The sequence below is a fragment of the Paraburkholderia panacisoli genome (assembly GCF_008369935.1).
Lineage (GTDB): Bacteria > Pseudomonadota > Gammaproteobacteria > Burkholderiales > Burkholderiaceae > Paraburkholderia > Paraburkholderia panacisoli.
The window spans coordinates 1-57,671 of record NZ_VTUZ01000046.1 but is presented as its reverse complement, the minus strand read 5'-3'; the positions used below and the strand labels follow the sequence as shown (position 1 = coordinate 57,671).

Genomic DNA, 57,671 nt, shown 5'->3' with positions numbered 1-57,671 from the left:
ATGCGCGCTCGACTTCATCGAACACACCAAGCAGTCGGGTTACGCGCCTGTTTGCATCGGGTGGCAGACCCTGCTGCGTCAATAGCGACGAAATGCGACGCCGCCAATACGATAGCGCGAGCGGATTTCCCCGCACAAGTAACGGAATGATCTGTTCGAGGTGCCTCAGGTCTATTTCGAATTGGTAGCGCGACATCAGGATCCTTGCAGAAGTGATTCGGTGTTCGTACCGGCCGGGCTGGTATGTCTGCACCCTGCTGTACAGGGGCTCGGACGGGCCGAACTTGTCACACGAGCCGTGGATGGCTTCACGCGTGCGGCTTCACGTCGAAATCCATGCTGGCTCGCGTTGATCGCGATATGGCACCGTAGCCGGTCTTCTCAAACCTGCGCCAGCAGATCTGGCGTCAGGGCCTGGTTAGGGCTTTTGTACCGGGACGATGCCGCACCACTGCAAAAGAACTGACGCTTCGACGGTTCTTCTGCCGCCGCCGTCTCAGGGCGGAACAACTTTTTCCTTGTGGGTCACCGACGTTCAGGGTCGCATGAAGCCGCTTCCAGCACCTAACCATTTTCTTGCGTGCCTGATCCATTGCTTCTGCGCTCTGTATTGAGTCCCATCGACGACCCGTTTTTCATTTTCCGGGACCGCCGGCATGCCATCATCCGTTGCATTCGCCGCAGCCTCTCTCTGTCTCCTGCTTTCTGCCAGTTCTTCGGCATTTACTTGATCGTCAATCATGACGCACTCCTACTATGGAACAAACTGGTTCGCCAACAGGCGGTTGGCGTCGCCCTCGATAGCCGGGACGACGCGACACATCGTAAGTTCTGGCTTTGAATACTGGCGCGGTCGCGGCGTGCGATGCCACCAGTCCAGGAACACCCACCGGAAAGCCGGCTTCTAGGACAATTGCCCTTCGTCCCGGTTTCCAAGTTCGTGTACGGCAGCCAGCGTAAAGAACGTAGAGCGCGTCGAGTGACGCTCCTTTGCTGCAGCATCGACTCTCTGCAGCAGACTCTCGGGCAGACTGAATTGAACGCTCACGGCTTTCGAGGTAACCCGCGTCAGATTGATCTCGATGAACATCCAGATCCCTTGCCCATCGTCCATGTCGAGCGATTGCAATTCCGAAGTGCTGCAGGTCGGAGCGGGTATGAGTTGCTCGCTGCGGTCATACATCAGTTCGACAACCTCCTGCGCGTTGCGTTTCAGTTCATCGAACGAATGGCCGCGCGCAACTGCTCGAGGAAGATCGGGAAAACAGGCACGAAAGCCGGCAGCTCCATCACGGTGCACATAAAGCGGATATTGCATGACCTGCTCCACTCAGCTGCGGGCTGACTCGCATCCGGTATGTCCTCATAGTTCGGTTGCCTCAACCTTGCCATCGACGATGTCTTTGCCGTATTGCATCGCGAGTTCGATGGCGTCGCCCGCGGTGGTGGGACTTCCCGCGCCGAACAACGTTGCATAGCGCCGGGCCTTGACCTCGCGGGACGGAATGGTGTCGATCCGTACGAACGATGAGAACTGCCGCCGACCTTTGGCATACGGATCACGATGCAGCGGGAATACCTGGTGAGAGTACGCACGTAGCTCGTACCCTCTGTATTCGATGGTGGGGATGGTCATGATGGCGCTCCATAAGCGATACTGACCGTCATGAACCAATGCCTGTCCGGATGCGAAAAGAGCGGTCAGGTACATCGGGATCTTTTCACCATGCGCTCAATGCCGTCGAAAAGCAAACTAAATCTCGATGTGGCGAAAGGGAAAGCTTGCGTCGTACCGGCATCGCAAAGACGACCTGCTCATATACATCGTTTTCGTGCTTGCACGCGAGCCGCGCGTCGTTATCGCCTACGCAATGTCGGGTACTGCGGTATCCGGCGTCGGAGTGCTGGCGCGAGCTTGACGGTTTCCTGCTTCATGCCCTGAGCCGGCATCACCCAGCCGATTGTAGAGCGCATCGCGTTAAAGGTAGCATCAGCGCGAAAAGGGGACGGTCCAAGGTTGGCCGTAGTCTGCGTCCGGTTGGGGCGATATTGGTTATCCAGTTCTTCGCCTGTATCGGCCACAGCTGCGTTACTGCGCGGCTCAAACGCCACGTCGCCGGATTTCGGAAGGGCCGTTAAGCGAGGTCCAGCGCCCGTTCGCGAAAGCCAGCCGAAGGTTTCAAAATGGCCGAGATGGAATAGACACCGCCCTGAGATTTATGGTGCGCCTGTAGATCAGCGCTTTGGGTTGCGAAACCCGCGCAAGCGCCGCTCACGTTCGTGCGTAGGTTGATGGCTATTTTCGGCCCGATTGTGCACGCGGGCTGCAGCCTTGACGAACACGTGTTTGAGGTTTGCCAGCTCGGGGATCCTGGACTTTGCGGCCGGATAACTGCGCGACTGGTCGGTGACGATCTTGCGGCATCGGGCACGATCGAAGCACGCGCTTGAAGAATCGTTCGACCGTGGACGTGTCGCGCCGCTTCTGCCGCAGGATATCCAGTTCGGCACCGTGCTCGTCGACGGCTCGCCACAGCACATGAGGTTCACCGCGCAACATCACGAACAACTCATCGAGATGCCAGGCACTACCCGGTTTGCGCCGGGCAGCATTGACGCGAGCGATGCGCGAACCCTGTGCCAAATTTATCGCACCAGAGGCGCACGGTTTCGTAACTCACTACGATGCCACGGTCGAACAACAACTCTTCAATGTCGCGCAAGCTCAGCTGAAAGCGAAAGTACCAGCGAACGGCAAAACTGATCACCACCGGCGGAAAGCGATGACCCTGATAGAGCGATCTGGATTTAATCGTTTCCCGATTCTACGCGACCACCTTGGCAACGTGACAAAGCCCCGGCGCTTATTCCATATTCATCGATGCGCCGGCGAATCCAGACGAGCAGGCGATCGCGGGCTTCCCATCAAAATGGCGATACGGTATGCGTGGAGCAGGTGGCGGGCTCACCATATGGCCTTGGTTGCGTAAAGGCATGATTATCTCAAACGTAACGTTGCGGGCAGGCCTGCAAGGCAGCAGTTCAGTGTTGGCTGGGCGGGGGGGCGGAAATATTATGGAATGCAGAAAATCGTGGAATCAAGCTGCGTCCATCGTGAACTAGAGCCGTCACGACGGCAGTATACGCTATGTTCGTCGCCGTTGAGTTGGCCGGCCTTGTCCGGAACACACGTACACGGCGCTCAAAAAAATATAAATCGCGACAGAGTCACCAGATGCGCTCACACTTGCCGACATGGCTGTCGCTTTCGCGACGGGCAAATCTGGAGAAACATATTGGCGAAGAGCACGATGCGCGGTAATCGCGAGGTTAAAAAGCCCAAACAACCCAAAAAGTTGATATCTCCTGCGGTAGGCGTGTCCCCAGCGCTTGCGCCGAAGACCGCCGCAGGCAGCGCACCGGCCAAGAAGAAATAGCAGGCGCCTGGGGCACGGATCCGTGTCCTTTCTGCTCCACGCTTTCCGTGTGTTCAGCCGGAAACTGCGTCGACAGGGCTGCGCAAGTGCTCCTGCCGCTCATTGATTGCCGCACCGGTCTGATCGAAGCTCATCCGACGCTTTAGTGCGCCGCTAAACCGTAACTACCGGTTTGCGCGTGGGCGCGTCATCACCGACCCATGCCCGCAGAAGCTGTATACCTGCTTTGTCGTCCTGATGGTTCCTCGCGCGTCCCCCCGCACCCGTGAATCAAACCACATCCCGGAGGCGTGCATGCATGCGACACGTGTGGTGCGGCCTCCCCGAAGGAAGATCCGATCATGTCCCAACTCTATGAACCGTCCGGCGCTATTACGATGGCAAACGATGTGCGCGCCGCTAACATGACACGCCACCGCGACCAGTCCACCCGACCGAACTCGCCGACATCGCGAGAAGTGCTCCTGTGAAAACGCTCCTTCGATATGTCGCGAGACATCGCTCACCGTCGCCGCCGTGGACTGACATCGCGCCGGTGCGCGAGGAGCTGTTCGGCGTCGAACGGCTCGAGCAACACGCGGAGAGCCTCGCTGCCGCGCAACCGGTCACGAAGACACCGCCTGCCGTTTTATCGCTGCACACGAGACTGAACGATAACGCTGCAGTTCTGCTCGCGGCCTACCGTGCGAGCGCCGAAGAACTGGAGAGCGGCCGGGGTGTGGTGCCCGCCGCGGAATGGCTGCTCGACAACTATCACCTCGTCGAGGAGCAGATTCGCGAGATTCGCGACGACTTGCCGTCCGGCTACTACCGTCAGTTGCCCAAGCTTGCCGCAGGCCCGTTCGCTGGGTATCCGCGCGTATTCGGTCTCGCGTGGGCATTCGTTGCGCATACCGACAGTCACTTCGACCCGCAGATCCTGCGGCGTTTCATCAACGCGTATCAACGGGTTCAGCCGCTGACAATCGGCGAATTGTGGGCCGTGGCGATCACGTTGCGCATCGTACTGATCGAGAACCTGCGACGCCTGACTGACCAGATTACCGCTGGCCGCAGCGCACGCGCTGACGCCGATGCACTCACCGACCGTCTGCTCGAATCGGGCAGTGCCCGTTCGGCGCTCGAAGCGGACATTTCCACGCGCTCCTCAGGCCTGTTGTCGGAACTGTTCGCCGCACAGCTCGTAAAGCGGCTGCGTGACCAGGATCCGCGAACCACGCCGGCACTTGGCTGGCTGGAAGAGCGGCTCAAGCTTCAGGGTGCTTCCGTCGATGAAGTCGTGCAACACGCGCAGCAGCGACAGGGCGCGTCGAACGTCACCGTGCGAAATGTGATCACCAGCATGCGGTTGATTTCCGACATCGACTGGACAGAACTGTTCGAGAGCGTGAGCCTTGTCGACGCCCGGTTGCGCGCGGACAGCAGCTTTGCCACGATGGATTTTCCGACGCGCAATCTGTATCGCAGCGCGATCGAGCAACTGGCGCGCGGCTCGTCCTTCACCGAACTCGAAGTCGCCGGGCTAGCGCTGGAATCGGCGCAGGCGGCGCTGCTGGAAGCCGGCGATGGCGTACATTCGGAACGCGCCGGCGATCCCGGCTATCACCTGATTGCCGAGGGCCGGCGAGCACTGGAGCAGGCGATCGAATTCCGTCCGCCGCCGCGTCTGCGGGTCACGCGGTTCAACGTCCGCCTCGGCATTGGCGGCTACGTCGGCACGATTCTGACGGTCGCCGCGACGTTACTGTCGCTCGTGTCGTGGGCAATGTGGACACTCGCACCGCGAGGTCTCGAACCAGGGGTACTCGCGCTGTTTGCCGTATGCGGATTTCTGCCCGTCACCGAGATCGCAACCGCACTCGTCAATCGTGCTGTGACATGGAGTTTCGGCGCGATCACGTTGCCGGGTCTCGAACTGACTGGCGGTGTGCCGTCGTCGTTGCGCACACTCGTTGCCGTGCCGACGCTCCTGACGAGCGAAGCCGATCTGCGCGAGCAGGTCGAACGTCTTGAGGTGCATCACCTCGCGGGAGCCGGTGGCGACCTGTCCTTCGCGTTGCTGGCGGACGGGCTCGATGCGGGTCAGGAAGTGCTGCCCGACGATGCGCATCTGCTTGCCGTGGCCGCCGACGCCATAGAAGCGCTGAACCGCCGTTACGAGCCCGGCCCGAGCGGCAGCCGCTTCCTGCTGCTACACCGCCGCCGCGTGTTCAACGCGAGCGAAAACAAATGGATGGGCTGGGAACGCAAGCGCGGCAAGCTGCACGAACTCAACCGCCTGCTACGCGGTGCGACGGATACGACCTTCATGCCGATCGCAGGCCGCGCGCCGCAGGTGCCGTCCGACGTGCGCTACGTCATCACACTCGATGCCGATACGCGTCTGCCACGAGACGCCGCACTGCGGCTGATCGGCAAGATGGCGCATCCGTTGAACCGACCCACGTTCAGCGAAGCCGATCAACGCGTCGTCAACGGATACGCGATTCTGCAGCCGCGTGTCACGCCGTCGCTGCCCGTCGGTCAGGAAGGGTCGCTGCATCAACGCGTCTTTTCCGGCCCAGGCGGGATGGACCCGTACGCGGCGGCTGTGTCCGATGTCTATCAGGACCTGTTCGGCGAAGGGTCGTATACCGGCAAGGGAATCTATGACGTCGATGCGTTTGAAGCGGCTCTGCATGGACGGGTGCCGGAAAACGCGCTGCTCAGTCACGATCTGTTCGAAGGGATTTTTGCGCGCGCCGGACTGGCGTCGGATGTCGAGGTGGTCGAGGAAGTGCCGTCTCGTTACGACGTGATCGGCAAGCGGCAGCATCGCTGGACGCGTGGCGACTGGCAATTGCTGCCGTGGATCGTCGGCCATCGTGGCCGGGGCCGACACGCGCTGCCGTCGATCGGTCGCTTCAAGATGCTCGACAATTTGCGCCGTTCGCTGCTCGCCCCCTTCCTGGTCGCCGCGCTCGGCCTGTGCTGGCTGATGCCGATCCGTACTGGGATTGCAGGCGCGCTGCTGGTGCTAGGCGCGCTCGCGATTCCCGCTTTCCTGCCAACGCTGTTTGCGATCCTGCCGCGCCGTAGCGGCATCCATCTGCGCAATCATCTGGACGTGCTGGCCGCCGACGTGCTGCTCGCCACCTTGCAAACATTTCTGTCCGCCGCGTTCCTCGCTGATCAGGCGTGGCGCATGGGCGATGCAATCGTCCGGACGCTGATGCGGCTGTTCGTGACGCATCGCCGGCTGCTCGAATGGACGACCGCTGCGCAGTCGAAGGGCAGCCCTCGTCTCGATCTGCTCGGTTTTTATCGGCAGATGACTGGCGGTGTCGTGCTCGGCCTCTTACTGCCGGCTGGTGTGATCGCGTTTATACCGTCACACTGGCCGCTCGTGCTGCCGTTTGCGCTGTTATGGCTCGCCGCGCCCGCGCTCGCGCTGTGGTCGAGCCGTTCACCGACCATCGCACGGCGTTTCGCGATGGCGGACCAGGACGCGCGCAGCCTTCGCCTCATCGCGCGACGCACCTGGCGTTTCTTCGAGACCTTCGTTACACCGGCAGAAAACATGCTGCCGCCCGACAACTTTCAGGAAGATCCAAGGCCGGTCGTCGCGCACCGCACCTCGCCGACCAACCTTGGGCTCTATCTGCTGTCGGCGATTGCTGCGCGCGATTTCGGCTGGGCGGGGACGACGGAAACGGTCGAACGACTTGAAGCAGCGTTCTCCTCGATGCACAGGCTCACGCGTTTCAAGGGGCATTTTTATAACTGGTACGGGACGCTCGATCTCCAGGTACTAGCGCCCGCGTATGTTTCGTCGGTCGATAGCGGCAATCTGGCCGGTCATCTGATCGTCGTCGCCAACGCGTGCGAAGAGTGGCCACATGGCTTGCTCGCACCGGCTGCGCGGCCCGGAATGGTAGACAACCTGCAACTCGCGCGTGAAGCCATCGACGCGCTGCCCGCCGCAGGTGGTGAACGTGGCAGGCAACTGCTTGCGATCCTCGAAGAGATCAGTTCGCAGTTGCACGGCCCGCAGACGCTCGAAGCGCTGTCGCCGTCGCTCATGCGGCTGACGGAAAAGGCTGCGAAGGCCACGCGGGAAATCGTGCCCGCCGGCGGCGACGACAGTTCTGCCGACCTGATGTTCTGGATCGACGCGTTGAGCAAAAGCGTGGTCGAACATGCCCGCGACCGGCAACAACACGCCGAGGCACCGGATCTTCTGCAAGCACGCTTGAAGTCGCTCGCCGATACGTCGCGAGCGATGGCGCTCGACATGGACTTCGCGTTCCTGCTCGATCCGGAACGCAAGCTGCTATCGATCGGCTATTCGCAATCCGACAACAATCTCGACCCGAACTGCTACGACCTGCTGGCCTCCGAAGCGCGCCTCGCGAGCCTGTTTGCCATCGCGAAAGGCGACGTGACGACGCGCCACTGGTTCCGTCTCGGTCGCGCCGCGACGCCGGTTGGCAACGGCTCGGCGCTGATCTCGTGGTCGGGGTCGATGTTCGAATACCTGATGCCGTCGCTGGTGATGCGTGCGCCGGTCGGCAGCCTGCTCGAACAGACGAGCCGTCTGGTGGTGGAACGGCAAGCCTCGTATGGGCGTTCGCTGGGCATTCCGTGGGGCATTTCGGAATCGGCGTACAACGCGCGCGACATCGAATTTACCTACCAGTATTCAAATTTCGGCGTGCCCGGTCTTGGCCTCAAGCGAGGGCTTTCAGAGAACCGCGTGATCGCACCGTATGCGACAGGGCTAGCCGCGATGGTCGACCCACAAGCCGCGCGAGAGAACTACGCACAACTCGCCGCGCTGGGCGCGCTGGGTCGTTATGGTTTCTATGAGGCACTCGATTTCACCCGTTCGCGGCTACCGGACAACGAGGATGTTGCGATCGTGCGCAATTTCATGGCGCATCACCAGGGCATGACGATCGTGTCGATCGCGAATACATTACTCGACGCGCGGATGCGTGCGCGGTTCCATCGCGAACCCATGATCCAGGCGAGCGAACTGTTGTTGCAGGAGCGTATGCCGCGCAATGTCGCCGTTGGGCATCCCCGTGCTGAGGAAGTGAACACGTCGGCAGCCGCCGCAGGCGTTGCCCCGTCGACCGTGCGGCGCCTCGCCGCGTCGGCTGTTGCTGGCGCAGCACCAGTGACACACCTGCTATCGAATGGACGCTACGCGGTCATGCTGACGGCGACCGGCGCCGGTTACAGCCATTGGCGCGATCTGGCCGTGACGCGTTGGCGCGAAGACACGACTCGCGACGACTGGGGATCTTTCATCTTCCTGCGCGATACGCAGAGCGGCCACGTGTGGTCGGCGGGTGCACAGCCGGCGGGCAGCGAAGCCGAGTACGAAGAGGTTGTGTTCGGCGAGGACCATGCGGAATTCATCCACCGCGACGGCTCGTTGACCACGACGATGGACGTGCTGGTTTCCGGCGAGGCGGACGGTGAAGTACGCCGCGTGTCGGTGGCGAATAGCGGCCGCCGCGCGCGCGAGATCGAGCTGACGTCCTACGCCGAGATCGTGCTCGCGACGCCTGCGTCCGACAACGCCCACCCGGCCTTCTCGCGGATGTTTGTCCAGACCGAGCACCTCGCGGAATTCGGCGCGCTGGTGGCCACGCGCCGTCCGCATTCGCACGACGAAAAACAGGTGTGGGCTGCGCATTTCGCGGTTGTCGATGGCGAGATCGTCGCCGATCCGCAATACGAATCGGATCGCGCGCGCTTTCTGGGGCGAGGGCGCAACGCCGGCACGGCGGCAGCGATCTTCGACGATCAGCCGCTGACCAACACCGTGGGGACCGTGCTCGATCCGGTCTTTGCGCTCAGGTATCGCGTGCTGGTGCCGCCGGGCAAGGTCGCACGCGTGGCGTTCTGGACAGTGGTGGCCGAATCGCGAGCGCTGTTGCTGGATCTGATCGACAAACACCATGACCGCAACGCGTTCGATCGCGCCAAAACGCTAGCCTGGACGCAGGCTCAGGTGCAGTTTCGCCATCTCGATGTCGAAGCCGAAGAAGCGGCGGATTTTCAGCGCCTCGCTGCGCCTGTCATTTACGCTGACGCGCGTTTCAGAGCGCCGTCGGACACGATCATTCGCGGGGCCGGCGCGCAGTCCGGACTGTGGCCGCACGCGATTTCCGGCGACCTGCCGATCGTACTGCTGCGTATCGACGACGTCGAAGACATCGCGCAAGTCCGGCAGCTATTGAGGGCACATGAGTACTGGCGGATGAAGCGCCTGGGTGTCGATCTCGTCATCATCAACGAACGGGCTTCGTCGTATATCCAGGAACTGCAGGGCGCGATCGAAACGGCCGTGCGCAGCAGCCAGGCGCGGCCGCGTTTCGGCGAAGAACTCGCGCAAGGGACGGTCTTTACGCTGCGCGCCGATTTGATGAGCGTGGAGGCGCGTGCGCTGCTGCAATCGGTTGCGCGCGTCGCGTTGATCGCGCGTCGCGGTTCAATCGCCGACCAGCTTGCGCGCTTACCGCAGTCGCAAGGTCAGGCGTCGGCGCTGCGCCGGCAGAAGCCGCCGATGTCGTCGCCATGGCCCGCGCCGTCTGCGCCGCCTCATCTGCCTCGCACGCTTTCTTCGGTTCCGTCGAGGCTTGAGTTTTTCAACGGTCTGGGCGGCTTCGATAAAGACGGACGGGAATACGCGACCGTTCTCGCGGCGGGTGCGACGACGCCCGCGCCGTGGATCAACGTAATCGCGAATTCCGGCTTCGGCTTTCAGGTCGCTGCCGAAGGCAGCGGCTACACGTGGGCCGAAAACAGCCGTGAGAATCAACTCACGCCGTGGTCGAACGATCCGGTCGAAGACCCGGCCGGCGAAGCCATCTATGTGCGCGACGAAGTCACTGGCGAGGTGTGGGGCGCCACCGCGCTGCCAATCCGCGACGGCGGCACGTATGTTGCGCGTCACGGGCATGGCTACAGCCGCTTCGAACACGAGGCGAATGGCGTCGCACTCGACTTGCTGCAATACGTGCCGCTCGCGGACCCGCTGAAGATCTCCCGGCTGACGTTGCGTAATCTGTCCGGTATGCCGCGCCGTCTGTCCGTGACGACGTGGATGGAATGGGTGCTTGGCACCTCACGCGGCGCATCGGGACCCTTCATCGTGACGGAAATCGACTCCGCTACCGGCGCGATGCTGGCGCGCAATCCGTGGAGCATGGGGTTCGCGGGGCGCGTCGCGTTCGCCGACCTGAGCGGCCAGCAGACCGCGTGGACGGCGGATCGCACAGAATTCCTCGGCCGCAACGGCCGGACTGAGGCACCCGCTGCGCTGACCGGCAACGCGCCGCTGTCTGGCGCAACCGGGGCGGGCCTCGATCCATGCGCGGCGTTGCAGCGCGTGATCGAGCTGGGCGTGGACGAGATCGTCGAAGTGGTGTCGTTCGTCGGGCAATGCGTTGGCGTCGAAGAGGCGAGGGCGTTGATCGAGCGCTATCGCAAGGCCGATCTCGACGCCGTCCTCGCTGAAGTGACGAACCAGTGGCAGAACGTGCTCGGTACCATCCAGGTGAAGACCCCCGAGCGCGCGATGGACCTGATGCTAAACGGCTGGCTGCTGTATCAGACGCTCGCGTGCCGTATCTGGGCGCGCTCGGCGTTCTATCAGGCGAGTGGCGCGTATGGGTTCCGTGACCAGTTGCAGGACGGCATGGCGTTGACCCATGTGCAGCCGGAGGAGACACGTCGGCATCTGCTGCGTGCCGCGGCGCGGCAGTTTGTCGAAGGCGATTTCCAGCACTGGTGGTTGCCCCAGTCGGGGCAAGGCGTGCGCACGCGGATTTCCGATGACCGCGTGTGGCTCGCGTTCGCGACGGCGACGTACATCGGCTGCGCGGGCGACGTCGCGATTCTCGACGAGATCGTGCCGTTCCTCGATGGACCGCCGCTGCGACCCGGCGAGCACGATGCGTTCTTCCAGCCGATGGTCGCAGACGAATCAGCGTCGCTGTTCGAGCATTGCGCGCGCGGCCTGGATCAATGTTTTGAACTGACGGGCGAGCATGGCTTGCCTCTGATCGGCGCGGGTGACTGGAACGACGGCATGAACCGCGTCGGCGCGCAAGGCAAGGGAGAAAGCGTTTGGCTTGGCTGGCTGCTATTGCGGACGATCGAATTGTTCGCCACCCTGGCTGAATCGCGCGATGCGGCTTCTGTTGCGCGCGCTGCGCGCTGGCGTGCTCATGCGGCCTCGATGCGCGAGGCGCTGGAGCGTGAGGCATGGGACGGCGAATGGTATCGCCGCGCGACGTTTGACGACGGCACGTGGCTTGGCTCGAAAGATAGTGACGAGTGTCAGATCGATTCGATCGCACAGTCGTGGGCGGTCTTGTCAGGTGTGGCAGAGCCGGCGCGTGCGGCGCTGGCGATGACGTCGCTGGAAAAGCACCTTATCCGTCGCGACGACGGGCTGGCTTTGCTGTTCACGCCGCCGTTCGATAAAACGTGGCACGATCCAGGCTATATCAAGGGCTATCCGCCGGGGCTGCGTGAAAACGGCGGCCAGTATAGTCACGCAGCGATGTGGGCGATCCTCGCGTTCACAAAAATGCGCGAGGGCAACAAGGCCGCCGCGCTGTTTTCACTGCTTAACCCGGTCAATCATGCGCGCACACCGATGGAAGTCGAGCGCTACAAGGTCGAGCCCTATGTCGTTGCCGCTGATGTCTATTCCGTGGCGCCGCATGCCGGGCGCGGTGGCTGGACCTGGTACACGGGATCTGCTGGATGGATGTACCGGGCGGGTGTCGAGGGCATTCTTGGGATTTGTCGCGAGGGCGATTTTCTTGTGATCGATCCTTGTATTCCGGACACGTGGCCGGGCTTTGAAGCAACAGTGACGATGCATTCGACGCTGTATAAGGTTCGCGTCGAATCCGGCGGCGCGGCCGGTGTCATGCGCGTGGTGCTCGACGGCGCGAGTCTTGAATGTGGTAATGAACGGGTGCGCGTGCCGCTTGATGGCGGGTCGCATAGGCTCCTGATTTCACTTTGCTTCGGCGTGAGTGAAGACGTGAACTCGGGCGCGCAAGTCGCGTGACGAATCACGCATCCGTCATGGAGAGCAAAACAGCGACGGATAATGGCAGCAGAAGGCAAATCTGATCGGAGCAAGCGATGTTGGCATGGCACTACACAACGGGACGAAAATTTCAGCACATCAGCGCAAGCGGGATGCTCATCCCTGGCGGCATTGGGGCCGAGTCCACCGGAACGCCTGTGCTGTGGTTTTCGCGAAATCAGCATTGGGAGCAAACCGCTGGCGACGAGTGTAATGAGGCTGGGCAACCGGTGCGCCGCCTGACGATGCGTGAAACTTACGTGGCGAGCGGCGGACTCGTGCGGTATGGATGCGATGTCAAACGCCTGTACGTCGGCGAAGTGCTGCGGCGAAAAGCGCAGATGACCGACGAGGCCTGGGCGGCCTTGTATGCCGCAGGAAAGCTGCAGCAAGCGTATCCCGCCGCGTGGTGCGGCTCGGTAGACTCACTTCCGATTGATGGTCTGGTCGTGCATGTCCTGAGCGAGTCCTTTAAATGGCAGTCCTTCGAGGTAGGCTAGCGGATTGTCGGTCATTGAATGATTGGGCTTTCTGGATAACGACCTTAACGTCTGCGATGTGGTGGAGCACTGCTTGCAACGGGGACGTTTTGGCGGTCGACAGGGCCGCCCGATTTTCTCCAAAGCCGACGTTCGCGGCAAAACGATATTGGTATGCGAACGGCCGCTTCGGCCGGCGAGCGGCAAGTGGTTCTGTATCAGCGAATGGCCGTTGAACCTTGGAAGCATTTCAGCGCCGTGCCGTAAAACGAAGCAATGTTGTCACCGGACTATGCCCATGGGGGCATCTACAATCCAAAGTCCGTCATTCGGTTGGATTGAATAGCTTGTAACGTGAAATTAGCTGCTTTGCGTTGTTCCGCTCAGGGTAGTCGATCCAGGCGGAGCCTGGCGCGACGGCGCCGCCATTGTCCTGCTGCGCGCAATGCGCTTCGACCAGCGCGCGTGCGGCGCGCATGTCGGCTTCAGAAGGCGTAAGCGCGCGATGAATCGCCGGCACGTGTTCCGGATAGACGACGCTCTTCGAGGCGAATCCGAGTTGCGTCGATTGTTCCATGTCGCGCTCGAGAACCGCCGCCGATCGCCACGTGCAAGGCAAGTCCAGGGGCACGCAACCGGCGGCCACGCATTCGATCAGAAAGCGGCTGCGCGCGTACAGCAACTCATCGCCGGCCGGCGTGCGCCGCGCGCCGAGATTCGCGGCGAGATCCTCGACGGCCAGCATGCAGCAGGTTATGCGCGGACTGACCTGAAGCAACGCGCCCAGATTGACCAGACCCTTTGCGGATTCGATAACCGGAATCATCTCCGTCGAGCCCGGCGGAATGTCAAGCCTGCGCTCGATGTCGGCCAGCGCGCTGTCGAGCGCCGCGAGTTGCGCCGCACTCTCCGCATGCGGCAGAAAGATCGCCCGTGGCTGGCCGGGCATCACGCCTTCGAGATCGGCGTAGCCGTCGTGCTCCAGTTTGTTGATTCTTACCGAGCCGATCGTGCCGGTCGCCTGGGCTCGCGGCAGAAAGGCTGCAATGCGGCGGCGCGCATCCGGACGGCCTTGTGGCGACGTCATCTCTTCGAGGTCCACCACGATGGCGTCCGCGCCGCTGCGAAGGGCGGCGGCATGAGCCGTGTCGTCGTTGCCCGGGACAAAGAGCCATGTGCGCCGCTGATGTGGCGGCCGGCGAGGGCGATGGGGGGTCATGCGGCGTGCCCCGCGCGTGCGAGAATGGTGTGCAGCAGCACATCCGCGCCACGCCTGACGTCTTCCTGCAGCGCGTCTTCGGCTTCGTTATGACTGAGACCGTTGACGCAAGGGATAAAGATCATCGCGGTCGGACAGTGCTTCGCGAGATGAATGGCGTCGTGGCCGGCGCCGCTCACAATGCGCTGATGCGGATAGTCCAGCGTCTCGACTGCGTGGCTCACGGCAGCAATGCACTGCAGATCGAACGGCGTAGCGGGGCTGACCCAGTGCTGGCCAATGTCCACCGAGAGCCGTCTGCGTTTGGCGACAGTATCGAAACGCTCGCGCAACTGGGCTTCCATCTTGTCAATCAGTGCGTCGTCAGGATGGCGCAAGTCCACGGTGAAGGTCAGGTCTGCCGCAATCGTGTTGCGCGAAGCATTGCGCACCTGCCATTCGCCGATGGTCGCGAGGCCCTGCGGGAAGAAATCCGCGGCGATGTTTTCCAGTTCCGCGGCCATTTCCGCGCTGGCGAATAGCGCGTCGCGACGATATTGCATCGGGGTCGTGCCGGCGTGCGCGGCCTGGCCTCGCACGTGGACGTCGAGCCAGCGGATCGCCTGGCCGCCCGTCACGACGCCGATTGGCACGCCGCTTTCTTCGAGGACGGGACCCTGCTCGATATGGGCCTCGAAGTAAGCGTCGAACACCACACCGGGTACGCTGCGCGCGCCGGCGTAACCTGTCGCCTGCAAGGCTTCCCCCACCGTCGCGCCCGCCGCGTCACGCGTGTTCAATGCCTGAGCGAGTGGCATGACGCCGGCGAATGCGGCTGAGCCGAGCATGGCCGGCGTGAAGCGCGCGCCTTCCTCGTTGGTCCACACCACGATCTCGATGGGCTTGTCGGTTCGAATGTCCGAGTCGTTGAGCGTGCGCACGACTTCGAGCGCGGCTAACACACCATAGACGCCGTCGAAGCGGCCGCCTTCGGGCTGGGTGTCCAGATGGCTGCCACTCGCGACCGGTGCCGCATCGTGCTGTCTGCCCGCGCGCCGGGCAAAGAGATTACCCACCTGGTCGACGGACAACGTGAGACCCGCCTCCATACACCATTGTGCGAAGAGCGCGCGACCGGCCGCATCCTCTTCGCTCAGCGCAAGACGCCGGCATCCGCCGCCTGCCGTGGCGCCGATAGCCGCCATGTCCATCAGGCTCTTCCAGAGCCGTTCTCCATTGATTTTCAGCATCGCTACTCCTGAAGCCACGGCGTGCGCGCCGCGTCGGGTTTGTCGTGATGCCTTTATCGGGATCCAAAAATGATTAGTAAAATTTTTAATTCTAATCCTAAGTATAATTTTGATGGATGATGAAACTTGTGAGGCTCAGCGTGAGCAAAGATCGCCCGGATACTTACCTGAACGACCGTCTCGACTGGAATCTGCTGCGCACGTTTCTGGCAATTGCCAAAGAAGGCAGTGTGAGTCGCGCCGCAACCCGGCTGCATCTGACGCAGCCCGCTGTCAGCCAGGCGCTGCGCCGGCTGGAAGAGCAGCTCGGCCTGCGCCTCGTGGACCGGCACGGACCGCGCATCGAGGTCACCCAGGCCGGGATCGAAGTGAAGCAGATTGCCGAGGACGTCTACGGCATGATCTCCCGTCTTTCGCTCGCGGACGTAGACCGCGATCACGACATTTCCGGCATGGTGCGCGTGAGCACGGTCAGCGGAATCGACTTTCCGGCCTACGATACCTTTCTCGCCGAATTCCATCGCACCTACCCGCGGATCGAACTCGAAAGCCAGGAAATGCGCAGCGCGGACGTGGTAAGCAGCCTGCAGCAGAAGTCCGCGACGCTCGGGCTCACGCCGCGGCGCGCGCTGCCCAGGCGGGTGGATAGCCGCGTGTTTCTGCGGCAGCGTTATGCCCTTTTTTGCGGACGTCATCACCCGCTCTTCGGGCGTAGCGATCTGCGCATCGCCGATCTGGCGGGCGAAAAGTTCGTGTCCTTCACGGGCGACAAGGTGGGCGATCATCTGTCACCGCTCACTTTCTTTCGCGACGAGATGGGTTTTACCGGGCGCGTGGTCGGTTCGTCGTCGAGCATGACCGAGGTCAGGCGTTTCATCTTCGCAGGCTTCGGCATCGGCTGCCTGCCGGAACACATCGTGCGCGACGATGTCGCCCAGGGCCGCCTCCAGCGGTTGCCGCCAGACGAGGGCGTGGCCGACCTCGACATTTACATGCTGTGGTCGGTCGACCGGAAGATGAGTGCGGCGGAGTCGGCGTTCCTCGATTCGCTCAACGCATTTCTCGACGCACGGCAAGGCGAAAGCGCGCCGCTGGAAGCTCAGTAGCCACGCGATACGTCGACCACGTTTTGCAACGGCTCGCCGCGCGTCAGCAGGCGAGCGTTGTGCGCGACCTGCATGCCGATCGTCTCCGAACTTGCCACCGACGCCATGTGCGGCGTGACGATCAGATTCGGCGCGCGCCACAAGGCGTCGCCGGCGGGCAAAGGCTCGGCCGGAAATACGTCGACGATGGCGCCGCCGATCTGTCCGCTGGTCAGCGCCGTGATCAGGTCGAGGTGCACGAGGTGCTCCCCGCGCCCGACGTGAATGAGTTTCGCCCCAGGCGGCAAGTGCTCGAACGTGGCGGCGTTGAGAATCCAGCGTGTTTCGTCCGTCAGCGGCAACAGGCAGACGAGGATGTCCGTACCTTGCAGGAAAGGCCTGAATCCTTGCGGGCCGGCGTAGGTTGCGACACCGGGCAGCTCGCGCGTGTTGCGCGCCCAGCCGCGTACGGTGAAGCCAAGCCGCTGCAGGTCGGTGGCGACGCGGCTGCCGATTTCACCGAGTCCCATGATGCCCACCGAGCAGCCGGAGGGATCGCGCTGATCGTGACGGAACCAGCGTTCGAGGCGTTGATTCGCCATCACACGGTCGAGCTGGCGATGGTAGTGCAGTACGCCCCACGTGACGAATTCACTCATGCCGCGCGCGTGTTGCGGATCGACGACGCGGCACAGCGGGACGGCGGGAAGGGCCGGGTCCGACAGGATGTTGTCCACGCCCGCCGCGATGCTATGGACGAGCCGCAGTTTCGGCAGCGATGCAAGGGCGCCGGCGGGTGGGTTCCAGCAGACCGCGACTTCCGCGTCGCAAGGAGATCGGGCGTCGTGCAGGACGACATCGAGTTCCGGGGCCGCGCGAAGAATCGGCGGCACCAGATGCGACATGTCGTAGTCGCGGCTCATCAGGACAAGTTTGGTCATAGGGTCGGCGGCGCTCAGCCCGGGTATCGGCGCTGAGCGCAAAGGCGATGACAATGGAGGTGAGGCTAGCTGCGGTAATCGGATTTCGGGTCGTCGATCAGACGAAGCGCGGCTTGCCACGCCAGCTCCGCGATTTCCGCCGAATCCTCGCGATTGAACTGGCTCGCGGTCAGTTCACAGACTTCGCGCGGCGGGATGCGCAATGCGCTGCCGCCTGCCAGCGCCTGGATCTGCGCCTGGCAGGCACGTTCGAGGAAGTAGATCTCATGGAACGCTTCGGCGGCCGTAGTGCCGGCGGCCAGCAACCCGTGATTGCGCAGGATCATTGCCTTGCAGGTGCCGAGATCGCGGACCAGACGTTCGCGTTCGCCGAGTTCCAGCGCGATGCCTTCGTAATCGTGGTAGCCGAGCTTGCCGTAGAACTTCAACGCATGCTGGCTGATCGGCAGCAGGCCTTGTTCCTGGGCGGATACAGCGGTTCCGGCGGCCGTGTGCGTATGGATCACGAAATGCAGGTCGTCCCGCGCGGCATGAATGGCCGAGTGGATCGTGAACCCCGCGGCGTTCACGCGGAACAACCCGGGCTGGGTGTGCGCGCGCTCGTCGATGACCTTGCCCTGATGATCGATCTTCACCAGATCCGAAGCGTGCATCTCGTGGAACAGGACGCCATAGCGATTGATCAGGAACGCGGCTGGCTCACCCGGCGCGCTCGGCAGACGGGCGGTAATGTGTGTGTCGATCATGTCCGTCATGCGGAAATGCGCGACGAGCCGGTAAAGCGCGGCCAGCTCTTCCCGCACATGCCGCTCGCTGTCGGACCACGCGCTGCGTGCCGCGTGCGATTCCAGCGCAGGATCGGGTAATTGCATCGTTTGCATTTCAAAAGGCTCCGAGGTTCGCACTTGCTGTGGTGTGCGTAGTGTTCGCCGACGTGAAAGGACACGTCAATTTCATCGTTCTAATGCTGACCATTAGCATCGTGAGTACTGGCTTGCCCGGCGCACTGAAGGACGTCGCGAAGGGGCTCGCCGGCGTTGAGGCGGGCTAGTGTCGCGGGTTCCGCGAGATCCGACGCGAGCGCCATGGCGATCACGTCCGCGAGCGTCGCGGCGTCGGTAAACAATACGCCGTTATCGTCGGCGAGGACGATGTCGCCGGGCCGCACCAGCACGCCCGCGCACATGACGGGCTCCATGAAGACGCCGGTGCCGGCATCGAGCTTTTTTGTCGTCAGCAAGGTCGTGCCGCGCGCGAAGACAGGCAGGCGCGTGCGTTGCAACTCGGGCAGATCCGTCACCACGCCGTCGACAACGATCCCGCTCGCGCCGGCGTTCAGCGCGGCGCACGCAGTGACCGCGCCGACCGGGGCATGAGCGTGGTCGCCGTTCATGTCGATCACGAGGACGTCACCGGGATTAAGTTGCGAGAGCGCACGGTTCACCGCGACGGCATCGGGCGAACCGAGTTTGAGCGTTGCCGCTCGCCCGATCACTTTCACATTGGGCACGAACGCGCGGATATGGTGGTCCGCGAAGCCCTGTTCGAGAAAGTGGCCGAGCGTTGGAAAGCTGACGGTTTGTAGCTTGCGCAGCAAGGTGCTGTCGAGTGGAGCGTGCATGTTGTTGATTCCAGTATCGAACGTTTACGACAGGCTGGCCGTGGCGGCGCGGGTGCGCGCAGTGGACGAGACATCCCTGCGCAGCGTTTCGGCCAATAGCAGGAGGGCGATCGCGGACACCGCCGCCGAGCCGATCATGTACCAGGCGACCGACGAACCGCGCCCCGTGGCGGATAGCAGCGCCGTTGTTACGATGGGCGTGGCGGCGCTGCCGAGCAGTCCGGACAGCATGTAGCTGACGGACAGCCCGGAATAGCGCACCTCGGTGCCGAAGAGTTCGGCGAGGAACGTGGCGATCGGTCCATAGTTGGCGGCGAAGGCGGTCATCATCAGCAGATAGCCGAGTAGCGCGAAGGAAAACTCGCGGGTGTCGAGCAGCCAGAAGAGCGGAAACGCAAGCAGCGCTTCAGCCACGATGCCGCCAATGATCACCGGCTTGCGTCCCACCACGTCGGACAGCCTGCCGAAGGCGGGCAGCAGCACGATGCACAGCGCGCAGGCGATCAGGGCAATGCAGAGCATGACGTTGCGCGAAAAGCCGAGCGTCTGCGTGCCGTATGTGAGGCCGAACGCGACAATCAGATTGAACGAGGTGCCGGTCGACATGGTGGCGATGCCGCCGAGCAGCACCTGCTTCCAATAACGCGTGAGGACGTCAGCGATCGGCAGCTTGACCTGCGCGGACGCTTCCTTGACCTTGCGGAACGACGGCGTCTCGGACGTATTCAGGCGGATATAAAGTCCGACGCCGACAAGCAACGCGCTGGCGAGGAACGGAATACGCCAGCCCCACGAAAGCAGGGCGTCGTTCGTCATGACGGCGTTGCAGAGCAGAAACGCCAGGTTCGCGATCAGGGTGCCCGCAGGAACGCCGATCTGCACCCACGAGCCATACAGCCCGCGTTTGTTTTCAGGTGCATGCTCTACCGCCATCAGCACGGCGCCGCCCCATTCGCCGCCGAGCGCCAGGCCCTGAACGATGCGCAGCGTCAGGAGCAGGATAGGCGCCCAGATACCGATCGACGCATAGTTCGGCAGCAGCCCGATCGCGAACGTGGCGAACCCCATGATGACGAGAGACACGAGCAGCATGGCCTTGCGTCCGAGCCGGTCGCCGAAATGGCCGAACAGCGCGGCGCCGACAATGCGCGCCAGATAGGCGGAGGCGAAGGTGCCGAAGGCGAGCAGCGTGCCGATCAGCGGCACGAAACCTGGGAAAAATACCTTGTTGAAAACAAGCGCGGAGGCCGTCGCAAAGACAAACAGGTCGTACCACTCGACGGTCGTGCCGATCACGCTCGCGACGGCGATTTTCTTCATGTCGCTGGGCGAGTCGTCCGGCGCGGGTGGCGTGTTCGCGGGGCGGTAGGCAGTCATGGGGCTTCTCCTGAGGCACGGCGGGGTCGGTGTTGAACGCAGCCATTGCGCGCATGGCCTGGTTGCCTTTATCGGAAGCCAAAAACAATAAGTAAAAGTCTGTTTTCTAATCTTGAGTATTAGCTAGGCGAATGATTGCAGAGCGCTCTGCCATCGCTGAGCGCGGGTCGACTAAGCTGATCGTGTTGTCACCGACTCCGGTGCTCTGCAAATCAGTGTTTGGCCAGCGTCTGTGTGAACACGTAGTGTGTTCGCTTGAAGCGTAACCGGCATGGCCAACCGTCGAAAATTGAACAAAGCTTGATGACGGGCAATCAGCGAATCTTTTCTAGAGGGCTGCCATTCGTGTACACATTGCAGACAACGCGTCGGAAGCTAACCCGCGCGAGCAACCATGCGGTGATCGTTGGTTCGCGTAATTTTGTTTCCACTCACGGCGGGTCGAATCACCGGCGCCAAGAGTCGAGAACGGCTTCGCCGCCAAAAGGTTTTGCGGAGAATTGTTCCCCAGAGCAACGTGTAAGTCTTTCATTCGGTGAGTCAAGTTGCGACGGGGAGCTTCGGAAGCTTTCTCCTTACCACTGGTCTGGCAATCGCGCGCTGCTTGCTTAGAGCTTGTGGGTAGAAAGCAGGATGCTTGTTTCTGTATTGGCGATTCCGTCAATCAACCGGATCGCCCCGAGCACGCGATCGAAGTTCTCCAGCGTGTCGGCACGCAACTCCGCGATCATGTCCCAACGTCCATTGGTGCTATGGATCGTCGCCACGTTAGGGTGTCCGCGCAGCACCGTCATCACTTCTTTCGCTCGATTACCTTCAACGGCGATCGTCATCAACGCGCGAATCTGATGCGGCTCTGCCGCCGGTTTCAGTCGCACGGTATAACCGACGATTACCCCGCTTTGCTCGAGCCGGGTTATACGGTTTTGCACCGTTGCGCGTGCGACTCGCAAGTGCTTTGCAAGCGTCACCACGGATGTGCGGGCGTCCTGCCGCAACAGCGCAAGCAACTGCTTGTCGACATCATCGAGATTGATCACCTTCCCCACCGATTTGAATGCGACGGCGGGGACAAGCCGCCGTCAATTTAGCAAATTGTCACCAATAGCTAGCATTTTGCTATGCAACCCACCAAAAGCGCAAACTTTGCCATCTTTTTGTTGGCTGGAGGCCGGTGAATAATCTCTCCAGCGTTTTCGCCAGAGCGGCCACCAATAACCTGGGAGACTCAGCAATGACCTGCTTTCTAGACGTACCCGCAACCTATCGACTCATCGCGGACATCGGCGTCCCGCGCTTCCTGAGGGAGCTCGCCGACACGATTCGCGCCGATTACCTTCGATGGCAGGAGTTCGACAAATCGCCACGCGTTGCCTGTCATTCGAGAGTGGGCGTCATCGAGTTGATGCCCGTCGCGGATTCAAACCTGTTCGCCTTCAAGTACGTGAACGGCCATCCGGTCAATGCGGATCGCGGCATCCATACCGTGATGGCTTTTGGCGCGTTGGCGAATGTCGACACGGGCTACCCGACTTTCTTATCCGAGCTGACCCTGACGACCGCGTTGCGCACCGCCGCAATGTCGGCGATGGTTGCGAAAGTGCTCGCACGGCTCGACTCTCGCACCATGGCTTTGATCGGCAACGGGGCGCAGAGCGAATTCCAGGCGATTGCGTTTCACACCATCCTCGGCATCGACGAGATCCGCGTGTTCGACGTCGATCCTCGCGCGACCGACAAGCTGATTGCCAATCTTGCGGGGTACCCGCAGCTGCGAGTGGTGCGCGCAAGCTCGACGGCTGACGCCGTGCGTGGCGCCGACATCGTCACGACCGTCACTGCCGACAAGGCGTACGCGACGATCATCACGCCCGACATGATCGAGCCGGGCATGCACTTCAACGCGGTCGGAGGCGACTGCCCTGGAAAGACAGAACTGCACGCAGACGTGCTGCGCGCGGCGACCGTATTTGTCGAGTTTGAGCCCCAGACCCGCATCGAAGGGGACATCCAGCAACTGCCGGGCGACTTCCCCGTAATCGAACTCTGGCGTGTGCTTCGGGGCGAAGCGGCCGGCCGGGAACGCCCCGACCAGGTCACGGTGTTCGACTCGGTGGGCTTCGCGCTCGAAGATTATTCCGCGCTCCGCTATCTGCATAGTCTCGCGCAGAGCCGGAAAGTCGGCACACAGGTCGCGTTAATCCCGCCTTCTGTGAACCCCAAAAACCTGTTCGATACGCTGGCAATATGGAACGCGCCCGAGAATGTCCCCCTTGCGCTCAATAACGAGGCCATGGCACTGAGTCAATAAGAAGCGTCGTCGAAACTCGAAACGACATACACAACGCACTCGTCATACCGTCACCGACATGAGCACTATTTCGATTCAGGCGCCCAGCGCTGTCATCGTGATCCGGCCGCACTGTTTTCACCCCAATCCCGAAACGGCGGCTGATAACGCCTTTCAGCGGGCCGAGCACGTGCAGGATCATGCGGCGCTGGCCACCGCTGCGCGAAACGAGGTCACGGCGGCGGCGGCAGCTTTGGAGAAAGCCGGAATCCGCACCCACGTTTTTGACGATCACGGAGAACGCCAGACGCCCGACTCCGTGTTTCCGAACAACTGGCTCTCAACTCATGCGGGCGGTCATATCGCGCTCTATCCGATGCATTGCGCGAACCGCCGGCGCGAACGACGTGCCGATGTCGTCGAGATGCTCAAAGCGGAATATCGTGTCCAGGACGTGATTGACTACTCAGGTCTCGAGTACGACGGTGTTTTCCTGGAGGGCACTGGCGCCATGGTGCTCGACCACGTCGCTCGCGTCGCCTACACCGCGCGTTCGCGTCGCGCCGACCCCGTTGCCCTCGAGCGCTTCTGTACGCATTTCAACTTCGAGCCCATGTGTTTCGACACGGCTGATCGCTCAGGCAGTGCCGTCTACCACACCAACGTCATGATGAGTATCGGCACCGAATTTGCGCTCGTGGGGCTCGACTTGATTTCCAATGCGTCCCGTCGGGAGGAAGTTCAGCGGCGACTGCTCGAAAGTGGACGGACCGTAATCGCTCTCGATCACGAACAGATCGACAGCTTTGCCGGCAACACACTCGAACTCACCGGAAGCAACGGCCGTGTGCTTGCGTTGTCCGAACGCGGGGCTGAAAGTCTGAGACCACAACAACGTGCACAGATTGAGCGATCCGCGCGCCTGCTGCCACTTCGGGTACCCACCATTGAAATGGCCGGCGGCTCCGTGCGCTGCATGCTTGCCGGCATCCATCTCGCGCGACGCCAACGCGTGTAATCGATCCTCCTTAAATACAGCGTTTCACCTACAACATCCGATGACCGGAGAGAGACCAATGCGATATTCATTCAACAGACGGGCCCACTTCACGATCTCCGCCGCGCTTTGCGTCGCGTCACCCTGCGTTGCACTGGCGGCCCCGGAAAACATGTCATGAAGATGGGGCATGCAGACCGCTGACTGGCGGCAGCGCACACCTGGTTGGAAGTGTGAGTTCACTGACGCTGGAAGCTGCCGTCCCGCTGCTTCGCGCCGCCACCGTCAGCAATCCGCCATCACATTGCTGACGTAGAATCCAGCCCACTTCAATGGGGAGCGTTAAAAACCTTGGGGTTACCACCCTTGTAAAAGCCACGTCCGGAAGCGATCGACCGAAACTGTCGGTCATCACCGATGGTGGAAATGGCCTACAGTCAATCGCTTGTCGATTGCCGTTTTCTTCTACACCTGTCCTGGACTGGTTCCATATATCAATGAGGGTGAGGCATCTCGAGCAGATCATCAAGGGCATGGGTGCGCGGACGGAAACGGAAAAGGCAGCCCGACGTGTGCTGATCTCCTGTATTGACAAGCTGCGCTGGTCCTTCTGGCACGCGAAGCTCGAGAAGGCGAAAGCCGGATGCAGAGCATCCTGATTCTCTGTCGGGTGATCGGGCCTGAAACGCCGGGCATTGCAGAGAGTCTGGCGCAGCTTGACTACCGGACTCGAGAACTTGTTGAATACGTCGAAGCGAATGGCGGGTCGACGATGAACTACGGTACGCGACATCGTTGCGGCAAATCTATCTCGACCGCCGCGGACGAGTCTGCAGTCAATCAGGTACTAAATCAGCGCATGTGCAAGCGTCAACAAATGCGCTGGTCGCCGATCGGAGCTCATCTGCTTGCCCAGGTCCGATGTGCTGTGATCAACGGTGACCTTGTTGAACGACTCGCGAGATACGAGCCAGCAAGGAAACCATTGTCGCGTGAAGCTTCCGAGTTACTGGAGCAGTTCGGGTTGGCATCGGAGTTACAACCCCAAGGTTTTTAACGCTCCCCCGGGAACGGTGACACTTTTGCGTCGGTCTACGATGGGGAACGCCGCCCGCGGCGCAGCTAACATTCGAGGCACTGCCACCGGAGGTGCCAATCCGACGCCGTTCGGTTGCCCAGCAACTCGAAAATCTGAAAACAAAATGGGCGCTGATAGCGATGTCGAGATGGCACCTTAGCCTGCTTCAGGCTGAAAGTTCACTTTTCAGGCCGACAAAGGTATCGCTGACAATAAATATATCGCGACAGTCGTTCCGAATGAGCCCACACTGTGAGGCGTAGCGGGTCACTCGCGCACGCTAGCGCAGGAACGTTGCTGCTAGACAATCAGCTGCAAGCTGCGGAACGGATTTGCTGCTCGGAGTTCAGGACGCAACGTCGCGTCCGCCTTCGAACCGTCCTGACCCCAATCCCGTAGCTCATGAGGCCGGGCGTCCTGCGATCGCCGTTGACGACCACTGTGACACTCGCGATAAGCTCGGACAAACCGACTCGCGGGGATGCATCTCAACGTTATCGGCTGAAGTATCGCAGAAGGCGAGCCCCATCACCACGGGCCGATGGGCGCGGCAAATTTCCGAGCTCGTCCGGTGGCATCAAATCAAATGTACGAACGCTTCTATGTGCCATAGCAAGCCTTTAGTCGACCAAAGGCTTTGATTATGCCGCTGGATTCGCCCGCTCCACCGACGGCGCGAATCGAAGTCAAACATATATAAGGAGTCGCAATGTCGCAACGACTGGTTGATGTGTTGAATGGTAGCGGCGCCGTACTGCATACCTACCCGATAACGTTGGGCGAATTAGGAGATGCTGCGGATGCAAACCTGTACGAAGCTAAGGCGCTGGAGGCTGCAGCGCACGGGCGATTGGTTCGTGACACTGAACTCGCCGGTTTGAGGGCCCGGTTGCATATCAGTCGGGGGGGGCAGATGTCACCCTATGGCGACGACCTTGAGCAAAATTCCGAAACCAAGCTGGGTTTGGAGCAGGAGGTTCGCGAACGTGCTTACGCTCTTTGGGAAAAAGACGGCCGCCCAGATGGGCGAACTGAGGTCTACTGGCATCGAGCGTTGGATCAGCACCTGTGCGTGCGCGCGTATGCATTGTGGCAACGAGAAGGCTGCCCGGACGGGCGCGCGGATGAGTTTTGGTACCGGGTTGTCGGTTTTGAAGTGCAGTAATGCCTTGACAAAATCTTCCGAAAAAACGGGATCGGCCTCGCAACGCAACAAGGGAGACAAATCGTGGGCGGCAAGTCGGTGCATAAGAATATTGACACAATGATCGTTGCAGTCCGCAATGCTTTCGGCCAGGAGATATTTGAGGGACGTGCGTGTACAAATGCCTGACGGCATGACGAGCCACCAATGACCAAAGGGAGCCTTTGTGCACCGAACGATCGCATACCGCGGTTTCGAGATTCATGTCGAATTGACCCCGGCTGCTCAAGACATGTTTGACGTGACTTTTGAAATAAAAGGCAGCACCAATCTCAAGGTGCTGGGCGCGCGCGGAAGCCGTATACCGCTGAGGAACGGCCCGTTCACTGAACGATGGGCCTTCCTGGTAGCCGAAATCGCCGGACAAGCCGCTATCGACGTTTTGCTTGGCCCAGCTGGCTGATTCGTCCTCCGTTTCGACGACTGGGGTAGGGTTTGGTAGAGTCGCCTTCAGAAAGACAAGTCCGCTTCACGCGCTGCTGTTGATGTTCGTTGATTCTGCTAGCCATCTGGAGGCCCGGCTCAGCGTCAGGCTTCTCAACCGGAACACCCGCAGCGTCAGCCTCACTGAAGCCGCACAGGCATACCTGTCCCGGATCGGGCCGGCGTTGAGCGACGTGCTGGAAGCCGGAGAGCAACTTCATGAGCTTCAGGGCCGGCCATCGGGCGTCCTCCGCATCAACGCAGCGCGAATCTCGACCGCCATGCTCGTCCAGCCGCTGCTGGCTGGGTTCCTGAAGGCCTATCCGGACGTCCACGTGGAGCTGACGAATGACGAGGGCTACGTGGCCATCGTCGAAAGAGGGTTCGACGCCGGCATTCGAATGGGGGAGGGTGTCCAGAAGAATATGATAGCTGTGCCTCTCGGTGGCCCAGTTGCCGTATCCATCGTTGGATCGCCCCACTACTTCAAGCAGCATCCCGTGCCACGGCACCCATCCGATCTGATCCATCACAACTGTGTGCGAGTCAGGTTTTCAGGCAGCGGGGCAATCTACAAGTGGGAGCTGCCTTTCTTCCTGGACGCGCCACCTGGCGTGCGTCATTTCCGGGGTGACAGCTCCAATTGCGTGCGTAGTCTGTCCAATATATGGTGTTCATCAAGCCAGCGGATGTCCCGCTTTCGCAGAACGTTGCGCCTATACCGACGCAGCGCCGCGCCGAACATGAGCGCCAGCCCGAGCGCGATGCCCCACATTGAGTGCGTCATATCATCCTTACTGGTTGTTCCCGACTTACGGCAGGCAACGACGTAGTCGAGGAATCGCACGTTCACATCCCGGTGCTTCCAGGAAGTGCCCCGCGCCTGCGCGTCAAGTTCCTGAACTGAGCGGCAAGACGATGGTTAGCCTTCCTGCTTCTTCAGTGCATCAATAAGCGCCAGTGTGACGAATGCAGAGCGCGTCATGCGGCGCTCTTTTGACCTTGCATCGACTTGCTGAAGAAGGCTATCAAGCAGATTGACTTGAATGCCCACGGATTTCGAGGTCACACGTGCCAGATCGATGTCGACAAATACCCAAAGCCCGTTGCCATCGTCCATTTGGAGCGCCTGCAATTCCGACATACTGAAGGTAGGGGCGGGGATAAGTTGCTCGCTGCGGTCATACATTGCTTCCACGGTCGCTTGGGCATTGTGGGTCAGTTCGTTAAACGAATCGCCACTCGCGTCGGCGGTGGGGAAATCGGGGAAGCTGGCGCGAAGGCCCTTATTGCCATTCCGGTGGACATACAGCGGATATTGCATGATCTGCTCCTTGGAGTGGAGCGCCGACAGACGCTCGCTGTGCAACGCCACGCCAGGGATGTTGGGTGTACAACCGACAACTGACTGAGTCCGCACGCATGATTCATTAGACGCTTCGCGTAGGAATACGCAATGACTTTCTTGTTTCATTGCAACGCCATATCGAGGAGAGGTCGAAGCCACTCATTTATAGAGGGAATCGCTCGGGCGAGGGGGCCGTATTTTGACTCGATCTCCGGCCGTTCGGGCCCCACGGGGCGCACCGAGAAAAAGGCAGCACACACAGAGCGCATGAGGCGCTCACAGCGACGGTCGCAATCATTGCAAGACGGCGGTTCTAACGATCCAGCGCGCGCCGGTTTTCTTTGCCCCGTGATACGCATTCTCGCCAGACTAGGCGTACCCTGAATCACAGGGTGCCCGGAATGGGCGACTTGTGTAAGAGGATGCCAAGTCCGCTTTCCCGCGACAGTGACCGACTGCAATGTGTCGAAATGCGTCTGCCGAGCGACGCACGGGTAGCCTCGCGTAAGCTTCGGTGACAGGGATTGGTCGGTAAAAGGTGCGATCCCTTCTCCGGTGCTCTGCCTGACAAATCGGGCTCGCACGTCTTGATCGTGACAGCGTACCCAAGTCCAATGCGAGCCGGTCAAATCGCTTACCGGCGCTTGTCACGAACCGCGCAACCAGGTAGCGAGATCGTGCAAGGCATCGCGGTTGATCTCGTGTTCCATTTCCGGATAGATGTGCAACTCGGGCGTCAGACCCATCCCCTTAAGACGCTGGACTGCATCCCGCGCGTAATTGACCGGTATGCGGCTGTCTGCATCCCCATGCGAAATAAACACTCTCAGGTGCGACAAGTTTGGGGGAACGCTTGAGCGTGTGCAAGAAAGAAGGAAAAATCGCGCCACTCATTACCCCGATGCCTTTGATGCCGGCTGGTTCCGTGAGTGCCACCTTGTAGCTCATTGTGGCTCCCTGGCTGAATCCGACAAGATAGACGCGGCTCCTGTCGAAACCATATTTCTTTACCAGTTCGTCAACAACGCGAACGATGCGTGCGCGTGACGCCGCCAGTTGCTGCGGATCTCCGTCAAGGCGGCCATTGACCGTGGCGTCTTCAAACCATTCGTAGCTCCCCTCACCAAGCACGTATGGCGCGCGAGCCGAGACAACTAGGCGGTACCGGGGCGACGGCGAGCGTGCTCTGTCCGGGATGGGTGGCTACGGCAATTGCTAAGGTCGGCTTTGGCGGAAATGCCCTGGCGACGACGAAATTGATTGAAAAAGGGTTCCCTGCACTCCTGCGGCGGCCGATACAACCCGATGAAGCCGCCACGGACGTCATAAGAGGGCTGCGAGTCCGCAAGCCGCGCATCATAGTCCCATTCCGATGGGCACCGTTTTCGTGGGTGCGAGGCTTCTTCAACATACTGACCGACTGGCATGTCGGGCGACAACATGAAATGCATACATTGATGCGCGAGCTTGAGCGCTGCCGAGACCGACAAAACTAGCATATCAAGGGCGCCGTGGTCGCGAGGGCTACAGCGCGTGCAATTAGGAATCCGAATTGATTTGCGCGATGCGTGCTGGTAGAGATCCGGCGGGGCGACCACGACCAATGCAGGTATTTCAGAACTCACAGCTGATCCGTCAGCTGCAACGTTGATCCGGCCACAATCGAGTGTGTTAATCATTGGCTCAGGTGTGTCGAGGGAGCGCGGGTGGCAAAAAATGGGAGCCGCTCTGAAGGAGAAGAGGATGAACGCTGCAGAAAGGTCCTTGCGTTCGCTGGTGGAAAAATGGCTTGCGCCGACTCCTTCGACGCCGGTTCGGGTAACCCAATTCAGTCGTGCATGCTCGAATCAGAAAACGCTATGTACAATGTCGAGGTGCTGCGACCGACAGGCTCGATTGGACTGTTTATCTTCCGACACGGTGACGGTACGTGGCGCGTGTTCCCGCGCCTGAGACCGAACGCTTGGCGATGCGAACATTATTAGAGTGCAGGGTGATTGACGTATACGGTGGCCGCAACTAGATGAAAGGTGAAGAGCGAATAATTCAACGAAATTGCAAATCACGATACGATCGCTTCATCTCTGCCCGCAACTAGCAAAGTACCTCTGTGCTTAGTCCTGGAGTCCTTTAGGCGGTTCGTAGCGAGGGAACCCGTTATATTCGGTGATTCGCGCAGCGTTGGCGAGCGGCCAAGAATGTCGGGCGTTGGGAACCCCGCCGTCCACGCGGATCACTGTACCGTTAATGAAGGCTGAGGCCTCCGAGAGCAGGAAAACCGCAGCGCTCGCGAGCTCAGATTCGGTACCAAAACGTTGCAGCGGCACTTTATGCTTCAGTTGGCGAAGCAATGCCTGGTATTCTTCGTTATAGCTGTCCATGCCTGCGGAGGCGATCCACCCCGGCGCCACGGCGTTCACCCGAACGCCGGCATGCCCCCATTCACAGGCTGCCGTCTCGGTCAAATTCCAGACACCCGCCCGTGCGGCGCCCGAATGCCCCATCCCGGGCATGCCCCCCCAAATATCCGCGAGCATATTCACGATCGCGCCACCGTGACCTGCCATCCATTGGGTAAAGCACTCGCGCGACATGAGGAATGTCCCGTGCAAGTTGTTACGCACTACAGCGTCCCAGCCATTCAGTGAGATTTTTTCCAGCTTTGCCGGGAATTGTCCACCGGCACAGTTAAACAGGCCATCAATGCGACCGAAGTCCGCGAGAGCCGCCGCAACCGTCTGTTTCACGCTGGCTTCATCGCGAACATCGCAAGAATATAAGCCGATTCGGTCCGCACTTTCCGGGTAGTCCACATTTAGCTCGTCACGAACCGCAGTCAGTTTGCCCGGATTCCGTCCGACCATGATCAGCGTCGCGCCCAGCGAGGTAAGCTCATGCGCGGTGCAACGACCAAGGCCACTTCCGGCACCGGTTACCATCACAACTTTTCCATCAAACAGGCCCGGTCGAAACACCGAACGGTAGCGGGCACTGACTGATTCATTGACGCGGTCCTTCATATCGTCTCTCCGAATTGGCGATGCGGGCGCCCGGCCTTTGGTGCCGAATGTTCCGTAAAAGAGGAACTCCGTGAATCGGCTGCAACATGCAATCATGTTGCTCGATCACAGTCCGAGCTTTTCTCGCAAATTAGTACCTTTAAAGACCTGAAATGCGTGTAATGAATTCCCTAGTTTGCAGCGCCTCTCTGCCTTGGTGGTAAAGGCCTGCTGGCCACGAATAGTGGCTCAGCAGTCGTTTTATCCCGCATCAGATACATATCGTGAATCATGCTTCCATCTGAGCGGATTTCCGACGATGACTGCGTCGGGTCAGGCCAGGTTGAACGGCAACTGGCGCTGCGGCTTGCCGGTGACGCGCGCAATGGCGTTGGCAAACGCCGGTGCCAGCGGCGGCAGGCCTGGCTCGCCCATGCCGGTGGGTGGATCGGCACTGGGCACGATGTGGACATCGAACTCCGGTATGTCGGTGATGCGGGCGACGGTGAAGTCGCCAAAGTTGCTCTGCTCGACGACACCGTCCTTCAGCGTGATGGCCGAGCCTGCCAGGCACATCGACAGCCCCATGACCGCCGCACCCTGCACCTGTGCCTCCACACTGCGCGGGTTCACGGCCAGATTGCAATGCACCCCGCCGGTGACACGGTTCAGCACAGGACGGCCCTGTTGGACGGAGGCCTCCACCACATAGGCCACCACCGAGTCGAAGGACTCGTGCACGGCCACACCCCATGCGCGGCCGGTGGGCAACTGCTTCTTGCCATAGCCGCTCCTGTCGACCGCCAGTTGCAGCGCAGCACGGTGACGCGGATGCCTGTCGCCGAACAGGCGCATGCGGTAAGCCACCGGATCCTGCTTTGTGGCGCGTGCGATATCGTCAAGCAAGGTCTCCATCACGAAGGCAGTGTGGGTGGAACCCACGCTGCGCCACCACAGCACTGGCACGTTGGGCGTGGGGTGGTGCACGGTCAGGCGCATCGGCAGCGGGTAAGGACCACGCATGCCCTCCGTGGCGGTGGCGTCGATGCCGTTCTTCACCTGGAATTGCTCGAATACCGTTCCCGAGGTGATGGACTGCCCGACGATGACGTGCTCCCAGGCCAGCACGTTGCCGCGCTCGTCGAAGCCGAGGCGTGCGCGGTGCAGATGCAGGGGGCGATAGTAGCCGCCCTTGATGTCGTCCTCGCGGCTCCAGAGCGTGCGCACCGGCGCGTTCAGGCCGACGGAACGGACGGCCTTGGCCACCTCACAGGCTTCGACCACATAGTCACTCGTGCCCGCGAAACGCCGGCCAAAGCCGCCGCCTGCCGTCTGCACGTGCATCTTTACCTGCTCGGGCTTGAGACCCAGCACGCGCGCGGCCGCGACAGCGTCCAGACCGGGGCACTGGGTGCCGACCCACAGTTCGGCTCGCCCGTCGGACAACTGGACGGTGCAGTTCAGCGGCTCCATCGGCGCGTGGGCCAGGTAGGGGAACACGAACTCGGCTTCCAGTTGGTGCGGGGCAGCGGCCAGCGGCGTCATATCGGCGTCGAACTGGCGCGGACCAGGGCGAATGGCCAGCTCGCGGTACTGGGCCAGCAACTGTTCGCTGTCCACTTTCTCCACGGAAGCCGTGTTCCACTGCAGTTGCAGAACCGCGCGTCCCTGCCTGGCCGGCCAGTAGCCGTCGGCCACCACGGCCACGCCTTCGCCACCGCGGTCCAGCGGCACGCGCAGCACGGCCTTTACTCCCTTGATGGCGCGTGCGGCGCTGTCGTCCACCGTGGTCAGTCGCGCGCCGAACACCGGCGGATGGGCCACCACGGCGGTGAGCTGACCGGGCAGGTGCGTATCGATGCCGAAGTCCTGACGTCCACTGCTCTTGGCCTGCGCATCGAGGCGCGTGGTGGGGCGGCCAATGATGCGGAAGTCCTTGGGGTTCTTCAGCGTGACCTTCTCGGGCACGGGTAGCGCCATGGCGGCTTCTGCCAGTTCGCCGTAGCTCAGCTTGCGGCCACCGGCGCCCAGCACGGTCCCGGCCCGCGTGCGCAGCGTGGCCACGTCCACGTTCCAGCGTGCTGCCGCCGCGGACAACAACATCGCCCGGACGCGCGCGCCGAGCTCGCGGTATTGGGTGAAGCTGTTCCTGACCGACTGGGAACCGCCGGTGAGGTGAATCCCGAAAAGCGGGTCGACGTAGGCAGCATCGTTCGAGCCCTGCCGGCTGCGCACCAGATTCCAGTCCGCGTCGAGTTCTTCGGCAAGAATCATCGGCAACGCAGTCTGCACCCCTTGCCCGAACTCCAGCCGGTTGATGGTCACCGTGACGTCGCCACCAGGAGCGATTTGCACGAAGGCCGACGGCTGTTGCGTCGGCTTCAGGGCGCTGGCTGCCTGGCCGCTGCCGCTGGTTTGGCCTATGGCCAGATAGGGAAACACGCCAAGCGCCAGTCCGCCGACACCCGCCAGCTTCAGGAAGCTGCGGCGCGGCAGCGTGGCGGCTTCCCCGGCCCTGTCCCTGGTCAGCAGGTGCTGCAGGGCGCGTGGCATTTCGCTGTAGTCGAATTCAGGCAACATGGTGGCTCCTTCAGACCAGGGCCCTGGCGGCGTCGGCCACCGCGGCGCGGATGCGGGCATAGGTGCCGCAGCGGCAAATGTTGCCGGCCATGGCCGCGTCGATCTCGACGGCGGTCGGCTGCTTGCCGCGAGGCAACGACTTCAGGAACGCCGCGGCGCTCATGATCTGGCCGCTTTGGCAGTAGCCACACTGGGCTACGTCGTGCTTGACCCAGGCTGCGTGCACGATGGCGCCGACTTGGTCGCTGCCGTCGGTGGTGGCTTCGATGGTGGTGATCTGCTTGCCCTGGGCCACCGAGATCGGCGTAATGCAGGAGCGGATGGCCTGCCCGTCCAGATGCACGGTGCAGGCGCCGCACAGCGCGGCGCCGCAGCCGAACTTCGTGCCCGTCATGCCCAGCGTGTCGCGCAAAGCCCAGAGAATGGGGGTGTCCGGGGCGACGTCGACCGTGTGCTCACGGCCGTTGACGTGGAGCGTGCTCATGATGGGTCAGTCCTTCGCAGTCAGGTGTGTCGTGACAAGGGCAACTCGCCTCGCGATCAGAAGCCGCCGTCCGTCGATTTCGAAAGCGCCTCGAAGGCATGCACTGCCTTCAACCGGGCCTGCACGGCCGGCCCGACCGCCGCCAGTGCATCGCTTCCGGCCACGAACACTCTGGGCGGAGTATCCATGCCCACAAGCTTTACCAGGACCTGGCCGAGCTTGTCCGGATCGCCCGGTTGCTTGCCGGCGTAGGGAGACCACATCGCCTCGGCGCTGACCTCGGCGGCTGCGTAATCGTCGATGCGCTTGTCCGGCCATCTGGCGTTAGCTGCGTCCAGCAGGTCCGTGCGGAAGAATCCCGGCTCGACCACAGTGATCTTGATGCCGAACTTTCCGACCTCTTCAGCCACCGCAAGCGAAAGGCCCTCTACGGCGAACTTGCTCGCGCTGTAGGCGCCGCAGTGCATCAGGCCGACAGCGCCTGCCACGGAACTGACGTTGATGATGTTCCCGGAGCGCTGCTTGCGCATGACCGGCAGCGCTGCCCGCATCACGTTGCTCACGCCCCAGAAGTTTGTCGCAAACAGGTGTTGAATGTCTTGCGTTCCCAGTTCCTCGTAGTTGCCTAAGAGGCTGTATCCGGCACTGTTCACGACTACATCGATACGACCGAACTTCTTTTGCGCCTCTTCGACCACGGTCGTTGCCTGCGCCTCATCGGAGACGTCGAGCCGGAGAATCTCCAGGTTCTCGCCGGCCAGGTCGCGCAGGGCATTGCCCACTTTGTCCAGGTTCCTGCCTGTGGCAACGACCCGATCACCCGCCTTCAATGCGGCCCTCGCTGTACCAGCGCCGATACCGCTGCCAGCACCCGTGATAAACCACACTTTGCTCATGCTCAAACTCCCAGTCCTGGTCAATGCCCTTCACTCTAGGCAGATTGACTGAGAAGAAAAACACCCTGGTACTGGATACCGTTTGAAGATATTCTTCAAAGTATGAGACTCAACCAGCTTGATGGACTGCTCGCATTCTGGAAGGTCGCAGAGCACTGCGGGTTCTCTGCCGCCGCGGCAGCGCTCGAGGTCTCGCCTTCTGCGCTCAGCCAGGCGATCCGCCATCTGGAGGCCCGGCTCGGCGTCAGGCTTCTCAACCGGAACACGCGCAGCGTTAGCCTCACTGAAGCCGGACAGGCCTACCTGTCCCGGATTGGGCCGGCGTTGAGCGACGTGCTGGAAGCCGGAGAGCAACTTCATGAGCTTCAGGGCCGGCCATCGGGCGTCCTGCGCATCAACGCAGCGCGAATCTCGACCGCTATGGTCCTCCAGCCACTGCTGGCCGGGTTCCTGAAGGCCTATCCGGACGTCCACGTGGAACTGACGAATGACGAGGGCTACGTGGACATCGTCGAAAGAGGGTTCGACGCCGGCATTCGAATGGGAGAGAGTGTCCAGAAGGATATGATCGCTCTGCCTCTCGGTGGCCCGGTTGCCGTATCCATCGTTGGATCGCCCGACTACTTCAAGCAGCATCCCGTGCCACAGCACCCGTCCGATCTGATACATCACAACTGCGTACGGTTCAGATTTTCAGGCAGCGGGGCCATTCACAAGTGGGAGTTCGAGGTCGACGGCCGTATCGTCGAGTACGAGATCAGCGGCAATCTCACGATCAGCGACTCACTGTTCTCGGTTGAGGCTGCGCTGGATGGGATTGCACTGGCGTACACGTTCGAGCAGCTTGCGCTTCCTCACATCCGGGCCAGGAAGTTGAAACGCGTCTTGAGCGGCTTCTCACCGACTTTTCCCGGGTTCTACCTGTACTACCCGAGCAGACGGCAGCAGCCTGCCAAGCTGAAGGCTCTGGTGAATTACGTACTGGCGTATTCCAGCTCCGGGACGATTGGAATGTCAGCAACCGTGCCCGCGACAGACGTGTAGTAGTACGTCCATTTTTCCGGCGACCGAGAGTCCGCGTCGGGCCGATAAATTCCGCACGAAGGTCAGCATCGCGCGACCATTAGACAGTGGAAACAACCGCCGCATCGGCATTCGAATCAGGATGCAAAATTCGAATGGCCGGTTTGCCCCGGCCGTAAAGCGAAGCAAATCTGTCACTGCCCGACGGGAGCGTTAAAAACCTTGGGGTTTCGGCGCGTGCTACCTAAAACTCGAGCGCGCACGTCTGCCGGAGATCGAAATGAAGGTCACGATTCGCGTTGAGATCACCACAGACTGGAACGAAACAGGGAACTTTGAAATCGGTGAGATTGAGCGCCAGTATTGCGAGCTGGATCGGTCGAAGATCGGCTTGTCTCTGGCCGAAGGTAAAGACGTTCTGCACAAGCTGCAGCCGATATTCGTGGCGGCGCAAGCTGAGGAAGTATGTACGATCCGGCGATTCTGTAGCTGCTGTCATCGGCGTCTCGAGTTGCACCCTGAATCACGTGACCATTCGGAACAGGGCGTTACGCGCCGGAGCTCGCGTTGAGGCCGTGCAACCAGCAACGCAGACCAGCTTCGACTACGACACCGAATGGACTCTGACCATTGACGGCGGATTCGTCCGGGGTCGGCGCGTCAATCGGAATGTTCGAGCTTCGAGGTGCAGACAGGGCGACTGTTCGCCAAAGGCCAGGCGTCCCGCACATTCGCATTTGTTCGAAATGGATTACCAGACATTGCCGCTCGTCGCACCTCCCTAGTTGAAGCGGCGAGCGGCTCCTGCAGTCCGCGTTTGTGCGTGATCACTGATGGAGCCAACGGATTGGAGTCGATAGCTCAGAGCTTGCCGTTTTCTTCGAACTCTGTGCTCGACTTGTTTCACATTTCGATGCGCGTGCGATACCTTGAGCAGATCGTCAGGGTTTGCGTTTGACGACAGAATCGGAAAAGGCTGCACGACGCGTACTGGTCTCCCGTATCGAGAAATTACGCTGGTGTTTCTGGCATGGAAATCCGGCGCAGGCAATCGAACGGATGAAAGGGATCTTGATCATTTGCCGTGTGCTGATAACCGAGACACCAGGGGCTGCAGAAAGTCTCGCACAACTTGATTACCGCGCGAGGGAGCTTGTCGCCTATGTCGAAGCAAATGGAGGATCGACAATCAACTATGGAGCGCGACATCGTCAGCACAAACCTGTATCGACGGCGACGGCGGAGTCAGCGGTCAGCGGACGGCGCAGATTCATTGTTCAGCCGGACCTACTGGCGCGCACGTGTTCAGCAGGTGAGCGCTACACGAGGGCTGACTCCGCAGCAGCGAGCAAGGCTTGAGAGACTGTTTGAGTCTCTACCTTTCCCCGTTCTTGGCGAAGAATGATTGGAGAGTGAACCAAACCGTGGGAGGCCATTTCCGTTGACTTGACCGCCGTCAGAGACGGCGTGACGGCACCGTACCCGATGGGATACGGTACTTGGAACCTGCGAAGTTTCTGACGGAAAGAGCCGATCCAGCCCGCCCGGCGCGCTGATCGTATCAGCTATGCTGGCGACTTTGCCAACCGATCGGAGTTGCTATGCGACTGATCATCGAGACCCGCCTGGAGGGTGGGGAAACGAGTGAGACTGAAGCGACGATCGTTGCTGTGGTGGAACGAAAAGACCGGAGCGTCGCCGACCTGGGACTTACACTTGCCGAAGGTCGCACCTTGCTCGCTGAGGTTCAATCGTTACTGGTGTCGGAGCAGACTGCCGGGTGGATGGAGAGCCAATTGGCTTGCGATCGTTGTGGCTCGATGCTGGCGCACAAGGGCGCCCGGTCGATCGTGCTGCGAACCGTGTTTGGCAAGGTCGACGTGCCGATTCCGAGGCTGTGGGCGTGCAACAGCGCGGCGAAGCAAGGGCGTCCGCGCCGCTCAGTGAGTCCGCTGTGCAAGGCCCGTTCACCAGCGTGTGACGCCGGAATTGGAGTACCTGCAGGCCAAATGGGCCGCCCATCTACCCTACCGTCAGGCCACTGAGCTGCTTCGAGAGGTCCTTCCGCTGGACAAAGGGATTTCCTTCGGTAGTACTCGCCGTCGGATCCTCGCCATCGGTAGGGCGCTGGACGCGCAGATCGAGCGCGATATCGTGTCTGGACCAAAAGCGGTCAACGGAGAGCAGGTTCGCGAATCGACCACCGTCGGCTGCGTGAGCGTCGACTCGGCTTGGCTGAGCTTCAGCAGCAGCCCCAGGAGCCGCAAAGCGGCGCGCGACCTTGTCGAGCTGAAATCGCCTTGGGCGCAGAAGGTGACTCGGGATCGACATGTCAACATCGTTGCGGGCCGCGCAACTCTTGCTGATCGCACCCCGCGTCTCTACGCGTACGTGCATAAGCTGGTGACATCGGCGCCCGCGCGGCTGGACCAATTTCTCTTTGCAAGCGTCGTGGCTCGAGACGAGCGAGTCACCGTGATCAGCGATGACGCTGGGGAATTTGGCAAGGCAGTGGACGGCAGTCAGCTCGCCAGGGCAAGGATCCTGGACTGGTTTCACATCGCGATGAAGTTCAAGGCTGCCAGGAACTCGGTGTTAGGAAGCCAGACGATGGAGCCCCGCGAGCGAATCGCTGTAGAGACAGCGATCGATCATGCCAAGTGGCTGGTTTGGCATGGAAAGGGCCGACAATCGGTGTTCCGCATCAAGGCATTGGATGCCACGCTGTTGGCGAACAAAGGCTATGAGCGCTCGACGTTGTACTGGAACCTGCGCCGCCTGTACTTCTACATCGAGAGCAACGCCGGTACGCTCGTGAACTATGGCATGCGCCATCACAAGGGGCTACCCATCAGCAGCAGCATTGCCGAGTCCGCGGTGAACCTGGTGGTCAGCCATCGCATGGCGAAGAAGCAACAAATGCGATGGACGGACGAGGGAGCGCACCGTCTGGCGCAGGTCAGAGTTGCTGTTCTCAACGAAGAATTGTCGGTTAAGAAACTTGCCGGGTTGACCAAAACCTCTGTAGCTGCGAACTCGCCGAATGCGCGCCGGGCGGCGTGAATTGACCTCCCACGGTTTGGTTCACTCTCCACCGGGCCGTGCGCGAGATGATCGCTGACGCTCTGCTGCCTGAGGGGACGCATGTGCGCTCCTCGAAATATCTGAATAACGTGATCGAACAGGATCATCGAAACATCAAGTCCAGAACGAACGTGATGCTCGGATTCAAACGATTCAGGTTTGCGAAGACCACGATTTCAGGCATCGAGTTGATGCACCGCATCCGCAAGGGTCAGTTCAATCTCCGCACTCTCGGATTCAAGGATACTACTACACCTGCCGTCTGGAATGCTGTCCTATTCAATAAATAAGGCATCCTTATATATTGGAGACGTCTCGGCTTCAACGGCTGTTTGCACCAGAATCAGTGACACCCCCTTTTAGCCTGATATCAACGTAGCCGCCGACGGAACCATCTACATCGTCTGGACTTCAGGAAGTGAAATCAAGATGATGGTGTCCTCGGAAGGTGGCAATAGTTTCCATCCGGTAGCGTCGCCGGCAACTGTTATCACGACACTCGAGTCGTCGCTACCGCCCTGGAAACCTCATGGCTAAGTGTTTGCACGAATGAAGGTGGCGCACTGTAGTCGCAGTGAATTGACGCAACTGTTTGCGACGTACGCTTCTTGCCCTTGACTCCGGCCGGCTAATGGGTGTCCCTTCATTCGCCCATGATGGACCATCAACTGAAGTCACGTCATAGATTGGACCGCTGACCCGTCTGCCCCGAGAGGCAGCGCAGAGGAACGTGGCGATGATGCCACGTTTCATCCAGCTGCATTGATAACATCTAAACATCAGTGCTTCGAAAAAATGCACTTATCGCGTAACTCCATTTGCGTGAGTATCTGTATTCAGGATTCCAGCGAGATTGGAACGAAAGTAAAACGCATCGGAGACAAGGTTATGTACAACGCAAAGCGCGCCTGGAACGGGTAACGATCGCCCCTTGGGCCCGGTAGTCTCGAGCCCCAGCCGGTTCGAGCACCGGACAACTCAACACACATCAGCCAAATTCCGAACGCCATCGGCGTCACGGCCGCTTGACACGCATGGCGCTTTCGCATCGACCAATCCGAACACCCGTTTCTTTTTTGTATCGCTATGCCCTTCAGGAGACAACTTCATGCAAATCACCGGTATGTTGCACGGCGCGCGCCTGCTGCAATTCGTCGGATTCCCGGCGAGTGAGATCCTCGGCCCGAGCGCCAGCGAGGAGGAGATCAAGACTTTGATCGATCGTCATCGCCAGATATTCATCAAACCCGTTTTCAAAGGCGGAGTGGGAAAGAAGGGGAAGGCGGGCTTACTCGGCCGCGCGACCGATCTCAAGACGGCGTTGATCGAAAAGGAGCGGTTGTACTTCGCCGAGCATTCCGTCGGCCACCTGAAAGCAAAGTCGAATGGCGTGACGTTCGAAGCCGGCGTTCCGGCCCAGCATGAGGTCTATTTCTCGATCACCGACTCCACGCGTTTTCGCGCGCCGACCATGACGCTCTCGCATAAGGGCGGCATGGATATCGAAGAGGTCGACCCGAAGCATGTGGCGATGGTGCCCTTCGACGCGTTGACGGGCTTAAAGGCGTTTGTCGTGGCGAACGCGCTGAGCGAGATTGGTGCGCCGAAGGAGATCATCTCGCCGCTCGTGCAGCAGTTGCCGAAACTCTGGGAGCTCTTTCACGATTTCGGCATGACGACACTGGAGTTGAATCCGATCCGCATGCGCGAGGACAAGAAGGGGCGCCTCACACCGGTCGCCTGCGACTTCAAGTGCGGTTTCGATCGCGACGATCCGCGATGGACGCGCCTCGGGCTGCCGCAACACCTGTTCGCAGCGGACTACTCCGACTTCGAGCAGGAGATCAATCAGTTGCGCACGCACCAGGGTCAGAGCGACGTATATGTGATCAACGAGGAAGGCACGATTCTCGCGCCGACGTTCGGCGGCGGCGCCAACTCGCTCGTGACCGAAATGCTCGGCGACGCCGCGATCATCTCGTCGGATTTCGGCGGCAATCCCCCGTACGCGAAGATGAAGGAGGTGGCCCGTATCTGCTTCAAACACTGGCTCAAGCAGTCGAATGTGCTCTTCATCATCGGCGGCAAGTCGAACAACACCGACATCTTCGAGACGCTGCGAGCGATGGCCGACGCTCTTCGCGAACACTTCAGCGAGCATGGGCCGACGCCGCTTTACGTGGTGCTGGGCCGGGGAGGCCCGAACCTCGTGCGTGGGATGGCCGCGCTGAGGGACACATGCGACTCGCTCGGTCTGCCCTATCGGCTCTTCGGATTCGACTCCGACATCAGCGAGGTCATCCAGTACGCGCGTCAAGCGGACGCCTGGATGCGCGCCGGTGGCCGGGCCGAGATCGCAGCACGGATCGGCGCACCCGCGACGGAAACCGAAACGGCTCAAGCCTGAGGAGAGCAACGTGTACAAGCAAAACAGCAGCCAGTTCAAGTATTTCGTCGGCGTCAACTCGCTGGCGCAGATCGCCACGCGTGACGATCGCGTGTGCGTGCTCAATATCCTGGGCGGTGAGTCCTCGGACGTGACGCCCGTCAGTCATGCGTTCTCAGGCGGGAATATTGTCTTCGGCACGGCGCCGGGCAAAGGCGGACAAGTGCTCACCACATCGATCGGAGATATCCCGGTCTACAACAACGTCCGCGAGGGTCTGGAAGCGGGGCATCGGTTCAACTGCGGCGTGGTCTATCTACCGCCATCGGCGGCCCGCGACGGCGTCGCCGAACTGATCCGCGTCAATCCCGATCTGAAGAAGATTTTCATCATCACCGAAAAGATCGCCGTACACGACGCCCGCGAAATTCGCGCGATGGGTCAGCAAGCGGGCATCGACATCTTCGGTGCGAACGGGCTCGGCGTCGCTGACTCGTGGAATCGCGTAAGAATCGGCGGAGCACTCGGCGGCGATAGTCCGGACGACTCATTGCGCAAGGGATCGATCGCCATCTTCTCGAACTCCGGCGGCTTTAGTACGACGATCGCGCAGTACCTGCGCATGAGCGGCTGGGGCACATCGACCGTCATCTCGAGCGGCAAGGACGTCTACATCCACTATGCCGCGCCGGAATTTGCGTTCGCACTCGCCAACGATGCTCGAAGCAAGGCCGCTGTGCTCTATTGCGAACCGGGTGGCTACTACGAGGCCGATGCGGCCTTCACGAAACCGGTGGTCGCCTGTGTGGTGGGCCGGTGGAAGAGCCGCCTCACGCGTGCGGTCGGCCATGCGGGCGCGATGGCCGGCGGCTCCGACGACGCGCAAGCCAAGGAGCGCTGGTTCATGGAAATGTTCGGCGTAGACCGCCTCTTTACGCCAGACGATCCGTGCTGCTCCGCCAAGGGCGCGGTCGTCACGAACATCGCGCATATCCCGGCGGCGCTGGCCGCCGTCATGCGCGCCAACGCGACGATGCCTGACTTCGAGCCCGAAGGCAGCCTTGCGCTCAAGCCGTGGTTCGGCTCCGACCAGGGAATTCAGCTTCCGTCCGACCTTGCGATCCCCGTAGTGGGAGCAGTCGCGCCCTACGACGAGCAAGTCTTGCAGGTCAATCGACAAGTCGGTGCGATTGCGCCACGTCAGGCGTTGAAGGATGCGTCGGGAGCATCGCAGATGGATGCGAAAACGCAAGTGAGCAGCCTGTATGGCGCCTCGATGCTCGACGCGGCGACGCATTCGCTCGAAGCGAACGTCAGCCTTGCCCTGCTTCACGAGTTCGGCGGAGAAAACGACGAGAAGCTCATCGATGTCGCGATCGCTGCGTCCGTCAATCTGCACGGAATGCCGGAACTCGCGGCAGCGCAAGCCGCACGCGAGGCCGGCAATGCACCCAACGCCATCCTGGCCGCCGCGACCTCGATCATCGGGCCGAATCGCCAGCGCGCGGCGCGGGATGCCGCGAAATGCATGATCGAACGCTTCTCGGCAGCCGGCCTTACGAGTGCGCTCGACGAGAACTTTGACATCGCCCGGATCGCCGTCAGCGGCTACGAGCCGCTCTTTGCCGACACGCGCGATTTGCGCGCCGAAGCGATGCTTTCGGGACTCGCCGAGCGTGGAGTCAGATCGGTCCTCGTGCGCTGGCTCACGTCTCAGCCCGCTCACCCGACGGCAGACGCTGTTCTGGCCGCGATCTGCGTGACGCTCGCGTGGGGACCGCTGATGCGCAAGCGCATCTCGCGCGTCACGGCCGAGAGCCTGCCCTGGTGGACCATGTTGTTCGGGACGCTGATCGGTGCATCGGCGGACGCCTCGCGACACCGTCCCGACGGCTTTTGCGGCTTTACCACGCAAGCGCTGCTGAACGAACGCAGCCTGACCGAAATCTGTTTTGCCGCGTTGCTCAACCTCGCGCCGGAGCCCAACGATCTGTTCGCCTTCAAGACGCTCGTCGGTCTGCTGCTCACCAACGGTCCGGGAGCCATCTCGGCGCAGGGAGCAAAGGGCGCAGTATCCGCTGACGGCCCGGAAAGCCCCGAGCGCGTGCAACTCAACAAGGCGCTGGTCGGCTTTCTCACCCATACAGGTTATACGCATGGCGGCAATGGCTATGAAGGCATCGCGTTCCTGATCGAAGCGTTCAGGGACAGCGGGCTTGCCGATCCGTCCGACCCCGCGCACGGCGTGGACCTGCGCTCGCTGGCCGAGCGCTCGGTCGAGCGCTATGCGCAGTACAAGGCCCGACAGAAGCATGCCGGCAGCCTCGATATCGCGAAGCTGCCGGGCGTGAACCATCCGGTCTTCAAGGACAGGCCGGTCAACCACGACCCGCGCGAAGTGTTCATCGCGGAACTGTGCGAGAAGCGTGGGGAATATAACGTGTTCCATGCTTTCTATCGCGAACTGGTGCAGGCGTTGTTTGATGCCGGCGTCTCCCGCAACGTGTACTGCGTAAACGTCGATGCCGTGATCGCGGCGCTGCTGCTGAAGATGCTGTGGCAGCCGCTGCAACGTGGTGAATTGACTGAGACCGCTCTGGAAACCGCCGCATTCACGATCTTCCTTTATCCCCGCATGCTCGGATGCGCGGCGGAAATCGACGATCACCTGAACCGGGGGCGCAACATGGACACCCGAACGCCCGCGTCCCAGTGCCGCTTCGTAGCTTGAGCGCTTCGCCGACACTGATAACCAGCGGACATCAATCGTTTCGAAAATAGCACTTATCGTTTCGTGTGGCTCGGGCGAATATTCGACAAACAACAAATCGCCCGAACACCGCAAGTTCAAAATTTCTGGAGACACCTCGATGCATCCCTCCTCACCCCCGCTGGCCCCCGGGCAATCGAAGGCATCCGCCGTACTACGCGTGACGGCAGGCAACTTCCTGGAGCAGTTCGACTTCTTCCTGTTCGGCTTCTATGCTACGCAGATTGCCGCGGTCTTTTTCCCGGCGGGGAGCGAGTTCGCTTCACTGATGATGACGTTCGCAGTGTTCGGCGCGGGCTTCCTGATGCGGCCGCTCGGCGCGATCATCCTCGGCGCGTATATCGACGATGTCGGTCGCCGTAAGGGCCTGATTGTCACGCTGTCGATCATGGCGAGCGGCACCATCCTGATCGCGTTCGTGCCCGGCTATGCGACGATCGGACTATTCGCCCCGGGCCTGGTGCTCATTGGCCGTCTGCTGCAGGGCTTCTCCGCGGGTGCGGAACTGGGCGGCGTATCGGTTTATCTCGCCGAGATGGCGACGCCGGGCCGCAAGGGTTTCTTCACGAGCTGGCAGTCGGCGAGCCAGCAGGTGGCGATCGTCATCGCTGCCGCGCTCGGCTTCGCGCTCAATCAGTGGCTCGACACGGCGGCGATCGCTGCGTGGGGATGGCGCGTACCGTTCTTCGTCGGCTGCATGATCGTGCCTTTCATCTTCATCTTGCGGCGCAATCTCGAGGAAACGCAGGAATTCAAACAGCGCCAGCATCGCCCGAGCATGAAAGAAGTCTTTACGACACTCGTACAGAACTGGAATGTCGTGATCGCGGGCGTGCTGCTGGTCGCAATGACCACCACGAGCTTCTATCTGATCACGGTGTATGCGCCGACCTTTGGCAAGACGGTCCTGCATCTGAGCACCGCCGATAGCCTGCTCGTCACGCTGTGCGTGGGGATCTCCAATTTCATCTGGCTGCCCATTGGTGGCGCATTATCGGACCGGATCGGACGCCGTCCGCTCCTTCTCGGAATGACGATCCTGGCGATTGCGACCGCCTACCCCGCGCTATCGCTGCTGGCTCATGCGCCGAGCTTCGTCAACATGCTGCTTGTGCTGCTCTGGCTCTCGTTCATGTACGGGATGTACAACGGCGCGATGGTCGTCGCACTCACCGAAGTGATGCCCGTCGAAGTGCGTGTCGCGGGATTCTCGCTGGCCTACAGCCTCGCGACGGCGGTCTTTGGCGGTTTCACACCCGTTATCTCGACCGCGCTCATTCACATGACGGGCGATAAAGCCGCGCCGGGCTACTGGATGAGCTTCGCCGCGGTGTGCGGGCTCGGTGCCACACTCGCACTGTATCGGCGCCGTCGCGTTCCGCTGCATGCGGCTTCCTGAAGCATCGCTTCGCTCCCCGAACTTCAGCCTGACGTTCTTTCAGCCATGAAATCCATCCTTCTGAAACTCTGCACCGCGGCGCTCCTCGGCAGCGCCGCCGCTGCGGCGAATGTGCAGGCCGCCGATCTGCACGTGATGAGCTCGGGCGGCTTCACCGCCGCCTACAAGCTGCTCGGCCCGAAGTTCGCGGCGTCCACGGGCAACACGCTCGATACCGCGCTCGGACCGTCGATGGGCAAGTCACCGGAGGCCATTCCGAACCGGCTTCAGCGCGGCGAGCCTGCCGACGTGGTGATCATGGTCGGCTATGCACTCGACGACCTCATCAAGCAGGGCAAGGTGATCCCCGATTCGCGCGTCGAGCTCGCGGATTCGCGCATCGGCATGGTCGTGCGTGATGGCGCGCCGAAGCCCGACATCGGGTCTGAGGCGGCGCTCAAGGAAACCCTGCTGCATGCCCGGTCGATCGCTTACTCGGATAGCGCGAGCGGCGTCTATATCGAGCGCGAGTTGTTCAAGCGGCTCGGCATCGAGGAACAGGTGAAGACCAAGGCGAAGATGATCCCGAGGATCCCGGTGGGGTCGGTGGTTGCAACCGGCGACTACGAAGTGGGATTTCAGCAGGTGAGCGAGTTGCTCCCGGTGAAGGGCGCGGCGTACGTCGGCAAGATTCCGGAGTCGATGCAGTCCGTCACCCGCTTTGCGGCCGGCATCCCGGTCGGCGCGCAACATCCGAAGGAGGCGAAAGCGCTGCTCGACTATCTCGCGTCGCCCGCCGTGCAGCCGGAGGTGACATCGACCGGGCTCGATTCCGTCGCCACTCATTGAGACGACGGCAACGATTCAGCCCGTCAGGTCGGCGGGCTGATCGAAAGCTTCTTCGGGCTCATGCGCCAGGCTCAATGCTTCTTTCAGACGCGCGCGGTCACAGGCGCGCTCCCACATCGATATGAAGATCACCGCGCAGGCATTGCTGATCACGCTCGTCAGGGCACGCGCCTCGGACATGAAGCGATCGATGCCGACCAGTAGCGCGACGCCTGCAACCGGCAGATCGGGAATGACGGCGAGCGTCGCGACGAGCGCAACCAGTCCGCTGCCCGACACGCCCGCCGCGCCCTTCGACGTGATCAGCATGACCACGAGCATCGTCGCGATCTGGCTGCCCGAGAGGTGTACATCGCACGCTTGCGCGATGAACATCGAGGCGAGCGTCAGGTAGATCGCCGTGCCGTCGAGATTGAAGGAATAGCCGGCGGGCAGCACGAGACCCACGATGCCCTTGTCGCAGCCAAGCGCTTCGAGCTTGACGATGAGGCGCGGCAGCACCGGTTCGGTCGACGACGTCGCGAGCACGATGACGAGTTCCTCGCGAATGTAGCGCAGCAAACGCCAGAGGGAGAAGCGATGCAGGCGTGCGATCGGACCGAGCACGCAGATGACGAACAGCAGGCACGCCGCATAGAACGACAACATCAGCATGCCGAGCGAGCCAATCGAACGGATGCCGAAACGGCCCACCGTGAACGCCATCGCGCCGAATGCCCCGACGGGGGCAAGCCGCATGATCAGCGCGAGGATGCGGAACAGCACGTGTGCGAAGCTATCGATGAATTCCTGCGCTCGCCGTCCGGCGCTTCCACTGGCGTTCATTGCGAAGCCGAACAGAAGGGCAAGCAGCAGGACCGGCAGAACCTCGCCTTTCTCGAAGGCGCCGACGAGCGTCTCCGGAATCACATGCAGCGCGAATTCGACGAGTCCGTGCGTCTGCGTGCGAGTCGAATACTGCGCGAGGATGGCGGTGTCCAGATGATGTGCGTCGATATGCAGTCCCGCGCCCGGATGCAGCGCGAGCGCGGTCGCGAGCCCCAGGACGAGTGCAACGATGGTGAGAAAGTAGAACAACGCCAGCGCCTTCAGGATGGTCCGGCCGATCTTCGAGCCGCTCGCAAGCGACGTGATGCCGGTGACGATCGTGCAGAAGACGATAGGCGCGATCATCATGCGTACCAGCGCGACGAACGCATCGCTGAGTGGTTTGAGCGATGCGCCGACCTGTGGCCAGAAGTGGCCCACGGTCATGCCGAGCCCCATTCCAAGCAGAACCTGGACGTAAAGCAGCCTGAAGGGCCTCGGCAGTGTCATTTCCGCGCCTTCTTTCCCGCGGCGTCGGCCATGCCGCTGCGCTTCGTGTCGAGGATCGTCTGGTAGAACTGCTGTGCGGCCGGCGCGAGGGGGCGTCCCCGGCGTCTGACAATACCGACTCGCCTCGTCACGACCGGATCGACGAGCGGCACGCTGGTCAGAATCGGATGGTCGCGCATGGGCATTGCCATTGAAGGCACCGCTGCCACACCAAGTCCCGCTTCGATCAGGCCGAGCATGGTGGTGACATGGCGAGTCTCGCAGACGCTCGGCACTGCCGGCGCCACGTTGGTCAACGCCTGATCGAGCAGCAGGCGGTTGCCGGAAGTCTTGTCGACGGAAACGTATTCGTGTTCATAAAGCTCGCTCCAGGTCACCTGCTTTTTCCGAGCAAGGGGATGATCGCGACGACACGCGGCGACGAACCGTTCCTGCAGCAGGACCTTGAACTCGACCTCGGTTTCCTGGCTGCCCATGAAGCTGACGCCGAAATCGGCTTCACCGCTGATGACCGAGCCGAGCACTTCGTTGGCGCTCGAGTCCAGCAGCTTGACCCGGATCCGCGGATAGCGGCTGTGATAGGCGGCAACGACGCTCGGCAGGAAATAGTAGGCGACCGACGGCACACATGCGATGGTCACATGACCGAGGCGGCTGCTGGAGACGTCGCGGATGCCGAGCAACGCGACATCGAGATCGTCGAGAAGTTGTTCCGCGCTTGGGGCGAACACGCGACCTATGGTGGTGAGCGTCACGCTGCGGGTGGTCCGCTCGAAGAGCCGCACGCCGAGCGCCGCTTCGAGCTTCTCGATGCGCCGGCTCAGCGCTGGCTGCGAAATATTGACCGCCTCCGCTGCTTTGCGGAAGCTACCCAACTCCGCGACGGCTCGAAACGCCTGCAAATCGTTCAGGTCGAAGTTGACGCCCACGGGCCATCCCCTGCATTTTAGATGTGACTATTTTGCATGATACGGACGAAAGTGCCGATCGAGGCAACACTCGGTGATTAGCCCGCGCGGGCTGTTCTGGAGGACCTTCGATAACCGTCGCCAGGGCGGTGCATACGTGGGCCTCGTGCCACAACGGTACGTAGTGGCGACAGTCAGATGGTCCACGGTAAGCTTGCCGGTGCGCCGCAGACGCATCGTCCAGAAATCCACAGCCTGCCGTTGATTTTTGCTGTCGATGTTGGTTTGGCGAAGCTCGTGCAGCCTGCTCTCCCCTGGGGCCTGCAAGCCCGTTTCTTAGCAGATGACGCGCGAGCCGAGCCGCTCATCTGAAGCCCGAATAGTTGTCCGAATCCAATTCGCATGTACAAGGAGGAGTAGTGACGAGCCTGTCAGATCCAACTTCTGTTCCGATCACGGTTGGTATTGATGTGGCAAGGGACACGCTGGAAGTGGCCATAGGCCTGAACATTCCGTCGCTGAATTTGAGCAACGACACCGAAGGCTTCGATGCCTTGCTGACACAACTGGCCGCGCATCGAGTCGCACTTGTCGTGATGGAAGCCACAGGTGGTCTCGAGTCGACGGTGGCCTGTGCGCTGCAGGCAGTTGGTTATGCGGTGGCAGTCATCAACCCCAGACAGGCACGGGATTTCGCGCGCGCCATGGGGAAACTGGCGAAGACGGATCGCATGGATGCACGTATTCTGGCTCAACTCGGCGAGGTAATCGACCGCAATCCTGAGCGAGAGAAGTTCGTAAAACCGCTGCCTACGGTCCAGCAACAGGCGCTGGCTGCTGTCGATGTTCGTAAATTCTGCTAGCCGTGTTCATTGAGTTTGCTAGCGAAGGAATGGCTGTAAGCCATGCCCGATAAGGCTCGACGGGCGAATGGCGTTTCTGCGTTCCGTTGCGTTTCGTCAACGGGCGCGCAGCAGGATGTCCGTTAATTTTGCTAGCGCGTTCAGCGTGTCCTCTAATTCGGCTAACGTGGTTGCCGAGTGGCGCGATAGGTACGTGGGCCAGAAGCGGCAGCAAGCGTAAATGTCGAGGTCATTTTTTTCGATCCTCGGACGGGACCCATCTCAGTACGCTGATCAAAAACGCCCTACGGTATGGCACTTTAGGTGTTACTTCGGCGGCCTTCAACATTCCTTGGGTGGATTTTGGTAAGCGCCGTGCCGTGCTGCGCTTATTGAGCCGTTCCGGGCAGTGAGTTCGTGGTCCGGTGGAAAAGCCGCGCTAGCAGAATTAACGGACAGCATTAGCGCTTCAATGGGCACCGCTAGCAGAATTAACGATCTTCAACAGGAACACTGGCAGGTCACCTACCTTGCATCCGGCAGATACCTCGCGAACTCACGGAGTTCGAGCTTGCCACATTCTTCACCTTCTCAACGAAGGAGCATGTGCTTATCTAGGCGCGTCGCGGCGACCTGTACCCGCTCGCCGTCGCGCTCCACATCAGGTTTATCCGGATGAGCGGCCGCACGCTCGACGCCTACAAGCAAGTTCCCAAAGTGCGGTTGCGTCGCGCAGCACCATCAAGCCCTAGTCGAGGTGCTCGATGAGCGGTTCAAGGTGATCGCTGATTAATGTGGATAAGAGCGGCGCCAATCTGGCCGCGCTGGAAGCGCTCGACGTGGCCCCGCACACGCCGACCAAGCTCCGGCGGAGTACTGAACATATGAAGAGGCATTCCGAAAAAAATGCTCGCAGCATCAACCCCGCGCCCCGATCCCGAGCGAGTCCGCTCCGATGTTCGCGAGCAACGCATGAATTTGTGCGACGACGGCCGCCCCCTCACCGACCGCGGTCGCCACGCGCTTCATCGAACCGGCCCGTGCATCGCCGACCGCGAATACGCCTTCCACGCTTGTCATCAGATTGACAGCTGTCGCGTCCCCGGCACGCCGCCGCTCGCCCGCGGGGACCGCCGCGCCGGTCAGCACGAACCCGTGCGCATCGAGTTCGACGCCGCACGTGCGCAGCCAATCGGTATTGGGATCGGCGCCCGTGAAGAGGAACAGATGCTGCACGTCAAGACGCGTGGCGCCGCCTTCGAGCGGCGCTTTCAGCACAACCGACGCAAGCCCGGTGGCATCCCCCTCGAGCCGCTCGACTTCGGTATGCGGATGCACCGTCACGTTCGGCAAGCCGGCGATGCGATCGATGAGGTAGCGTGACATCGTCGCCTCGAAGCTGTCCCTGCGAATCAGAACATGCGCGTGCGTCGCGTGCCCCGCGAGAAAGACGATGGCTTGACCTGCCGAATTACCGCCGCCCACGAGCGCCACCTCGGCGTCCTTACACATGCATGCTTCGAGCGGCGAGGCCCAGTAGTAGACCCCGCGCCCTTCGAAGGCATCGAGGCCCGCAATGGCCGGCCGCCGGTAGATCGCGCCGCTCGCGATGACCACCGTGCGCGAGAGCACCGAGCCGCCGCCGCGCGTGTCGAGCGAATACGGCTGCTTGCCGCAATGCAGCGCCGTCACTTCCACGGGAATGGCGATGTGCGCGCCGAACTTGTTGGCTTGCGTGAACGCGCGGCCGGCGAGTTCCTGGCCCGAGATGCCCGTCGGAAACCCAAGATAGTTTTCGATTTTGGCGCTCGCACCGGCCTGCCCGCCGAACGCTTGACAATCGAGCACAAGCACGGACAGCCCTTCTGATGCGGCATATACGGCCGCGGCGAGCCCCGCGGGACCGGCGCCAACGATCGCGACGTCATAGACCTGCGACGCGTCGAGGTCGGACAGGTACCCGAGCGCCATGGCAAGCTGCGTATCGCTCGGCGAGCGCAGAATTGTGCCGTCGGGGCATATCGCGAGCGGCAAATCGTCGGGCGCCGCGCCAAGCTGCTCGATGAGCAGGCGCGCTTCGCAGTCCGCGGCCGCATCGCGAACGCTGTGCGGATGCGCGTTGCGGGTGAGAAACACGCACAGGTCGTGCAGCCGTGCGTCGTGGCTGTCTCCGATCAGCATCGGCCCTGCACCCGCTTCGATGGCCGCAATGCGCCGCAGGATGAGCGTACGCAGGATGCGCCCGCCGAGCTCCGCCTCGCTATTGATGAGCGCGCGCAGTTGGTCCGGCGGAATCACGAGCCCGTCAATGGGTTCGAGCGCAGCGACATCGACAATCGCGTGCTGGCCCGACAACTGACCGACGTCCCCCACGAAATGGCCCACGCAGTGCTCGGCCACAACCTCGGACCGGCCTAGCCCGTCCCGGCGGGCCACACTCGCTGCACCGCTCAGCATGAGGATCAGCCCTGGCACGGGGTGCCCAGCCTCGATCAGCATTTCGCCCGCCATCCAGTGGCGGGGGGTGCCAAAGCGCCGCACGCGTTCCATGTCATCCGCTGTGAGCGCATACAGCAACTTATTCAGCATTTCCCCCGTGGCCCAGTGCCGGGGGGTGCCAAAGCGCCGCACGCGTTCCGTTTCATCCCAAGTGAAGGGAAAAAGCGGCCTGTCGTGACGCGTGCTACGGATGCTGGTATCGCCGCCGCGTTCTTCAGCGGAATCATAAATCATCATGCAACTCCAGAGAAGGCAGCAATGCGTCGAACCGCCGGATGGGCACTGCGCTGCTTTCGCGTGTGCCAGGCGCCTGGAAATCGCCTTCAATACGGAGCGAGGGATTGGACCCTCCCACCATACGCTCATTCTTTGCTACCCGCGGGTCGGGCGCTCGCGAAGAACACTTCGTGCGTCCTATTCCTCATAGGAGTTCGGCTCGAAGGCCTGCCACCGCCGCTTGCCGCACTAAAAGTACGTCATCGAACGCAAAAGGGGCGAGCACTGGCGTGGTCCTGAAGCACCAGCGCGAGTTCGGTGTCAGAAATCGCCCGAGCGGTAACAGGTTGTGGGCGGACAAGCCGGAAATCGTCTATTCGAAGACCGCCAACTTGCTTTGGGAGAGAGGGCGATTCGACCATAAAACCGGCGCGGGCGGGTACGCGTACAAGCCGTACGACCGCAAGGCGCCCCCTCACAGCTCGTCAACGATATGATTGTCGAGCACTCGAAAGCACTCCACGTCACGAGGCGCCGCATCACCGACGATGAGATCGTCGAGCGTCTCGTACGCACCATGCATTTCAGAGCGGAAGGCTTGCCTCCAATCAGCAACCTGACGTTGCCTCGCCGGTACAAATGAGAATGGCCCTCACGGGCCATTTGATTTACGCAACCTGGGAACCCGCCGCTTATTGCGGCTGGATGTTCGCTGCCTGCTTGCCCTTTGGGCCTTGCTTCACTTCGAAGCTGACCTTCTGGTTTTCCTGAAGCGACTTGAAGCCATTCGACTGAATCTCCGAGAAATGCGCGAACAGGTCTTCGCCGCCGCTGTCCGGCGTAATGAAACCAAAACCCTTTGCGTCATTGAACCACTTCACAGTACCTGTTGCCATTTTTCTGATGTTCCCAAAAACGATTGTGATGATGAAGTCCAACCGGCATTGCACCAATTGAGCCACCAACTTTTTACACGATGAATCTGCTACCAGCAATAGGCCTTTTCGAGGGGCGGTGCGACATATCACTGTTATATTCGCGGTTTGGCTGCAAGCACCGAAATGATAAGGGCACTGCCGGAACGAGAGCATCCAAAACGCATCGGAGCCTCGTGCTGCTTACGCATCGCGGAGGTCGCTGCAAGGCCCGCTGTATCGAACCTCGAGCGAGGACTTGTCTTTGAAAACAAGCCGTTTAACGATGCCACAATCCTGAACGGCATGAACGGCGCTCCGGTTCACAAACACGCCAGGGCGCTCGTCGGGAAGGACGAGCTGCATCAGCGAACCAAATTTTCGCGTCGCTTCGAAGAAGTTCGCCTCGCATGACGGCTCTGCAATCTCCAGCCAATACACGAGGGCAGCGCCGGGGTCCTGCGCATCGCGCGCAAGAAAACGCAGTGTCTTTGGTCCAATGGGGTATGAAGTTGGTTCGATGCATCGCACATCGCGCATGTGGGTCTCCGTGAGTGATGCGTGAGGTTCGTGGCGTACTGTCCCGACGGCAGGTCAGGTCAACCCTGGTGCGCGCCCGGTGCGGGACGCTTCTGAAGTCCTGCGTGTCGTCGAGGAATAAGTGCAGGGCAAAAAAGGCACTGCGCACCAGGGGCTTCCGCGTCTCCGGCGCTCTGTCGCGAGCGCCGGGGACAGCCGCTTTCGTCCGGGTTCAAGCGTCGGTGGTCGCTAGCTCATGTGCAGGCCACCGTTCAGCGAAAAGTCAGCCCCTGTGGCGAAGCCCGCTTCGCCGCTGGCAAGCCACGAAACAATCGAAGCAATTTCGGCGGCTTCCCCAAGGCGGCGCACGGGTATGCTCTGAACGATGGCGTCCAGTACTTCGGGGCGCACAGCCCGCACCATATCGGTTCCGATGTACCCCGGTGAAACCGTATTCACCGTGATGCCCTTTGTCGCTACCTCCTGGGCCAGCGACATGGTGAAGCCGTGAATGCCCGCCTTCGCCGTCGAGTAGTTGGTCTGGCCGAACTGCCCCTTCTGTCCATTCACCGACGAGATGTTGATTATCCGGCCCCATCCCTTGCTGACCATCTCCTCGATGACCTGCTTGGTCACATTGAAGAGGCTCGTCAGGTTCGTGTCGATGACATCGTTCCAGTTTTCCCGCGACATTTTCCGGAACACGCCGTCCCGCGTAATGCCAGCATTGTTGACCAGCACGTCAATCTCACCGACCTCCTTCTTTACCTTTGCAAAAGCGGCCTCGGTCGATTCCCAATCACCGACATTGCCCTCCGAGGCGATAAAGGAGAATCCGAGCCCGGCCTGCTCGGCCAGCCACCGTTCCCGCCGCGGCGAGTTAGGCCCGCATCCCGCAACGACGGTCAGGCCGTCCTTGTATAGCCGCTGGCATATCGACGTTCCAATTCCACCCATACCCCCGGTTACGTAAGCGATTCGCTTTGACATGTTCTACCCCGGCTTTTTGCTACGGTTAAAGGGACCAACATACTTTTGTCTGGAAGCAAAGCCGCGTTTGCGACGTGCGCCCTGGACGAGCCTTTTTTGCGCCGCGCCGTCCGGTGGCGGTCAAGGAGCTTCGGTTATTGCACCCGCCCGGCTCATCAGCGACTGGGTGAATCGCTGGTTTGGGGCGATGGTCTTCCGGGTAGGCACAGGTTTCGGTGGCACACCATGTGTCTGCTCTGGCAGGCGGCCATGCTCTATAAAGTCGTGAAGCACCTTGACTGCCTCCGGCTTGCCGCGCTGTTCCAGTCTGCCGAGAAGGGCATGCGCGAACGCTTTCACGTAATGAGGTCCGTGACATGCCTCGAACTGGAGGAGGGTTTCTCTGACCGCCGCGCGAATGCTGTGCTCCTATAGCGTGCTCGCGATATGCAAAGCGCCTCGCGCCAGTTCCATCTCGTGCCCATTGAAGCGCCGGACGTCATCGGACGACCGTTTAGGTTTAGCTGCATTCACATCGATACCCCGGTTCTTGCGGCAAGCGCGTGCAGCGTCGACTTGCAAATGGCTGCTCGCGCGTCGTCGCGCGTTAGTCCGACCATGTTGACAAGGATGAATAGGGACGCACAGCACACCGACTCCATGCGCCGCCGTTGTCATGAAATGCGAATTACGCGGCCTGAGGCTTCCCGGTGCAAAGTCAGTGAACGTCGAGATTCAGGAACGCGGCGAGACTCGTACAGGCATTCAACGGCGGCACGATGATTCCATGTCGCCAGTAGTGCAGTGCACGGCGTATTCACTTACGCCCAGCCATCTTGCTGCGCGCGCTGAACTGATGCCAACCCGCCTGAATGACCGGTCGAGGCGCGCAGCCAACGCCCGTCTGAGGCGGTCGCTCTCGAGGTTGCGATCGAGGTGGTTACTTATTGAATATCGATTCGTCATACGTAACGCCTCTCAGGTCTCTAGTTTTCATGCAATTCGGCGCCGCATCGGTTGCGGCCTCGGATGAAGCTACACGCTCGCGGTGACAGCGTTGTGCCCCTTGCTGCGTCACTTTATTACCTTGACAGGCCACTTGCCTGCCACTCGTTTGCACCACTATTTATCGGCGGCGGCATCGACGTCAAATGGAAAATAATCTGGTCCGTCCTGACTGACTGGATAAACGCCATTTGCCCCTGCACATGTCTCCCGGTAAAGCACTGCCTCTTTTTGCGCACTGCACTCGCCAATACAGGGAAGTCGGGCGGGGCTGTGGCACGGTCCAATGCATACCCGGGTTTTCACCTGGAAAACGTTTGCAGTCCAATGCCGACAAGGCGATGCTGCTGCGCTTACGCTCAGCTGTGCTGCCCCGAAGGAACAAACAATTGACATTCATTCGTCCGTCCCTACAATGGGATTGCTGCATCGCACCAACCATTCCACTGTTCCCGCAAGCGCGTGATTCCAGCTGCCTTTCGGGCTTTAACCGGTTTTTCCTTCTGCGGAGTGAGTGATGAGCAGTCTTACCCACAAAAAAATCTTTTCCGCCCAGAAAGCCGGTGTGGAAATGACGTTCGCAGTCCTTAACGAGGCGATGGACGGCCTTGGAAAGCTTGTCGAACTGAACGTGCAGGCGGGCAAATCGATGCTCACCGAAAATCAGGAAGTCCTGTCCACGGCACTTTCGGCAAAGGAGCCGCACCAGGTGTTCCGGCAACAGGCAACCCAGATTAAACCAGCCATCGAGAAAGCACAGTCATACTGGCGCCACGTTCACGGAATTCTCGCTAGCACCCTGGCCGGGGTCACCGCGCTCGCCGAAACGAGGTTGAAGCAGCTCCGGGCCGGAAGCCACGGGACGGCGGAACGGGCCGGTGAGGTTACCGAAACCGATGACAGCGCTGCCGAGTCGAGCACGGGACCGACGGCTGTACCGGCAGTCCTTGAGTAGCGCAGTGGTGCAGAGGACTCGGCTTCCGGATGACGCTTGCCACGCCCTGACGGGTGCAGCGTTCTCTGGAGACGTTCTCGTGCCACGGTATTCACCGGGGACACTATGCACAGCGATTATCGTGAGGCGCTTGCGTTCATCAGTTGTAAATTGACATAGCGGGACGCATGCGCTGGCGAATTTGTGCGGGGAGGCCATATGTCTACGAGGATTACGCGGTTCAATGAGGCGCGGGCCCTGGAGCGGGTCGCGAGTGCCGCTCATGAGGTACAAGCGGCGTCGGCCGCTCTCCAGGAACATTTCTCACCCGACGGCGATGCGCAGCCACCAATGCTGAAGCTGGTCCGGATTGAAGCCGCGATGCTGGAACTCAAGACAGCCCGCGCGGACTTCGACGACGTGTTTACCTTTGGGCGGAACTTGCAATGCGGTCGGAGCGACGTCGGCTCCGTTCAGGGCAACGACTGAACAAAGCACCGGATGGTTGTTAGGCTCGTCGAAGCCGACTGTAGTCGATACGGCCGACCAAAGACCGGACGACATCCGAGACTCAGCACCGACACCGCATCTTTCCCCGGCAGGCATCGACATTATTGCTGACAGGCCGCATGCGCCCATATCCGCGTGCTGGACGACGCGATCCGGCTAAAGTGGCTTCAGGACCCAGCTCTGCGCCGACGCGTGTCTGCCGCACTGAACAAGGGCGAGGCCCGCAATTCACTGGCGCGGGCCGTGTTCTTCTATCGGCTGGGCGAGATACGGGACCGTTCGTACGAAATCCAGCGCTACCGCGCCAACGGGCTGAATCTTGGGTGGCTGAGGCGCAGGAGCGGATAACCGGGTCTAAGCACTTATGATGGTATGCGATCCACGAACGACGCCCTTCAGAGTAAGGTGGCAGAGCGCTTGAGGTGTCGTAGCGATGCAGGTCAGCGGGGTTCGGAGGGCATCTTCCAGGGAAGCAGCGCGTCGTAGTCATCGACGGTCTTCGCTAGTGGAAGGCACCGGAACAGCCAGGTGAGATAGCCGTACGGGTCGATGCCATTGGCTTTGCAGGTCTCGACCAACGAGTAGAGATTGGCGCTTGCGTTCGCACCGTCGACGGTGTCCGAGAACAGCCACCCGCGGCGCCCGACGCAGAACGGGCGAATCGAGTTTTCGCATGGATTGTTACTGATGGGCCAACTACCGTTCTCGACGTAGCGGATCAGTTTCGGCCACTGCTTGCGCAGATAGGTCAGCGCCTT

General features: G+C 61.0%; 42 protein-coding genes and 8 pseudogenes. 25 read left to right on the top strand and 25 right to left on the bottom strand.

Annotation, left to right across the window (positions count from 1 at the left end):
• Positions 1–535 precede the first annotated feature (535 nt).
• The 4 genes and pseudogenes from FVF58_RS40960 to FVF58_RS40945 all read right to left on the bottom strand — a co-directional run.
• Positions 536–742, bottom strand: a complete 207-nt coding sequence (locus tag FVF58_RS40960) for a hypothetical protein (RefSeq protein ID WP_149675340.1) — start codon at positions 740–742, stop codon at positions 536–538.
• Between the two features lie 162 nt (positions 743–904).
• Entirely contained in the window at positions 905–1,330 is a 426-nt protein-coding gene (locus FVF58_RS40955) for a type II toxin-antitoxin system HicB family antitoxin (RefSeq protein ID WP_246217436.1), read from the bottom strand.
• A gap of 33 nt (positions 1,331–1,363) precedes the next feature.
• On the bottom strand, positions 1,364–1,636 hold the full coding sequence (locus FVF58_RS40950) for a hypothetical protein (RefSeq protein ID WP_149675339.1): 273 nt from the start codon (positions 1,634–1,636) through the stop codon (positions 1,364–1,366).
• 602 nt (positions 1,637–2,238) lie between these two features.
• Positions 2,239–2,813, bottom strand: a pseudogene (locus tag FVF58_RS40945) (IS6 family transposase); the annotation flags it as partial.
• A gap of 1,090 nt (positions 2,814–3,903) precedes the next feature.
• Between FVF58_RS40945 and FVF58_RS40940 the strand changes: the two are divergent.
• Positions 3,904–12,519: a GH36-type glycosyl hydrolase domain-containing protein gene (locus tag FVF58_RS40940; protein ID WP_149675338.1), complete on the top strand. Its 8,616-nt coding sequence runs from the start codon at positions 3,904–3,906 to the stop codon at positions 12,517–12,519.
• A 77-nt stretch (positions 12,520–12,596) separates the two neighbouring features.
• Positions 12,597–13,040 carry a hypothetical protein gene (locus FVF58_RS40935; RefSeq protein ID WP_149675337.1) on the top strand — a complete coding sequence of 148 codons (444 nt, stop codon included), beginning with the start codon at positions 12,597–12,599 and terminating at the stop codon, positions 13,038–13,040.
• A gap of 304 nt (positions 13,041–13,344) precedes the next feature.
• Here FVF58_RS40935 and FVF58_RS40930 read toward each other — a convergent pair whose 3' ends face one another.
• Both FVF58_RS40930 and FVF58_RS40925 read right to left on the bottom strand, forming a co-directional pair.
• The gene (locus FVF58_RS40930) at positions 13,345–14,238 is read right to left on the bottom strand and encodes an HpcH/HpaI aldolase/citrate lyase family protein (RefSeq protein WP_149675336.1); all 894 of its coding nucleotides are present in this window, start codon (positions 14,236–14,238) and stop codon (positions 13,345–13,347) included.
• A complete protein-coding gene (locus FVF58_RS40925) occupies positions 14,235–15,467 on the bottom strand; it encodes a Zn-dependent hydrolase (RefSeq protein WP_149675335.1) in 1,233 nt (410 codons plus the stop codon). The genes FVF58_RS40930 and FVF58_RS40925 overlap by 4 nt, the downstream gene beginning before the upstream one ends.
• A gap of 140 nt (positions 15,468–15,607) precedes the next feature.
• Between FVF58_RS40925 and FVF58_RS40920 the strand changes: the two genes are divergently transcribed.
• Positions 15,608–16,573 (top strand): LysR family transcriptional regulator, encoded by a 966-nt coding sequence (locus tag FVF58_RS40920; RefSeq protein ID WP_425469017.1) that lies wholly within the window; start codon positions 15,608–15,610, stop codon positions 16,571–16,573.
• Here the strand turns inward: FVF58_RS40920 and FVF58_RS40915 are convergent.
• The 5 genes from FVF58_RS40915 to FVF58_RS40895 form a co-directional block, all read right to left on the bottom strand.
• Positions 16,567–17,493 carry a 2-hydroxyacid dehydrogenase gene (locus FVF58_RS40915; protein ID WP_188131097.1) on the bottom strand — a complete coding sequence of 309 codons (927 nt, stop codon included), beginning with the start codon at positions 17,491–17,493 and terminating at the stop codon, positions 16,567–16,569. The two genes, FVF58_RS40920 and FVF58_RS40915, sit on opposite strands and share 7 nt — an antisense overlap.
• Before the next feature lie 65 nt (positions 17,494–17,558).
• Positions 17,559–18,365: a class II aldolase/adducin family protein gene (locus FVF58_RS40910; protein ID WP_188131101.1), complete on the bottom strand. Its 807-nt coding sequence runs from the start codon at positions 18,363–18,365 to the stop codon at positions 17,559–17,561.
• A gap of 89 nt (positions 18,366–18,454) precedes the next feature.
• Positions 18,455–19,114: an RraA family protein gene (locus FVF58_RS40905; RefSeq protein WP_149675333.1), complete on the bottom strand. Its 660-nt coding sequence runs from the start codon at positions 19,112–19,114 to the stop codon at positions 18,455–18,457.
• Between the two features lie 24 nt (positions 19,115–19,138).
• Entirely contained in the window at positions 19,139–20,491 is a 1,353-nt protein-coding gene (locus tag FVF58_RS40900) for an MFS transporter (protein ID WP_149675332.1), read from the bottom strand.
• 608 nt (positions 20,492–21,099) lie between these two features.
• Positions 21,100–21,531, bottom strand: a complete 432-nt coding sequence (locus FVF58_RS40895; protein WP_149675331.1) for an Lrp/AsnC family transcriptional regulator — start codon at positions 21,529–21,531, stop codon at positions 21,100–21,102.
• 194 nt (positions 21,532–21,725) lie between these two features.
• On the opposite strand from FVF58_RS40895, the gene FVF58_RS40890 reads away from it, so the two are divergent.
• The 6 genes and pseudogenes from FVF58_RS40890 (at position 21,726) to FVF58_RS40865 (ending at position 27,316) form a co-directional block, all read left to right on the top strand.
• The gene (locus FVF58_RS40890) at positions 21,726–22,802 is read left to right on the top strand and encodes an ornithine cyclodeaminase (RefSeq protein WP_149675330.1); all 1,077 of its coding nucleotides are present in this window, start codon (positions 21,726–21,728) and stop codon (positions 22,800–22,802) included.
• 58 nt (positions 22,803–22,860) lie between these two features.
• Positions 22,861–23,799: a citrulline utilization hydrolase CtlX gene (ctlX, locus tag FVF58_RS40885; RefSeq protein WP_149675329.1), complete on the top strand. Its 939-nt coding sequence runs from the start codon at positions 22,861–22,863 to the stop codon at positions 23,797–23,799.
• Between the two features lie 335 nt (positions 23,800–24,134).
• Positions 24,135–24,842: pseudogene (locus tag FVF58_RS40880) on the top strand (ISKra4-like element ISBte2 family transposase); the annotation flags it as partial.
• A 723-nt stretch (positions 24,843–25,565) separates the two neighbouring features.
• Positions 25,566–26,021, top strand: coding sequence for a DUF2934 domain-containing protein (locus FVF58_RS40875; protein WP_149675328.1), 456 nt, complete (start codon positions 25,566–25,568; stop codon positions 26,019–26,021).
• Between the two features lie 205 nt (positions 26,022–26,226).
• Positions 26,227–26,463, top strand: coding sequence for a hypothetical protein (locus FVF58_RS40870; RefSeq protein ID WP_149675327.1), 237 nt, complete (start codon positions 26,227–26,229; stop codon positions 26,461–26,463).
• An 82-nt stretch (positions 26,464–26,545) separates the two neighbouring features.
• A complete protein-coding gene (locus FVF58_RS40865) occupies positions 26,546–27,316 on the top strand; it encodes a LysR substrate-binding domain-containing protein (RefSeq protein ID WP_149675326.1) in 771 nt (256 codons plus the stop codon).
• Positions 27,317–27,405: 89 nt separating this feature from the next.
• Here the strand turns inward: FVF58_RS40865 and FVF58_RS40860 are convergent, their stop codons facing one another.
• From FVF58_RS40860 to FVF58_RS40820, 7 genes are all read right to left on the bottom strand, one after another.
• Complete coding sequence (locus FVF58_RS40860; protein WP_149675325.1) at positions 27,406–27,807, bottom strand: type II toxin-antitoxin system HicB family antitoxin; 402 nt, start codon at positions 27,805–27,807, stop codon at positions 27,406–27,408.
• Between the two features lie 671 nt (positions 27,808–28,478).
• Positions 28,479–28,655 carry an alpha/beta hydrolase gene (locus FVF58_RS55010; RefSeq protein WP_188131096.1) on the bottom strand — a complete coding sequence of 59 codons (177 nt, stop codon included), beginning with the start codon at positions 28,653–28,655 and terminating at the stop codon, positions 28,479–28,481.
• Complete coding sequence (locus FVF58_RS40850; RefSeq protein WP_188131095.1) at positions 28,582–28,962, bottom strand: alpha/beta hydrolase; 381 nt, start codon at positions 28,960–28,962, stop codon at positions 28,582–28,584. The genes FVF58_RS55010 and FVF58_RS40850 overlap by 74 nt, the downstream gene beginning before the upstream one ends.
• Positions 28,963–29,945: 983 nt before the next feature.
• Positions 29,946–30,851 carry an SDR family oxidoreductase gene (locus tag FVF58_RS40835; protein ID WP_149675323.1) on the bottom strand — a complete coding sequence of 302 codons (906 nt, stop codon included), beginning with the start codon at positions 30,849–30,851 and terminating at the stop codon, positions 29,946–29,948.
• A gap of 312 nt (positions 30,852–31,163) precedes the next feature.
• Positions 31,164–33,410: a xanthine dehydrogenase family protein molybdopterin-binding subunit gene (locus FVF58_RS40830; protein WP_149675322.1), complete on the bottom strand. Its 2,247-nt coding sequence runs from the start codon at positions 33,408–33,410 to the stop codon at positions 31,164–31,166.
• A gap of 10 nt (positions 33,411–33,420) precedes the next feature.
• Positions 33,421–33,894: a (2Fe-2S)-binding protein gene (locus FVF58_RS40825; protein WP_149675321.1), complete on the bottom strand. Its 474-nt coding sequence runs from the start codon at positions 33,892–33,894 to the stop codon at positions 33,421–33,423.
• A gap of 56 nt (positions 33,895–33,950) precedes the next feature.
• On the bottom strand, positions 33,951–34,790 hold the full coding sequence (locus FVF58_RS40820) for an SDR family oxidoreductase (protein ID WP_149675320.1): 840 nt from the start codon (positions 34,788–34,790) through the stop codon (positions 33,951–33,953).
• A 102-nt stretch (positions 34,791–34,892) separates the two neighbouring features.
• On the opposite strand from FVF58_RS40820, the gene FVF58_RS40815 reads away from it, so the two are divergent.
• From FVF58_RS40815 to FVF58_RS40775, 9 genes and pseudogenes are all read left to right on the top strand, one after another.
• On the top strand, positions 34,893–35,834 hold the full coding sequence (locus FVF58_RS40815) for a LysR family transcriptional regulator (RefSeq protein ID WP_149675319.1): 942 nt from the start codon (positions 34,893–34,895) through the stop codon (positions 35,832–35,834).
• Between the two features lie 259 nt (positions 35,835–36,093).
• Positions 36,094–37,070, top strand: a pseudogene (locus FVF58_RS40810) (ISKra4-like element ISBte2 family transposase); the annotation flags it as partial.
• A 344-nt stretch (positions 37,071–37,414) separates the two neighbouring features.
• On the top strand, positions 37,415–37,858 hold the full coding sequence (locus FVF58_RS51915; RefSeq protein ID WP_188131094.1) for a hypothetical protein: 444 nt from the start codon (positions 37,415–37,417) through the stop codon (positions 37,856–37,858).
• Positions 37,803–38,876, top strand: a complete 1,074-nt coding sequence (locus FVF58_RS40800; RefSeq protein ID WP_149675317.1) for a hypothetical protein — start codon at positions 37,803–37,805, stop codon at positions 38,874–38,876. Before FVF58_RS51915 ends, FVF58_RS40800 begins: the two co-directional genes overlap by 56 nt.
• Before the next feature lie 86 nt (positions 38,877–38,962).
• Positions 38,963–39,187 (top strand): annotated as a pseudogene (locus FVF58_RS40795) (DDE-type integrase/transposase/recombinase); the annotation flags it as partial.
• Positions 39,188–40,005: 818 nt separating this feature from the next.
• Entirely contained in the window at positions 40,006–41,304 is a 1,299-nt protein-coding gene (locus FVF58_RS40790) for an ATP citrate lyase citrate-binding domain-containing protein (protein ID WP_149675316.1), read from the top strand.
• A gap of 10 nt (positions 41,305–41,314) precedes the next feature.
• Positions 41,315–44,014 carry a CoA-binding protein gene (locus FVF58_RS40785; protein ID WP_149675315.1) on the top strand — a complete coding sequence of 900 codons (2,700 nt, stop codon included), beginning with the start codon at positions 41,315–41,317 and terminating at the stop codon, positions 44,012–44,014.
• A 139-nt stretch (positions 44,015–44,153) separates the two neighbouring features.
• Positions 44,154–45,452, top strand: a complete 1,299-nt coding sequence (gene tcuC / locus FVF58_RS40780; protein ID WP_149675314.1) for an MFS transporter — start codon at positions 44,154–44,156, stop codon at positions 45,450–45,452.
• A 45-nt stretch (positions 45,453–45,497) separates the two neighbouring features.
• Positions 45,498–46,280 (top strand): substrate-binding domain-containing protein, encoded by a 783-nt coding sequence (locus FVF58_RS40775; RefSeq protein WP_149675313.1) that lies wholly within the window; start codon positions 45,498–45,500, stop codon positions 46,278–46,280.
• Positions 46,281–46,295: 15 nt separating this feature from the next.
• On the opposite strand, the gene dctA is transcribed toward FVF58_RS40775, so the two are convergent.
• Both dctA and FVF58_RS40765 read right to left on the bottom strand, forming a co-directional pair.
• Positions 46,296–47,597, bottom strand: a complete 1,302-nt coding sequence (gene dctA, locus FVF58_RS40770; RefSeq protein WP_149675312.1) for a C4-dicarboxylate transporter DctA — start codon at positions 47,595–47,597, stop codon at positions 46,296–46,298.
• Entirely contained in the window at positions 47,594–48,526 is a 933-nt protein-coding gene (locus FVF58_RS40765; protein WP_149675311.1) for a LysR family transcriptional regulator, read from the bottom strand. Before FVF58_RS40765 ends, dctA begins: the two co-directional genes overlap by 4 nt.
• 177 nt (positions 48,527–48,703) lie before the next feature.
• On the opposite strand from FVF58_RS40765, the gene FVF58_RS51910 reads away from it, so the two are divergent.
• The 3 genes and pseudogenes from FVF58_RS51910 to FVF58_RS53535 form a co-directional block, all read left to right on the top strand.
• Positions 48,704–48,877, top strand: a complete 174-nt coding sequence (locus tag FVF58_RS51910; RefSeq protein ID WP_188131093.1) for a hypothetical protein — start codon at positions 48,704–48,706, stop codon at positions 48,875–48,877.
• Between the two features lie 56 nt (positions 48,878–48,933).
• Positions 48,934–49,359: pseudogene (locus tag FVF58_RS40760) on the top strand (IS110 family transposase); the annotation flags it as partial.
• 460 nt (positions 49,360–49,819) lie between these two features.
• Positions 49,820–50,076, top strand: a pseudogene (locus tag FVF58_RS53535) (DUF4158 domain-containing protein); the annotation flags it as partial.
• Positions 50,077–50,265: 189 nt separating this feature from the next.
• On the opposite strand, the gene FVF58_RS40750 reads toward FVF58_RS53535, so the two are convergent.
• Positions 50,266–52,080, bottom strand: coding sequence for an FAD-dependent oxidoreductase (locus FVF58_RS40750; RefSeq protein ID WP_246217435.1), 1,815 nt, complete (start codon positions 52,078–52,080; stop codon positions 50,266–50,268).
• Positions 52,081–52,418: 338 nt separating this feature from the next.
• On the opposite strand from FVF58_RS40750, the pseudogene FVF58_RS53530 reads away from it, so the two are divergent.
• A pseudogene (locus FVF58_RS53530) lies at positions 52,419–52,633 on the top strand (3-hydroxyacyl-CoA dehydrogenase); the annotation flags it as partial.
• A 121-nt stretch (positions 52,634–52,754) separates the two neighbouring features.
• Here the strand turns inward: FVF58_RS53530 and FVF58_RS40745 are convergent.
• The 3 genes from FVF58_RS40745 to FVF58_RS40735 form a co-directional block, all read right to left on the bottom strand.
• On the bottom strand, positions 52,755–52,958 hold the full coding sequence (locus FVF58_RS40745; protein WP_149675310.1) for a cold-shock protein: 204 nt from the start codon (positions 52,956–52,958) through the stop codon (positions 52,755–52,757).
• Between the two features lie 222 nt (positions 52,959–53,180).
• Positions 53,181–53,516: a hypothetical protein gene (locus FVF58_RS40740; protein ID WP_149675309.1), complete on the bottom strand. Its 336-nt coding sequence runs from the start codon at positions 53,514–53,516 to the stop codon at positions 53,181–53,183.
• 228 nt (positions 53,517–53,744) lie between these two features.
• Positions 53,745–54,485, bottom strand: a complete 741-nt coding sequence (locus FVF58_RS40735) for a 3-ketoacyl-ACP reductase (protein ID WP_149675308.1) — start codon at positions 54,483–54,485, stop codon at positions 53,745–53,747.
• A 1,501-nt stretch (positions 54,486–55,986) separates the two neighbouring features.
• Between FVF58_RS40735 and phaP the strand changes: the two genes are divergently transcribed.
• The 3 genes and pseudogenes from phaP to FVF58_RS40715 form a co-directional block, all read left to right on the top strand.
• A complete protein-coding gene (gene phaP, locus FVF58_RS40725) occupies positions 55,987–56,424 on the top strand; it encodes a phasin family protein (protein WP_149675307.1) in 438 nt (145 codons plus the stop codon).
• 330 nt (positions 56,425–56,754) lie between these two features.
• The gene (locus FVF58_RS51905) at positions 56,755–56,892 is read left to right on the top strand and encodes a hypothetical protein (protein ID WP_188131092.1); all 138 of its coding nucleotides are present in this window, start codon (positions 56,755–56,757) and stop codon (positions 56,890–56,892) included.
• A 177-nt stretch (positions 56,893–57,069) separates the two neighbouring features.
• Positions 57,070–57,234 (top strand): annotated as a pseudogene (locus FVF58_RS40715) (Tn3 family transposase); the annotation flags it as partial.
• Between the two features lie 119 nt (positions 57,235–57,353).
• Here the strand turns inward: FVF58_RS40715 and FVF58_RS40710 are convergent.
• Positions 57,354–57,671: transposase domain-containing protein (locus tag FVF58_RS40710; protein WP_149675305.1), on the bottom strand; the 318-nt coding region annotated here is incomplete at its 5' end.

Bases quoted from the DNA above. Each gene is read 5' to 3' on its own strand.
- FVF58_RS40930 (WP_149675336.1), bottom strand. From the start codon at position 14,238: ATGACCCCCCATCGCCCTCGCCGGCCGCCACATCAGCGGCGCACATGG.
- FVF58_RS40875 (WP_149675328.1), top strand. From the start codon at position 25,566: ATGTCGCAACGACTGGTTGATGTGTTGAATGGTAGCGGCGCCGTACTG.
- FVF58_RS40745 (WP_149675310.1), bottom strand. From the start codon at position 52,958: ATGGCAACAGGTACTGTGAAGTGGTTCAATGACGCAAAGGGTTTTGGT.
- FVF58_RS40820 (WP_149675320.1), bottom strand. From the start codon at position 34,790: ATGAGCAAAGTGTGGTTTATCACGGGTGCTGGCAGCGGTATCGGCGCT.
- FVF58_RS51910 (WP_188131093.1), top strand. From the start codon at position 48,704: ATGGTCCACGGTAAGCTTGCCGGTGCGCCGCAGACGCATCGTCCAGAA.
- FVF58_RS40960 (WP_149675340.1), bottom strand. From the start codon at position 742: ATGATTGACGATCAAGTAAATGCCGAAGAACTGGCAGAAAGCAGGAGA.
- FVF58_RS40925 (WP_149675335.1), bottom strand. From the start codon at position 15,467: ATGCTGAAAATCAATGGAGAACGGCTCTGGAAGAGCCTGATGGACATG.
- dctA (WP_149675312.1), bottom strand. From the start codon at position 47,597: ATGACACTGCCGAGGCCCTTCAGGCTGCTTTACGTCCAGGTTCTGCTT.
- FVF58_RS40790 (WP_149675316.1), top strand. From the start codon at position 40,006: ATGCAAATCACCGGTATGTTGCACGGCGCGCGCCTGCTGCAATTCGTC.
- FVF58_RS40740 (WP_149675309.1), bottom strand. From the start codon at position 53,516: ATGCGCGATGTGCGATGCATCGAACCAACTTCATACCCCATTGGACCA.
- FVF58_RS40935 (WP_149675337.1), top strand. From the start codon at position 12,597: ATGTTGGCATGGCACTACACAACGGGACGAAAATTTCAGCACATCAGC.
- FVF58_RS51915 (WP_188131094.1), top strand. From the start codon at position 37,415: ATGCGACTGATCATCGAGACCCGCCTGGAGGGTGGGGAAACGAGTGAG.
- FVF58_RS40835 (WP_149675323.1), bottom strand. From the start codon at position 30,851: ATGAAGGACCGCGTCAATGAATCAGTCAGTGCCCGCTACCGTTCGGTG.
- tcuC (WP_149675314.1), top strand. From the start codon at position 44,154: ATGCATCCCTCCTCACCCCCGCTGGCCCCCGGGCAATCGAAGGCATCC.
- ctlX (WP_149675329.1), top strand. From the start codon at position 22,861: ATGAGCACTATTTCGATTCAGGCGCCCAGCGCTGTCATCGTGATCCGG.
- FVF58_RS40890 (WP_149675330.1), top strand. From the start codon at position 21,726: ATGACCTGCTTTCTAGACGTACCCGCAACCTATCGACTCATCGCGGAC.
- FVF58_RS40915 (WP_188131097.1), bottom strand. From the start codon at position 17,493: ATGACCAAACTTGTCCTGATGAGCCGCGACTACGACATGTCGCATCTG.
- FVF58_RS40900 (WP_149675332.1), bottom strand. From the start codon at position 20,491: ATGACTGCCTACCGCCCCGCGAACACGCCACCCGCGCCGGACGACTCG.
- FVF58_RS40750 (WP_246217435.1), bottom strand. From the start codon at position 52,080: ATGATTTATGATTCCGCTGAAGAACGCGGCGGCGATACCAGCATCCGT.
- FVF58_RS40865 (WP_149675326.1), top strand. From the start codon at position 26,546: ATGTTCGTTGATTCTGCTAGCCATCTGGAGGCCCGGCTCAGCGTCAGG.
- FVF58_RS51905 (WP_188131092.1), top strand. From the start codon at position 56,755: ATGCTGAAGCTGGTCCGGATTGAAGCCGCGATGCTGGAACTCAAGACA.
- FVF58_RS40735 (WP_149675308.1), bottom strand. From the start codon at position 54,485: ATGTCAAAGCGAATCGCTTACGTAACCGGGGGTATGGGTGGAATTGGA.
- FVF58_RS40950 (WP_149675339.1), bottom strand. From the start codon at position 1,636: ATGACCATCCCCACCATCGAATACAGAGGGTACGAGCTACGTGCGTAC.
- FVF58_RS40775 (WP_149675313.1), top strand. From the start codon at position 45,498: ATGAAATCCATCCTTCTGAAACTCTGCACCGCGGCGCTCCTCGGCAGC.
- FVF58_RS40860 (WP_149675325.1), bottom strand. From the start codon at position 27,807: ATGCAATATCCGCTGTATGTCCACCGGAATGGCAATAAGGGCCTTCGC.
- FVF58_RS40830 (WP_149675322.1), bottom strand. From the start codon at position 33,410: ATGTTGCCTGAATTCGACTACAGCGAAATGCCACGCGCCCTGCAGCAC.
- phaP (WP_149675307.1), top strand. From the start codon at position 55,987: ATGAGCAGTCTTACCCACAAAAAAATCTTTTCCGCCCAGAAAGCCGGT.
- FVF58_RS40905 (WP_149675333.1), bottom strand. From the start codon at position 19,114: ATGCACGCTCCACTCGACAGCACCTTGCTGCGCAAGCTACAAACCGTC.
- FVF58_RS40910 (WP_188131101.1), bottom strand. From the start codon at position 18,365: ATGCAATTACCCGATCCTGCGCTGGAATCGCACGCGGCACGCAGCGCG.
- FVF58_RS40825 (WP_149675321.1), bottom strand. From the start codon at position 33,894: ATGAGCACGCTCCACGTCAACGGCCGTGAGCACACGGTCGACGTCGCC.
- FVF58_RS40815 (WP_149675319.1), top strand. From the start codon at position 34,893: ATGAGACTCAACCAGCTTGATGGACTGCTCGCATTCTGGAAGGTCGCA.